The 56,762-nt window shown below is 46.5% G+C and carries 56 protein-coding genes; 36 read left to right on the plus strand and 20 right to left on the minus strand.

Features of this window, described 5'->3' with window-relative positions; genetic code table 11:
* The first annotated feature begins 471 nt into the window (after positions 1-471).
* The 8 genes from VP504_RS21350 to rocF all read left to right on the plus strand — a co-directional run bounded on the left by VP504_RS21350 (position 472) and on the right by rocF (position 7,678).
* Complete coding sequence (locus VP504_RS21350) at positions 472-1,626, plus strand: amino acid ABC transporter permease (protein WP_325895362.1); 1,155 nt, start codon at positions 472-474, stop codon at positions 1,624-1,626.
* Positions 1,623-2,708, plus strand: coding sequence for an amino acid ABC transporter permease (locus VP504_RS21355; protein WP_325895363.1), 1,086 nt, complete (start codon positions 1,623-1,625; stop codon positions 2,706-2,708). Before VP504_RS21350 ends, VP504_RS21355 begins: the two co-directional genes overlap by 4 nt.
* A 32-nt stretch (positions 2,709-2,740) precedes the next feature.
* The gene (locus VP504_RS21360) at positions 2,741-3,541 is read left to right on the plus strand and encodes a transporter substrate-binding domain-containing protein (RefSeq protein WP_325895364.1); all 801 of its coding nucleotides are present in this window, start codon (positions 2,741-2,743) and stop codon (positions 3,539-3,541) included.
* A gap of 249 nt (positions 3,542-3,790) precedes the next feature.
* Positions 3,791-4,363, plus strand: coding sequence for a protein-tyrosine phosphatase family protein (locus VP504_RS21365; RefSeq protein ID WP_325895365.1), 573 nt, complete (start codon positions 3,791-3,793; stop codon positions 4,361-4,363).
* The gene (locus VP504_RS21370) at positions 4,356-5,087 is read left to right on the plus strand and encodes an amino acid ABC transporter ATP-binding protein (protein WP_325895366.1); all 732 of its coding nucleotides are present in this window, start codon (positions 4,356-4,358) and stop codon (positions 5,085-5,087) included. Before VP504_RS21365 ends, VP504_RS21370 begins: the two co-directional genes overlap by 8 nt.
* A 2-nt stretch (positions 5,088-5,089) precedes the next feature.
* Positions 5,090-5,578, plus strand: coding sequence for an arsenate reductase/protein-tyrosine-phosphatase family protein (locus tag VP504_RS21375; protein ID WP_325895367.1), 489 nt, complete (start codon positions 5,090-5,092; stop codon positions 5,576-5,578).
* A 19-nt stretch (positions 5,579-5,597) separates the two neighbouring features.
* Complete coding sequence (locus VP504_RS21380) at positions 5,598-6,647, plus strand: ornithine cyclodeaminase (protein ID WP_325895368.1); 1,050 nt, start codon at positions 5,598-5,600, stop codon at positions 6,645-6,647.
* Positions 6,648-6,754: 107 nt separating this feature from the next.
* A complete protein-coding gene (rocF, locus tag VP504_RS21385; protein ID WP_325895369.1) occupies positions 6,755-7,678 on the plus strand; it encodes an arginase in 924 nt (307 codons plus the stop codon).
* 108 nt (positions 7,679-7,786) lie between these two features.
* Here rocF and VP504_RS21390 read toward each other — a convergent pair whose 3' ends face one another.
* Positions 7,787-8,710, minus strand: a complete 924-nt coding sequence (locus VP504_RS21390; RefSeq protein WP_325895370.1) for a LysR family transcriptional regulator — start codon at positions 8,708-8,710, stop codon at positions 7,787-7,789.
* 118 nt (positions 8,711-8,828) lie between these two features.
* Between VP504_RS21390 and VP504_RS21395 the strand changes: the two genes are divergently transcribed.
* The gene (locus tag VP504_RS21395) at positions 8,829-9,692 is read left to right on the plus strand and encodes an MBL fold metallo-hydrolase (protein WP_325895371.1); all 864 of its coding nucleotides are present in this window, start codon (positions 8,829-8,831) and stop codon (positions 9,690-9,692) included.
* Between the two features lie 343 nt (positions 9,693-10,035).
* On the opposite strand, the gene VP504_RS21400 is transcribed toward VP504_RS21395, so the two are convergent.
* The 3 genes from VP504_RS21400 to VP504_RS21410 form a co-directional block, all read right to left on the minus strand.
* Positions 10,036-10,209 carry a hypothetical protein gene (locus VP504_RS21400; RefSeq protein ID WP_157515765.1) on the minus strand — a complete coding sequence of 58 codons (174 nt, stop codon included), beginning with the start codon at positions 10,207-10,209 and terminating at the stop codon, positions 10,036-10,038.
* Positions 10,196-10,576, minus strand: a complete 381-nt coding sequence (locus VP504_RS21405; RefSeq protein ID WP_325895372.1) for a hypothetical protein — start codon at positions 10,574-10,576, stop codon at positions 10,196-10,198. Before VP504_RS21405 ends, VP504_RS21400 begins: the two co-directional genes overlap by 14 nt.
* 328 nt (positions 10,577-10,904) lie before the next feature.
* Positions 10,905-11,759, minus strand: coding sequence for a LysR family transcriptional regulator (locus VP504_RS21410; protein WP_325895373.1), 855 nt, complete (start codon positions 11,757-11,759; stop codon positions 10,905-10,907).
* Between the two features lie 90 nt (positions 11,760-11,849).
* Here VP504_RS21410 and VP504_RS21415 point away from each other — a divergent pair, with 90 nt between their 5' ends.
* Complete coding sequence (locus VP504_RS21415) at positions 11,850-12,278, plus strand: nuclear transport factor 2 family protein (protein WP_325895374.1); 429 nt, start codon at positions 11,850-11,852, stop codon at positions 12,276-12,278.
* Positions 12,279-12,333: 55 nt separating this feature from the next.
* Here the strand turns inward: VP504_RS21415 and VP504_RS21420 are convergent, their stop codons facing one another.
* Complete coding sequence (locus VP504_RS21420; protein ID WP_325895375.1) at positions 12,334-12,906, minus strand: hypothetical protein; 573 nt, start codon at positions 12,904-12,906, stop codon at positions 12,334-12,336.
* Positions 12,907-13,220: 314 nt separating this feature from the next.
* Here VP504_RS21420 and VP504_RS21425 point away from each other — a divergent pair, with 314 nt between their 5' ends.
* The 3 genes from VP504_RS21425 (at position 13,221) to VP504_RS21435 (ending at position 17,988) form a co-directional block, all read left to right on the plus strand.
* Positions 13,221-15,659, plus strand: a complete 2,439-nt coding sequence (locus VP504_RS21425; protein ID WP_325895376.1) for a M9 family metallopeptidase — start codon at positions 13,221-13,223, stop codon at positions 15,657-15,659.
* 323 nt (positions 15,660-15,982) lie between these two features.
* Positions 15,983-16,954, plus strand: a complete 972-nt coding sequence (locus tag VP504_RS21430; RefSeq protein WP_325895377.1) for a CobW family GTP-binding protein — start codon at positions 15,983-15,985, stop codon at positions 16,952-16,954.
* Positions 16,939-17,988 (plus strand): WD40 repeat domain-containing protein, encoded by a 1,050-nt coding sequence (locus VP504_RS21435; RefSeq protein WP_325895378.1) that lies wholly within the window; start codon positions 16,939-16,941, stop codon positions 17,986-17,988. The genes VP504_RS21430 and VP504_RS21435 overlap by 16 nt, the downstream gene beginning before the upstream one ends.
* A 222-nt stretch (positions 17,989-18,210) precedes the next feature.
* On the opposite strand, the gene VP504_RS21440 is transcribed toward VP504_RS21435, so the two are convergent.
* Together VP504_RS21440 and VP504_RS21445 are read right to left on the minus strand one after the other, a co-directional pair.
* The gene (locus VP504_RS21440; protein ID WP_325895379.1) at positions 18,211-21,318 is read right to left on the minus strand and encodes an efflux RND transporter permease subunit; all 3,108 of its coding nucleotides are present in this window, start codon (positions 21,316-21,318) and stop codon (positions 18,211-18,213) included.
* Positions 21,319-21,328: 10 nt separating this feature from the next.
* Positions 21,329-22,432 (minus strand): efflux RND transporter periplasmic adaptor subunit, encoded by a 1,104-nt coding sequence (locus VP504_RS21445; protein ID WP_325895380.1) that lies wholly within the window; start codon positions 22,430-22,432, stop codon positions 21,329-21,331.
* Between the two features lie 647 nt (positions 22,433-23,079).
* On the opposite strand from VP504_RS21445, the gene VP504_RS21450 reads away from it, so the two are divergent.
* The 5 genes from VP504_RS21450 (at position 23,080) to VP504_RS21470 (ending at position 28,327) form a co-directional block, all read left to right on the plus strand.
* Positions 23,080-24,192, plus strand: coding sequence for an ABC transporter ATP-binding protein (locus tag VP504_RS21450; RefSeq protein ID WP_325895381.1), 1,113 nt, complete (start codon positions 23,080-23,082; stop codon positions 24,190-24,192).
* A 155-nt stretch (positions 24,193-24,347) separates the two neighbouring features.
* On the plus strand, positions 24,348-25,430 hold the full coding sequence (locus VP504_RS21455) for an ABC transporter substrate-binding protein (protein WP_062714810.1): 1,083 nt from the start codon (positions 24,348-24,350) through the stop codon (positions 25,428-25,430).
* A 67-nt stretch (positions 25,431-25,497) separates the two neighbouring features.
* The gene (locus VP504_RS21460) at positions 25,498-26,754 is read left to right on the plus strand and encodes an ABC transporter permease (protein WP_325895382.1); all 1,257 of its coding nucleotides are present in this window, start codon (positions 25,498-25,500) and stop codon (positions 26,752-26,754) included.
* A 10-nt stretch (positions 26,755-26,764) separates the two neighbouring features.
* Positions 26,765-27,613, plus strand: coding sequence for an ABC transporter permease (locus VP504_RS21465; protein ID WP_325895383.1), 849 nt, complete (start codon positions 26,765-26,767; stop codon positions 27,611-27,613).
* A gap of 159 nt (positions 27,614-27,772) precedes the next feature.
* Complete coding sequence (locus tag VP504_RS21470; RefSeq protein ID WP_325895384.1) at positions 27,773-28,327, plus strand: SRPBCC family protein; 555 nt, start codon at positions 27,773-27,775, stop codon at positions 28,325-28,327.
* A 61-nt stretch (positions 28,328-28,388) separates the two neighbouring features.
* Here the strand turns inward: VP504_RS21470 and VP504_RS21475 are convergent, their stop codons facing one another.
* On the minus strand, positions 28,389-28,736 hold the full coding sequence (locus tag VP504_RS21475) for a DUF6404 family protein (RefSeq protein ID WP_325895385.1): 348 nt from the start codon (positions 28,734-28,736) through the stop codon (positions 28,389-28,391).
* Positions 28,737-28,842: 106 nt separating this feature from the next.
* Entirely contained in the window at positions 28,843-29,433 is a 591-nt protein-coding gene (locus VP504_RS21480; RefSeq protein WP_325895386.1) for a class I SAM-dependent methyltransferase, read from the minus strand.
* 157 nt (positions 29,434-29,590) lie between these two features.
* Here VP504_RS21480 and VP504_RS21485 point away from each other — a divergent pair, with 157 nt between their 5' ends.
* Positions 29,591-30,490: an AraC family transcriptional regulator gene (locus VP504_RS21485; protein WP_325895387.1), complete on the plus strand. Its 900-nt coding sequence runs from the start codon at positions 29,591-29,593 to the stop codon at positions 30,488-30,490.
* Positions 30,491-30,542: 52 nt separating this feature from the next.
* On the opposite strand, the gene VP504_RS21490 is transcribed toward VP504_RS21485, so the two are convergent.
* A complete protein-coding gene (locus VP504_RS21490) occupies positions 30,543-31,697 on the minus strand; it encodes a multidrug effflux MFS transporter (RefSeq protein ID WP_325895388.1) in 1,155 nt (384 codons plus the stop codon).
* Between the two features lie 98 nt (positions 31,698-31,795).
* Here VP504_RS21490 and VP504_RS21495 point away from each other — a divergent pair, with 98 nt between their 5' ends.
* From VP504_RS21495 to VP504_RS21505, 3 genes are all read left to right on the plus strand, one after another.
* Entirely contained in the window at positions 31,796-32,575 is a 780-nt protein-coding gene (locus VP504_RS21495; protein ID WP_325895389.1) for an AraC family transcriptional regulator, read from the plus strand.
* Positions 32,576-33,000: 425 nt separating this feature from the next.
* Positions 33,001-33,270, plus strand: a complete 270-nt coding sequence (locus VP504_RS21500) for a hypothetical protein (RefSeq protein WP_325895390.1) — start codon at positions 33,001-33,003, stop codon at positions 33,268-33,270.
* A 271-nt stretch (positions 33,271-33,541) separates the two neighbouring features.
* On the plus strand, positions 33,542-34,003 hold the full coding sequence (locus tag VP504_RS21505) for an Hsp20 family protein (RefSeq protein ID WP_325895460.1): 462 nt from the start codon (positions 33,542-33,544) through the stop codon (positions 34,001-34,003).
* 40 nt (positions 34,004-34,043) lie between these two features.
* Here VP504_RS21505 and VP504_RS21510 read toward each other — a convergent pair whose 3' ends face one another.
* The 4 genes from VP504_RS21510 to VP504_RS21525 all read right to left on the minus strand — a co-directional run bounded on the left by VP504_RS21510 (position 34,044) and on the right by VP504_RS21525 (position 38,508).
* Complete coding sequence (locus VP504_RS21510) at positions 34,044-34,511, minus strand: GNAT family N-acetyltransferase (protein ID WP_325895391.1); 468 nt, start codon at positions 34,509-34,511, stop codon at positions 34,044-34,046.
* A 614-nt stretch (positions 34,512-35,125) separates the two neighbouring features.
* A complete protein-coding gene (locus tag VP504_RS21515) occupies positions 35,126-36,151 on the minus strand; it encodes a GlxA family transcriptional regulator (RefSeq protein WP_062715113.1) in 1,026 nt (341 codons plus the stop codon).
* Between the two features lie 287 nt (positions 36,152-36,438).
* Positions 36,439-37,353, minus strand: coding sequence for a pseudouridine-5'-phosphate glycosidase (locus tag VP504_RS21520; RefSeq protein WP_325895392.1), 915 nt, complete (start codon positions 37,351-37,353; stop codon positions 36,439-36,441).
* Between the two features lie 60 nt (positions 37,354-37,413).
* Complete coding sequence (locus VP504_RS21525; RefSeq protein ID WP_325895393.1) at positions 37,414-38,508, minus strand: PfkB family carbohydrate kinase; 1,095 nt, start codon at positions 38,506-38,508, stop codon at positions 37,414-37,416.
* A 274-nt stretch (positions 38,509-38,782) separates the two neighbouring features.
* Between VP504_RS21525 and VP504_RS21530 the strand changes: the two genes are divergently transcribed.
* Genes VP504_RS21530 through VP504_RS21545 form a run of 4 tightly spaced genes read left to right on the plus strand, consistent with a single transcriptional unit; the run spans position 38,783 to position 44,035 of the window.
* Positions 38,783-39,298, plus strand: coding sequence for a formate dehydrogenase subunit gamma (locus VP504_RS21530; protein ID WP_062715123.1), 516 nt, complete (start codon positions 38,783-38,785; stop codon positions 39,296-39,298).
* Positions 39,295-40,893, plus strand: coding sequence for a formate dehydrogenase beta subunit (locus tag VP504_RS21535; protein ID WP_325895394.1), 1,599 nt, complete (start codon positions 39,295-39,297; stop codon positions 40,891-40,893). The genes VP504_RS21530 and VP504_RS21535 overlap by 4 nt, the downstream gene beginning before the upstream one ends.
* A 17-nt stretch (positions 40,894-40,910) precedes the next feature.
* Positions 40,911-43,784: a formate dehydrogenase subunit alpha gene (fdhF, locus tag VP504_RS21540; RefSeq protein ID WP_325895395.1), complete on the plus strand. Its 2,874-nt coding sequence runs from the start codon at positions 40,911-40,913 to the stop codon at positions 43,782-43,784.
* A gap of 8 nt (positions 43,785-43,792) precedes the next feature.
* Complete coding sequence (locus VP504_RS21545) at positions 43,793-44,035, plus strand: formate dehydrogenase subunit delta (RefSeq protein WP_325895396.1); 243 nt, start codon at positions 43,793-43,795, stop codon at positions 44,033-44,035.
* Between the two features lie 181 nt (positions 44,036-44,216).
* Here the strand turns inward: VP504_RS21545 and VP504_RS21550 are convergent, their stop codons facing one another.
* The 4 genes from VP504_RS21550 to VP504_RS21565 all read right to left on the minus strand — a co-directional run bounded on the left by VP504_RS21550 (position 44,217) and on the right by VP504_RS21565 (position 47,927).
* On the minus strand, positions 44,217-45,038 hold the full coding sequence (locus tag VP504_RS21550; RefSeq protein ID WP_325895397.1) for an N-acetyl-ornithine deacetylase: 822 nt from the start codon (positions 45,036-45,038) through the stop codon (positions 44,217-44,219).
* A gap of 119 nt (positions 45,039-45,157) precedes the next feature.
* A complete protein-coding gene (locus VP504_RS21555; RefSeq protein ID WP_325895398.1) occupies positions 45,158-45,931 on the minus strand; it encodes a siderophore-interacting protein in 774 nt (257 codons plus the stop codon).
* 113 nt (positions 45,932-46,044) lie between these two features.
* Entirely contained in the window at positions 46,045-47,169 is a 1,125-nt protein-coding gene (locus tag VP504_RS21560) for a Gfo/Idh/MocA family protein (protein ID WP_325895399.1), read from the minus strand.
* Positions 47,170-47,219: 50 nt separating this feature from the next.
* Positions 47,220-47,927: a GntR family transcriptional regulator gene (locus VP504_RS21565; RefSeq protein WP_325895400.1), complete on the minus strand. Its 708-nt coding sequence runs from the start codon at positions 47,925-47,927 to the stop codon at positions 47,220-47,222.
* Positions 47,928-48,155: 228 nt separating this feature from the next.
* On the opposite strand from VP504_RS21565, the gene VP504_RS21570 reads away from it, so the two are divergent.
* The 6 genes from VP504_RS21570 to VP504_RS21595 all read left to right on the plus strand — a co-directional run bounded on the left by VP504_RS21570 (position 48,156) and on the right by VP504_RS21595 (position 53,720).
* Positions 48,156-49,313 (plus strand): LLM class flavin-dependent oxidoreductase, encoded by a 1,158-nt coding sequence (locus tag VP504_RS21570; RefSeq protein ID WP_325895401.1) that lies wholly within the window; start codon positions 48,156-48,158, stop codon positions 49,311-49,313.
* The gene (locus VP504_RS21575) at positions 49,313-50,215 is read left to right on the plus strand and encodes an aldo/keto reductase (RefSeq protein WP_325895402.1); all 903 of its coding nucleotides are present in this window, start codon (positions 49,313-49,315) and stop codon (positions 50,213-50,215) included. Before VP504_RS21570 ends, VP504_RS21575 begins: the two co-directional genes overlap by 1 nt.
* Positions 50,212-50,685, plus strand: coding sequence for a flavin reductase family protein (locus tag VP504_RS21580; protein ID WP_325895403.1), 474 nt, complete (start codon positions 50,212-50,214; stop codon positions 50,683-50,685). The genes VP504_RS21575 and VP504_RS21580 overlap by 4 nt, the downstream gene beginning before the upstream one ends.
* Positions 50,685-51,215 carry a TRAP transporter small permease gene (locus VP504_RS21585; RefSeq protein ID WP_325895404.1) on the plus strand — a complete coding sequence of 177 codons (531 nt, stop codon included), beginning with the start codon at positions 50,685-50,687 and terminating at the stop codon, positions 51,213-51,215. The genes VP504_RS21580 and VP504_RS21585 overlap by 1 nt, the downstream gene beginning before the upstream one ends.
* 38 nt (positions 51,216-51,253) lie before the next feature.
* A complete protein-coding gene (locus VP504_RS21590) occupies positions 51,254-52,540 on the plus strand; it encodes a TRAP transporter large permease (protein ID WP_325895405.1) in 1,287 nt (428 codons plus the stop codon).
* An 88-nt stretch (positions 52,541-52,628) separates the two neighbouring features.
* A complete protein-coding gene (locus VP504_RS21595) occupies positions 52,629-53,720 on the plus strand; it encodes a TRAP transporter substrate-binding protein (protein ID WP_062714000.1) in 1,092 nt (363 codons plus the stop codon).
* 63 nt (positions 53,721-53,783) lie between these two features.
* On the opposite strand, the gene VP504_RS21600 is transcribed toward VP504_RS21595, so the two are convergent.
* Both VP504_RS21600 and VP504_RS21605 read right to left on the minus strand, forming a co-directional pair.
* The gene (locus tag VP504_RS21600; protein WP_325895406.1) at positions 53,784-54,359 is read right to left on the minus strand and encodes a DsbA family protein; all 576 of its coding nucleotides are present in this window, start codon (positions 54,357-54,359) and stop codon (positions 53,784-53,786) included.
* A gap of 110 nt (positions 54,360-54,469) precedes the next feature.
* The gene (locus VP504_RS21605; RefSeq protein ID WP_325895407.1) at positions 54,470-55,138 is read right to left on the minus strand and encodes an ArsR/SmtB family transcription factor; all 669 of its coding nucleotides are present in this window, start codon (positions 55,136-55,138) and stop codon (positions 54,470-54,472) included.
* Positions 55,139-55,274: 136 nt separating this feature from the next.
* Between VP504_RS21605 and VP504_RS21610 the strand changes: the two genes are divergently transcribed.
* From VP504_RS21610 to VP504_RS21625, 4 genes are all read left to right on the plus strand, one after another.
* Positions 55,275-55,610, plus strand: a complete 336-nt coding sequence (locus VP504_RS21610) for an NIPSNAP family protein (RefSeq protein WP_062714006.1) — start codon at positions 55,275-55,277, stop codon at positions 55,608-55,610.
* Positions 55,607-55,930, plus strand: coding sequence for an antibiotic biosynthesis monooxygenase family protein (locus VP504_RS21615; RefSeq protein ID WP_325895408.1), 324 nt, complete (start codon positions 55,607-55,609; stop codon positions 55,928-55,930). Before VP504_RS21610 ends, VP504_RS21615 begins: the two co-directional genes overlap by 4 nt.
* Positions 55,927-56,217: a YciI family protein gene (locus VP504_RS21620; protein ID WP_325895409.1), complete on the plus strand. Its 291-nt coding sequence runs from the start codon at positions 55,927-55,929 to the stop codon at positions 56,215-56,217. Before VP504_RS21615 ends, VP504_RS21620 begins: the two co-directional genes overlap by 4 nt.
* Before the next feature lie 119 nt (positions 56,218-56,336).
* Complete coding sequence (locus VP504_RS21625; protein WP_325895410.1) at positions 56,337-56,759, plus strand: hypothetical protein; 423 nt, start codon at positions 56,337-56,339, stop codon at positions 56,757-56,759.
* The last annotated feature ends 3 nt before the right edge of the window (positions 56,760-56,762 follow it).

The raw sequence follows: 56,762 nt of genomic DNA on the forward strand, positions 1-56,762 counted from the left end.
CATAACCCATAAACCTTATAAAAGTACATACATGTATACAGGTGTCAGTGTTCGTTGGCAATATGCAATTCAGAGTTATCAGTACAAAACGAAAGATGAAGCTAAACTCATTAGATTAGTAGATGCTTAATCACTATCTAGAGTCGGCAAAAATCGCTTTTCTAGGAAAATCACTTACAAAAGATGTGTTTGAGGCTTTCATCCTACAAAATTCAAATCATGCAGCTGTTCAAAACGACCTACCTGTTAATAGCAAACCCTTTAGATAATATGCCGCTATCTCCTTCTGTAGTCGCTAGATTTTGTATTTTTACAGTAAAAAGACTAACCGCCGCGTATGGTTAATATATTTTATATTATTTAATATCATACACTTAAAGCTCTTTTGCTCCTCTGTTGTTAAATTTTTGTTGCGAATACCTGTATACAGGTATATTATCGGTTAAGAAGTGGCCTACTAGGAAGTGTGTAATGGATTACAAAGGCATGAAACATAGAACAATTATTTGGCAGTCTTTATTCTTCATATTGATGGTTTTTGCAGGTCATCAGATATATCTAAATGTACAAGAAAATTTAAATGAAATAGGTATAGCACTAAGTTATCAATTCCTCTGGACTGAGTCTGGTTTCGACATTAGTGATAGTATTTATAAAGTCTCTTCAAGTGACACATATTTGAAGGTTTTGTTAGCAGGGGTAGTAAATACAATTGCTCTTGCTTCGGTATGTATTATTGGTGCCTCGTTAATTGGCATGACAATGGGAATTTTAAGGACGAGCAAACATGGTCTGTCAAAAAAATCATCATACGTATATATCGAGCTAATGAGGAATACACCTAAACTCCTTATATTACTTTTTGTATACACTGCAGTTATTAATGCGTTACCCAATGTAAGAGAAAGTTGGAGTTTGTTAGATCTCGTTTTCATATCTAATAGAGCAATATATTTTCCAGTGCCAGGAGATTCTGGTGGGTTTATATGTATATTATACATTTTGTCTTTCTGGTTAATATCTAATTTAGTGCTGATAAGTGCAAAAAATGTTTTTCTAATTAAACATAGTATTTATAAAAAAGCAAAGATATCCATTTTTTTAATTTCAATAGCTTTGACTTTTTATATTATATTTTCAGAGGGTTATAATTTTGTGATTAGTTTTCCTGAAATTAGCGGTTTTGACTATGAAGGAGGGGGGCGAATTTCGATGCAATTCATAATCCTCTCCTTTGTATTGTCAATTTACCATGGAGGGCAAGTTGCAGAGATCTTTCGAGGTGCAATAGAGTCAATTCCAAAAGGACAGTTTGAAGCAGCGTTATCCTCTGGTTTAACAAAATGGAAAATGTATCGGCTAGTTATACTGCCCCAGGCTATTAGAGTGGCCACACTTCCAATGGGCAATCAGTATTTAAACATCACTAAAAATACTTCTATCGCTCTAGCAGTTGGCTACTCAGATCTGGTGTCAATTACTACAACATCTATAAATCAAACCTTTAGACCAATAGAGCTTATGACACTATCAATGTGTGTTTATCTTGGTATCTCTATTATTGTGTCTAGTGTAATTAATTCGTACAACAAAAAAGTCACCTCTACTATGGGGCTGAAGCTATGAAAATCGATGAAACAAAATATTCCCAGGTTAGAAGAGTTATTTTCTTTGACGGAAATTTAAATAATAAGAGAATTTGGAATGGCTTAAGAAGTGTGTCCTTGACAGTATTCATCACAGCAGTGATTTTATACCTTACGTTTGTATCTGGTAACTGGCTGGTATATGAATCAGTAGCTCCTTGGAAAGAAGGTATTGAATGTGTAAATTCGGATGGAGCCTGCTGGCCATTTGTACGAGAAAAAATAAGACTAATTGCATTTGGAACATATCCCTATCAAGAGCAATGGAGACCACTCTTAGCAAGTCTTATCATAATGGCAATGATCTTGACATGTATGGTTCCTAAATTACAAACATCAAAGCTCATACCATTTGTTATTATTTGTTCAGTTGTATTTATCATATTAATGCAAGGAGGAGTATTTGGGCTCGAATACGTTCAGCAGGAGAAGTGGAATGGCATACCTGTCCTCTTACTCTTAGCAGTTTTTAGCCTTGCGTTAGCATTTCCTATTGGAGTGATTCTAGGAATAGCAAGGTATCAAGATAAGCTTGAGGTGATAAGGGTATTTTCGATTATTTATATCGAGATAATTCGTGGCGTTCCTATGGTTATGGTTCTGTTTATTGGCTTGTTCATTATCCCATTAATTTTACCAAAAGGTTTAGAATTTTCTCCATTATATACAACTATGACAGCCTTAATATTTTTTCATTCCGCTTACTTCGCGGAGGTTATACGTGGAGGACTTCAGTCAATACCTCGATGGCAATTTGAAGCCGCATATAGCCAAGGGTTAACATATCATCAAACAATGAGGTTAATAATTCTTCCGCAAGCACTAAAGAACTCAATGCCTGGAATAATGAATACGATATTGGGAGCTTATAAAGATACATCATTAGTAGTAATTATTGGGATTCATGATATTACGGCTACAGCAAGAATGGCATTTAGCGACCCATTTTGGCAGAAATATGGAGTGGAAGCATATTTATGCGTCGCTCTATGGTACATAGGAACTTGTTGGTGTCTTTCTAGTTATAGTCGGTGGCTGGAAAAGCGACTAATTAATTCATAATGCGTTCATATATACGTTTGGAGTGTTTTTAAATGAAAGTTATAAGTGCTATTTCTTTATGTTTTAGTTTGGTCATCACATTCAATACAAATGCAGGAAATGTGATGGATGATATTAAATCGCAAGATAAAGTTATTTGTCTTGTGAATAGCAATTCTCCTGGATTTTCGGTTCCGGACAGTAGAGGGGTTTATCAAGGATTCAATACAGATTTTTGTAGGATGGCATCAGCAGCAATTCTAGGAGATGCAAATAAAGCTGATATTCGGGGGATTGGTTTTTCAGACAGTATGAAGACTATTGTTGCAAGGAAAGCACATATGGCTTCTAGAAGTATCACGAGGACTGGTACTCGTGACTCAAATCCTGGGATGAAATTTGTTATCACTACATTCTTTGATGGACAAGGCTTCATGGTGCCAAAATCACTTAATATATCTTCAGCTAGCCAGCTGGAGGGGGCCACTATATGTGCTGAGGAGGGATCAACTACCTTACTAAACATTTCTGATTGGTTCCGCGACAGAGGTATGAAGTATCGGGTAGAAAACATTGCAGACAAAACAGCCAGACTAAATGCTTTCTTTAACGGAAAATGTGATGTGGTTGCAAGTGATATTACGGCACTAAACTCGGACAGATTACTTTCAAGTGAGCCTGATAAATATACCATTTTACCAGAAATCATATCAAATGAACCACTTTCTATTGTTATTCAACCTGACTATGAATTTGAAAAAGATTTTATATTGGTCATTCCAAGTGATGTTGAACGCCGAACTTTTGGGGGTTACGTCTTTAAACGTCGACAAAATAATGTCAAATCTAAGTGATTATCCAATTTCAGTCCGGCGCTTACTAAGCAAGGACTCAGCCGCTGGAGATATGGCAGTAATGCTAGGTCTCCCTAAAGATTGGACTTATAACATAATAAAACAGGTAGGTAACTATGGAGAAGTGTTCAATAGAAATTTAGGAAAGGGCACCTTATTTGGGTTGGATCGTAATGGCTCATACAATGCATTATCGAATGAAGGTGGTCTACACTATCCTCAACCAATACGATGAATATTTGTTAAAAAATGGAAAAAAATAATAAAAGAGAACTCCCTAATGAGTTAGCTACCTATCGCTATGTAAACACTGGTCTCGAAGGAGGCGGGAGTATTTACTTTATGGGATTTCCAGGTCTTACGATTGCAGTCGATGGGAGTTCTTTTATTCACCCTCTAGATATGGAATCTACAATAGTGGGGCTGGTAGAGCAAGGTATTAACTATCTGGTTCTACTTAATGAAGATCATGAGTTACCCGTAAATGCCAAAGTAGATCTTAAAACATGCTTAACGAAGTATAAAATTAAGTTATTTGAGCTACCAGTAATAGATTATGGTATTCCAGATTCGACGGGAGAATATTTGTGGAATATATATCTGGAAGAACTACTTCTTAGTTTGAAATCATGCAAGTCAGTTGGATTCTGTTGTTTATCAGGAACTGGTCGCTCGGCAATGTTTGCCGCAAGATTATTAGTCGAGATTGGGAGTTGCCCTAGAAAAGCCATGGAAATGGTTCGAAGAAAACTTGATGGAGCGATTGAAACTATTGAACAGGAATCCTGGATTGAAAAAGTGAAAGGAAAAAGAGATGACTGATGTAGTTAAGATAGAAAGGCTAAATAAATGGTATGAATCATTTCAAGTACTTAAAAACATTAATCTTACAATTTCTAAAGGTGAGATTATCGTAGTATGTGGTCCTTCAGGCTCAGGAAAGTCCACACTTGTTAGGTGCTTAAACCAACTTGAGAACTATGAAGAAGGTAGAATTTCAATAAATGGTAATATACTAAATGACGACCCTTCCTCCGTAATCGAAAATAGAAAATGTACAGGGATGGTATTTCAGCAATTTAACCTTTACCCACACTTAACTGTATTGGAAAATTGCACTCTTGCACCTCGCTATGTAAAAAATGAAGTGAAAGAAGAAGCTGAAGAGCGAGCAATGAAAATACTAGATAGGGTAAAAATAGCAAATCAGGCAAATAAACTTCCTTCGCAATTGTCAGGGGGGCAACAACAGAGAGTTGCAATTGCGCGAACCTTGTGTATGAATCCCAGTGTTTTACTCTTTGATGAACCTACTTCTGCTCTTGACCCTGAAGTTGTCAAAGAAGTGCTTGATGTGATGATCGAGTTGGCGAGTGATTCTATAACTATGATTTGTGTTACGCATGAAATGGGATTTGCTAAAAGTGTTGCAGATCGAGTGATTTTCATGGATTCCGGAGAAATCATAGAAGAAGGTTCACCTGATCTCTTTTTTGATAGTCCTAAAACGGATAGAGCAAAAGAATTCTTAAGTCAGGTTATTTGAACATGTCGTCACCATCAATATTATTTATATGTACTGGAAATACCTGTCGGTCCCCTATGGCAGCTGCCATTGCTAAAGATTATTGCAAGAGGAAAAACTATAAAATAAAAATATTATCTGCAGGAACTCGAACTTACCCAGGGAGGGAAATAACTAAAGAAGCAGAACTAGCATTGAGGTTTTTAGAGATTCCTTTTTTTGGACATAAAAGTGACATATTGAAAGTGGCTCATTTAGAGCAGGCATCTAAGGTTTACTACATGGACAATTCGCATAGGGAAGTTGTTGATTCTATTTTGCCTCAGCTCAAAGGAAATATGCTAATTGGGAAAGCGGACTTTGAACTTCTTAATGACCCTTTCGAGATAATAGATCCGTATGAAATGGGATATTCTGAATATGTGAGGATCGCTATTTTATTGAATTCTTTAGTAGTAAAAAAGATAGAAGAATATATTTCTGAAATGCATGTGAAAATAGAAAGTAAGTGATATTTTTAAGGAGCGAAACATGACTAGATTTATCGATGTCGATTCTTTATCAAGTCTGATTAAAGTAATTGGTATTAAAAATTTTTTTCTTGGACTTGGGGATAAAATTAGAGAGGATTTTCTTCGATGGAATGAATTTGAAAAAAGTGCTCGTACCGCCAATCACTGTAATATTGGTGTTATAGAACTAATGCCAATATCTGATGTAAATGAGTTTGGTTTTAAGTATGTTAATGGCCATCCAGGAAACCCAAAAGTCGGGCTATCTACGGTAATGGCCTTTGGTACTTTTTCTAGTATGAAAACGGGATATCCTCTTCTTGTTTCAGAATTGACAATTACCACTGCTTTTAGAACTGCTGTTATGTCGGCTATTGCCGCTAGTTACTTAGTCAGGGATGATTCAGAAAGAATGGCGATAATTGGTTGTGGGGCACAAGCTGAGTTTCAAATACTTGCTTTCTATTTCTTCCTTGGCATCAAGAAAGTTGATATCTATGATGTCGATGAACTTGCAATGGAAAAGCTTTTATTGAATTTAAAAGATTACACGGAAATAGAGATAACTAAATATAGCAGCATTAAGGAAACAGTGAAAGGGTGCGATATTGTTACAACGGTTACTGCCGATAAAAAATGGGCTACGATATTAGATATGGATATGATCGAATCTGGGATGCACATCAATGCAGTAGGGGGAGACTGTCCGGGGAAAACGGAATTAGATATTGAGATCTTGAAGAGAAGTTCAGTATTTGTTGAGTATGAACCTCAAACAAGAATTGAAGGTGAAATACAACAACTCTCAGATGATTTTGAAGTTACTGAACTGTGGGAGGTTATTTCAAATAAGAGAGAAGGTAGAAGCAATAAAGAGCAAATTACAATTTTTGATTCTGTTGGTTTTGCTTTAGAAGATTACTCAAGTCTTCGCTACCTTTTTGAATTGTCTAATAAGTTTAATATCGGAGATACTATTAATCTGATACCGGACTTAGCAGATCCCAAAAACCTGTTTGTAGGTATAAAAGAAAGTTATCTCAGTGAGACTATAACTCAGGCCAGTTAGTTGATTTTACTTTAAAGTATCTAAGTTTATCTAAAAATAATTTCAATCTAGCCGAGTTTAAACTGGGTCGGCTAGCTATCTAACGTTTGAAATTTAAGGAGGGTTATATGAGAGATATCATGAATAGGAAGAAAATCCGAATAATAAGCGTACCTATAGATCTAGGTGCTTCTTTGCAGGGAGCTTCTGGGGGCCCTAGTGCTCTTAGAATTGCCAATCTAACAGAAAGCCTCCAGCGTATTGGCTACTCGGTATCTGCTGAGGTGATAGTGAATGTGCCAATAAGGAAAAAATACTACGATCACTTGTCTACTAAGATGAACTATCGAAGAGAAATTCTAAGTGTGTGTCAGAGGCTAGCCTTGTTGACAAAAAAGTCTTTAGAAGACGATGAAATACCACTTATAGTAGGAGGGGATCACTCTATCGCAATGGGCTCTGTATCTGGGGTTTCTGAGTACTATAGAAATAGCAATATAGGTTTGGTTTGGTTTGATGCTCATGGTGATATGAATACCCCAAGTACTTCACCTTCAGGAAATGTTCATGGCATGCCATTGTCACATCTTTTAGGACAAGGAGATAGAGAGTTTTGTTCTATTTTTAGCGAACGACAAAAAGTTCAAGCAGAGAATGTAGCAATCGTTGGTGTTAGAGATATGGATTGCAAGGAAAAAATATTGGTAAGAGATTCGGGAGTTAGTGTTTTTACCATGAGTGACATTGATAGAATGGGTATGGAAGAGGTAAGTAATGAGGTAATTCGAATTGTTACTAAAAATACGATTGGCTTTCATGTTAGCTTTGATGTTGATGGCTGTGATCCTGTAGCGATGCCAGGGACTGGGACAAAAGTACCCGGAGGAGTAACATATAGAGAATCTCATCATTTATTAGAGAAATTAGCTAGAACCCAAAAAATAACATCAATGGATATGGTTGAGATTAACCCTTTTCTTGATGAAGGTAATGTAACAGCGGAGAGGGCAGTTTCTCTTATTCAAAGTGCTTTTGGTTTAACACTACTTTAAAGGGTTTTACTTCTTACCTATCCATCATGCTAGATAGTTTTCCAACATTCTGATAGCAGCGATTACAAGTGGAAAAAATTCTCATCGATAAATTATTTGGCTTTTAGATTAAGATGCGTAGTTATGCCCTCCCTTAATGGTAGGGCTTTTGAATTTTCCATCAAAATACTCGACCAGAAAATCAATCAAAGCGCGCACGGGCCTGGAGAGGTGTTTGCGGGATGCGTAAAGCAGGTAGATAGTCAGAGTATTCAATTCCCATTCCGGCAATACTGCTTCCAGCTCACCTTTTTCCAGCATGTCCTCGACCAGATAATTGGGTTGCATTGATATCCCCATACCTGCGAGTGAACCGTGAAGTAACACCGTCGCTTCGTTTCCCGTAACAGGGCAGTTCACCTCGACACTCTGCTTCTCTTGGCCTCGAGTAAAATACCATTCGTGTCGGCCAAAGTTTTTGTAGCCCAAGCATTCATGCTCCCTCAGATCTTCCGGCACGGTAATAGGAGGACGGGATTCTAAATAGGAAGCGGACGCAACCAGTGTTGACTCACAGGGTGCGAGTGGGCGGCCAATCAGGGAAGGATCAGGGTTACTGGCAGTGCGGATGGCAAGGTCAACGCGTTCGGCGACCAGATCAACCGCTTTGTCCTGCGCGTCGATATCAATGGTGACGCCGGGGTGACGTTTCCGGAATTCGTACAGGGCGGACATGAGTTGGGAAAAACCAAATGACATGCTGGTACTGATGCGGATGAACCCCGTCAACGATTCTCCCGGCATCAGGCTTTCCTCCAGATGCAACGCCTGTTCGACCCATCGCTGCATATCTGGCAATACCTGCTTACCCATATTGGTGAGTGATACCTTCCGGGTAGTTCGGTTCAAAAGCCTTGCTCCAAGCCAGTTTTCCATCGCTTCCACATAGCGTGTCACCATAGGTCGGGACATCTCTAACCTGTCAGCTGTGGCGGTGAAACTTTCTGTTTGTGCGACATCGAGAAGCACTCTCGCGGCAGTCAGCTTATCCATAGGTTCTGTCTTAATTAGAACGATTTAAGAAATAATGATGCAAATGATAGGCGCTATTTCCGAGCATATCCAATCGTTATGCTTCTTTCCCAAGCCCATACAACGAGGAAGTAAGACAATGAAAACATCTATCGCATTAGCACTCTCTTTTGCTCTGACGGCGCCAGTCATGGCGGAAACGACACCACTAACATTCGACGTTTACTACGGCGACGACAACAGCTTCAATGTGACTTCTACCGTCGTTGCTGGCGAAAATGAAGTAATGGTTATCGACACGGGGTTTACCCGTGCCGATGCGTTGCAAATCGCCGCTAAAGTATTGGATTCTGGCAAAGCGCTGAAAACCATTTACATCAGCCAGGCGGATCCGGACTACTACTTCGGCGCTTCACAGCTGCTTGAAATCTTTCCACATGCGAATGTGCTGACCACGCAAGCCGTTCGTGATGCTATCGTGAAAAAGCTGAAAACCAAAATCAGCTTCTGGAGCCCGAAAATGGGAACCAATGCACCTAAACATCCGCGTGTGCCGGATGTGTTCAAAGGCACTGTTTTGAAAGTCGATGACACTGTTATTGAGATCAAAGGTACTGAGGGCGTGTTGGCGCATCGACCTTACCTCTGGATCCCATCTGAAAAAACGATTCTGGGTAACGTTGGCATTGTCGAAGGCATGCATGTTTGGATGGCAGACACCCAAACGGAAGAAGAAGTGGCTGCGTGGCTGGATCAGCTCAAAGAAATGCAATCGCTGACCCCTGAGTTGGTCATTCCGGGGCACATGAAAAACGCGGGCAAGTTGGACCCATCAAGTATCGAGTACACAGCAACATGGATTGAGCGCTTCGCCGATGCTAAAGCCAAAAGCGAAGACAGCAAAAGCGTGATTGATACTATGGTGGGTTACTACCCGAAATTGGGTGCGACTTTCACGCTGGAACTGGGTGCTCGGGTTCATGAAGGTGAAACTCAGTGGTAATTCGGCAATCAGGTAACTTGCCCGGTTAGGGTAAGTTGCCTCCTAATTCTTTCCAACCCAGGCTGTATCCGTTTGCCCAAAACTGCGCTTGAATAAAAGTCGCATCAAGTCGCAGGTGGATACTCCCTCATTCTTTTTGGATGAAACCATAAAGCAGATATTTCATACCCTCACTGAATTGAGAAATGGCAACAGCCATGGTAGAGCTCAGGAGTGAACTTCCATTTCTACGCGAGTGCCGTTGATGCGTGTTTCAAATAGATTGGGCTCTTTCTCTGACGAATACACCGGACAGAATCAGTGTTCTGATTTTTATAGTGTCTCCTTAAGCTGTGTTTAGTGTTCATTTTCCCTTGGTTATTTTGTTGGATTGAAGCAACACCACCAGTGTGTCGATGCGCTTCTGTAGCTTGTCGTTTTCGTCCATGCCCGAGAAGCGAAGCTCTGCGCTTAGCGTTTTCAGTAGAGCTGCCAGAGCTTCTTGTTGGGCGGCTTCCTGCTCTTTATTCACCGTCATGAAGAGTGACCTCGAGCAAGTATTCTGCAAAGGGGTGGGCTGATACGGACACTTCCAGCCATGTGTGCATTGCGATGACGTGATATCGTTCTATACCTTCTCCGTGCACTGAAAACCCAGCGATACCATTCAGTGAGGTTAGGGAAACAGATAGAACATCATTTTCTAAACCAAGGATGAAATAGCGATTATTGTGTTCTCCCCCCACAATGTTTCTTTGCTGAAAAGAGGGGTCATTGCTGTTCAGTGAAATGTAGTAATGGTCACGACTCAGTAGTTGGTTGTGTCGCAACTGAGCGGCGTTTAAGGAAAAGGCGCTGAGTGCAGTGAAGACGATAATCATGGCGAAACGGGTAAATATAGGCATGGTTAGCTTCCAAACATCACAAAAGTCGAGTCGGTTTCGTAAAAGAACATGGGGTTTTCATTCCCCTTTACAAACCTGATGGCTTTTTGGATTTGAAAATCCAAGTTAGGCTGGAAGCTACTGCTGACGTAAAGCTTCTTCCCTTGCTCAAAAATACCAAGTTCTGAGTCATCGTCGTGACCAATCATGATCAATCATGGCCAATACAGCAGGCTCCCGCCAATGTTGCCAACCCACGACGGTATGCAACACCGTGTAATCAGAGCTTTATTGATCTGAGGCAAATGGTCAGCAAGCCCATACGCCAAATTCTTTCCTCGATTAAGGGTTAAAACCCATCGTGTGTGTTCGCTAGCGCCCTTTGATTGTCAAACTGCTGGTGGATAGCTTTGATAAAAACGGTGATGCGATTAGGTGTAAAGGAAGAGTAGGGGTGAACCGCATGGACGTCCCGAGATTGAATGCTATCTGGGACAGAGATAGGCAACTTCTCCAGTTCACCTTGAAGACATAACGGTAGTGCAAAAATATCAGGCAGTAGTACTCGACCTAGCCCCTGCTTTGCCATTTCTGTAGCGGTATGGATGTTATTGACCTTAAGGTCGGCGGGACCCTTATCGTGATGCCAAGGAAGGGTAATAATCTGATCATCTCGCTCTTTCATCTCGACGGCCTGATACCAATACTGATGAAAAGTGCCCAAATAGCGGGCTTTGAGGCTACTGTCTGGCATTGGGCCCACTCGGATAGCGACATCGATGTTTTCCCGCAGCAAATCCTCAACGCTGTCATTCACGGAAAGTTCAATATGGAGCTCCGGGTGACGTTTTCTTAACGTTTGGATCACAGGCAGGACCAACACCTGCGCTAGGGCGGATGGCGAGGAAATCTTCAATGTGCCCTGCAAGGAATCCTGAGCAAAAGTCATATCCTCCTGCACTTTTTCCAAAAGGCTTTCCATCACAACAGCATGCTCGTACAAACGTTCGCCAGATTCAGTCATGCGAAGGGTGCGGGTGGTGCGGTGCAGCAAAAGGGTGTTGAGTGATTTCTCCAATCCACTGATTTGCTGGCTGAGCCAAGAACGGGTAATCCCGAGTTGTTCTGCGGCTTGAGTAAAGCTTCCTGCCCGAACCAACGCAGCGTAAAGCTGCATCTGATAGGTAATATGTTTAGTTTCCATAAACAGTGTTTTCTATTGTGCGATATATATCTAACAATACTGCGTTGGTAGTCTTTACTCAACCCATACAAGATGAAGTGGAGTAAAAGGATGAAAAAGCAATTGATGGCAGTGGCGATTGCCGCTCAAATGGTGTTTGCAGGTGCCGCTTATGCAGGCCCCGTAGAAGAAGTTCAGCAAGCATCAAAACAGTGGATTGAAGCGTTTAACAAAGGCGAATACCAGCATTTGGGTGAAGCATACACGATGGAATCAACAATGATTTCACATCCATTTGGCGTTTTTCACGGTCGTCCCGCTGCTGCGGCTTTCTGGAAGCAACTGGTCTTAGACGGCGCAAGTGATCTAGTCTACATCGAGCCTAAATTTACCGAACTGGATGATAAAACTGTGGTGGTGGAATCCCGCTGGAAGATGAATATCGGCGAAGGCCATATTACGCTGGAAAAGTGGGTGAAAGAAGCCGATGGCGTGTGGCGCTTGGAACTTGATGATTTTACCGTCGAAAAACGTTACTAAAGAGCGCAACGACAAGAAAAAGGACGCAAATGCGTCCTTTTTAACAATTGACCACTCAACTGGATAAGCCGCAGAAGTTACAACCTAAATAGGTGATCACAAGGCGATTCTGATAGCGATTTTGATAGTTCCAAGGGGAGACGTCATAAGGGGCACGCTGGTAACGACCCTGAATGAAAATAGTCTCGCCTTTTTCAAGTTTCATAATGCTATTCACTGCCGCAACGCCGGGGACGGCACAGCCCGTGTCATTATTGGCAAATGTAACAGGTCCGATAGAATGATTGCCGCCAGGAGGAACAGCATTTGGCAGTGAGATGCCAATACGAAGTAGGTATTTAAATCCGCAAGTGCGCTGAGCATAGCGGGCATCAATATTATAGAGACCGGCTACCGGTGCAGTGAACATATGAGAATTGGTATCAAACGCATAGTTAAAATTGGTGAGAGTCTCATTGTATTCGACGACTTTGATGGCACCGTTGTTGGCTTCAGTTAACTCATCACCACCAATATAAGCATCGACAACCACAGTGTTTGATGGAAGGTATGGTTCATTGGCATAGACGCTTGCTGATAACATTAGCGCTACTGAGGAAAGAATAGTTACTGGTAGCGAGTATTTCATCCGTATTCTCCATATGATTGATTATTGTATTCAAATCAAATCATTTTTGTATTCATAACGCAGTAAATTGTACAACTTTCATTGTCAACAATAAGTGTCGTATGTGAGACATTGTTTATTTTTGCTATTTAATTATTGGGTCGGTGTAGGATTTACATACCCTAACTTTTTAGCTTGTCCATACTGGATAAAAGAATAGGTAAAAGCGCTATTTTTTGAACTAACCTCATGAGTTATATTAATTTATATTCACATTGAGGGGTGTGGGAAATACAACAGCAGCACTAATCATAAAATAATAAATGAGTACTCTTATGTCTCATACCCGTCTATTCCCACGTCATCTCTTGGCGCTAGCTTGTATGCTCGCCAGTGTTTCCAGTTTCTCATTTGCTGAAGAGCAGTGTGAAGTCCCTGCGCTTCAGCAAGCTCCGGATCTTGCATCTGCGGTCTCTGCTGCCACTTATCATTGTTATGAATCTTGGTTTTCTGCCCCTGCTGATTCTTTAAATGATATCTACAGTGAAGCGAGCTTAATTCGCATTCAGACCGCTCTGAATCGAGCCATTGCAAGTTATCAAGGTGAGGCAGAACAAGCACGCCAATTGGAAAACCTAGGTGAGTTCGTACGCGCGGCTTATTACGTTCGCTACAACGCGCAACAGCCAGATTATTCACAAGGGCTGAGCCAAGGTTTTGCCCAATCGACGAATGCGTTCCTTGCGAACCGTCATGCTTTAGACCAAGGGCGTGAGCAAGTAGGTGCAATGAAGAGCCTGACTTTGATGGTCGACAACGTGAAGCAACTGCCGCTCACGATGGAATCTCAACTTGCAGCACTTCGCCACTTTAACCCACAAACTGCGCAAGATACGCAGTGGGTCGATGGGTTGAATAACCTCTTTCGTGCTATGTCTGGCCATGCGGTGCGAGACGATTTTTATCGTTACGTGGCAGACCATAATCAGCATATAGAAGTACTTATAAAGTTCGCTCAGCAAAACGAGTGGGCACTGGATACCGACGCGAGTTTTCTGGTGTATAACGCGGTGCGTGAAGTGGGTCGCCTGCTTGCCAGCCCTTATTCTTCAACTCGTACCGTGGCATTGAGAGAGATGCAACGAGTGATGGAGCAATATCCGCTGGGTAGCAAGCATGACAGGCTATGGCTAGCCGCGGTTGAGATGATGGGGTACTACGCTCCAGAAGGTTTAAACGGCCTGGACTTAGACCAAGCCAAGCGCGATCTGGCTGCACGTGTTCTGCCGAATCGGTATGAGTGTGATGGCCCGGCAATCATTCGTTCGCAAGATTTGACTCAAGCTCAGGCCGTGGAAGCGTGTGAGGTTTTAGCAGCGAAAGAGGCGGACTTCCATAAAGTGGCGAATACAGGTCATCAACCGGTAGCAGACGACAATAATGAACGAGTAGAAGTAGCGGTGTTTGCTAGCAAGGCGAGTTACGCGGACTACTCATCGTTCTTGTTTGGTAATACCACCGACAACGGCGGTCAGTATCTAGAAGGTAACCCGGCAGAAACAGGCAACGTGGCGCGCTTTGTGGCTTACCGTTACAACAATGGTGACGAGCTTTCTATTCTTAACTTAGAGCATGAGTACACCCACTACCTCGATGCGCGATTCAACCAATATGGCTCGTTCGGCGATAACTTGGAGCACGGTTATATTGTATGGTGGCTAGAGGGTTTTGCAGAATACATGCATTACAAGCAAGGCTACGATGCGGCGATTGGCTTGATTGCAGCGGGCAATATGAGCCTGTCTAAGGTGTTTGCGACCACTTACTCTCACGATACTAATCGCGTTTATCGCTGGGGCTATCTCGCGGTGCGCTTTATGTTGGAAGAACATCCGCAAGAGGTAGAGAGCTTACTTGCGCTTTCTCGTTCTGGCCAGTTTTCGGAATGGGCAAAACAAGTCCAATTACTGGGTGAGCACTACAATGGTGAGTTTGAACGCTGGTTAGATTCTGTCTCTAATGAGTCAGAGCCACCTGAGCCGAACCCTGATCCAAATCCGGGCGAGCCAACGGAACCTTCTGACCAAGTTATTAAGCTTACCGCGAACCAGAGTGTGGTGCTGAGCGGTGCGGCTTACAGTGAGCAGTTATTCTACGTTGATGTGCCTGAATACGCGACTCATTTTGAAGTCGAGATCCAAGGCGAAGCTCAAGGTGACGCAGATTTGTACATGAGCTTTGAGCAAGAAGCACATTACTACGATTTTGAGTTCAGCCAATACGGTGCAGGCAGCAATGAAATCGTCACGTTTGAGCGAGAGCAAACAGGTTACATTAAGCCGGGTCGTTACTACATAAGCATCACAGGTCGTTCTGACTTCAATGCGGTGACGCTAAACGTCTTATTAGAAACCGAGGTGCCAACTCAACCAACGCCGGAACAAGATGATTTAACGCCAGTGGTATTGGAATTGGGCCAAGCACATACGCTGACGGTACTCGAACGACGCTATGCCGCGGTTTATGTCCCACATGGCGTTCAAGATGTGCGTGTGTGGCTAACGGATATAAACGGCAATGCTGACAGAGGAAATGTGGATCTTTACGCGAGCCGTGCTTACTGGCCAACCGCAGAGCAGCACGAATACGCATCTAACTATTGGGGCAGTAATGAATACCTGCAGATTCCAGTGACTGACGCAGGCTATTTGCACTTCTCGTTGGATGCACCTAAACAAGGCGATGAGGTCGAGATGCGGGTTTATTTTTACTGATTAACGCCTCGTAAAAAATTGATAGTCGAACCACTGTGTTCGGCTTTTTATTGTGTCTTATTATGCATTGTTACTCATCATTGGCTTTGGGCTGCGATTGATCATTTTAGTATCAACTTTCCCCGGACAGAAAAGACCCCTTTGAACGTTCTGTGCAGCAAAATACAGGGTGTATCAGATCGTAGATACCTAGAAATTTCCTAGTGGTGTAATGTTATAACGTTTCATTTACTTCAAATTACTATGAGGAAAGTAGCGAGTTAAAAATCGCTGAGATATCTCATCCTCGTCATTGGTTGTTTAAATTTCTAGGGCGAAAAACGATGGACCGAACAGAACAAGTTCCTGTCACCGTGTTAACTGGATTTCTTGGTGCGGGGAAAACAACGCTATTGAATCGAATCCTTACCGAAAAGCATGGATATCGCTATGCCGTCATCGTTAACGAATTCGGTGAAGAAGGCATTGATAACGATTTGGTTGTTGATGCTGATGAAGAAGTCTTTGAGATGAATAACGGCTGTATATGTTGTACGGTCCGTGGCGACCTCATCCGTATCCTAAGTGGGTTGATAAAGCGCGCTGGTCAGTTTGATGCGATCATTGTTGAGACGACAGGTCTAGCAGACCCCGCTCCCGTGATTCAAACATTCTTTGTTGACCAAGACGTCGCTGAACGAACGAGGTTAGATGCCATTGTAACGGTGGCAGATGCTGTTCACCTTAATTCGCAATTAGCTGAACATCATGAAGCTGACGAGCAAATTGCCTTCGCTGACGTTATCTTGCTTAACAAGACTGATCTTGCTGAAGCAGGTGACGTTGAGAAAGTTGAAGCGCGTATTCGCAAAAGCAATCCCTCTGCAAGAATCATTCGAACAGCCCGATGCGACGCCCCTCTAAACGAAATTATTGGATTGGAAGCTTTCAGCCTTGAACGAGTGATGGAGTTCGAACCGGATTTTTTAGAGTCGGGGCATGCTCATGAGCACGATAATGATGTGACTAGCCTTTCTTTCACAACTGATACTCCCCTTGATCTTGAAAAATTCGAAAGATGGTTTGGTCGGCTTTTACAATTGCATGGACAGGACATCTTGCGTTCAAAAGGCATTCTCGACTTTGCAGGGCAAGAACAACGGTATGTATTCCAAGGAGTACACATGCTGATGGATGGTTCCATGATGGGGGCTTGGCCTGAAGGCAAGCCCCGCAGTTCCAGAATGGTGTTTATTGGGCGAAACCTAAACAGCATGGAACTGAAGGAAGGATTTGAAGCATGCAAGATAAAATAGCCCTAAGTGCGTTGGGTGGGTCGTCTCTTGGGCATGAAGCTGAGGAAACTTACCTTGAGAGCCGAGGCATTAGCCTAAAGATGGGGGCATCGGTGACTGGAGCCGTTTCGTTTGGTCAAGGAGTCGCTGCTGGGTTTGGTAGCGGAGAAATTGCTTTCTTTGGATTCGACGATGAGCCGGTTCTAGTTCAAGCTCACGAGAGTGTCGTCCTCTGTCTTACTACTGATGGGGAAAGCGTACTGAGCGGTGGTGACGACGGACGCTTTTTGCGGGTAACACCCGATGGCAACATAGTTGAAATCGCGACGTTTGGTACCAAATGGGTGGATTGTGTTGGGGCGGCGCAGGGTTTATTCGCTTGCTCATCAGGTCGAACGGTTTATCTTTGGTTTGATGAAAAGTCCTCACCTATATTGCTGGAGCACCCAAGCACTGTCGGTGGGATTGCCTTCGATGAACGTAGTAAACAAATGGCAGTGACTCACTATGGCGGCGTTACTCTATGGGAGCAAAAAAACGGTCAGTGGACGTCTTTGCTCTTACCCTGGAAGGGTGTTCATGGTGCCGTTGACTTCAGCCCGGATGGACGTTTCCTCATCACACTGATGCAAGAAAATGCTGTTCACATATGGCGCTTGACGGACGGAGCCGACCTTGAAATGTCGGGATATCCCAAGAAAGTGAAGAGCTTTAGCTGGATGGGTGAGACACCATACCTTGCTACTTCTGGTGCGGATGAAGTGATTTGTTGGCCGTTTGATGGGAAGGATGGCCCACTGAGGCGCGCTCCTGTATGTATCGGTCGTCGTGGTGAGCAGGTGGTAACGTGTGTACGCGCTTTTTCTAGCGATAATGCTGTGTTAGCGGGTTATCGAGACGGTGCTGTTTTTCTATGTGAACTAGATGAGAGCGATGAAGCTGTCATACTCCGGCGCCCAACTGGCGCTGAGGTAACGGTGATTGCTCTTACTTGTTCTTGTTCCCACATGCTGATAGGAGACGCTGCAGGTTGTGTTGTTTGGGCTTCGTTGTGAATCAATAGCGATTGGCTGGAGATTAATGTTCATTGCGTAATTGAACTAGAGGCTGATTGAGCGTAAGCAATGTTGGTTGGCTTGCCTGAGCGATAGATTTTGCAAATAACCATTGCTGCTTTCCCACGTCTCTTAAAGGCAGATCCGAAGACATGTTTAAGGGTGTTCACCCAAAGAGAAAAAGCAGGGAATCCCCTGCTTTTTCTCTATCTAACCCAAGCTCTACTGGCTAGGATAAGCCTGCTCCTCGTTCACCTCATCCACATCTTCATCAAGCTCTCCTTCATGGTATCTGTGGCCGCCTGAAATGTAGGTATAAACCACAGGGAGCACGAACAGTGTAAACAGGGTGCCGACTGCCAGCCCTGCCACTATCACTAAGCCGATGTTGTAGCGGGACGCCGCACCTGCGCCTGTTGCAAACAGCAGGGGAATCAAGCCGGCTATCATGGCGGAGGTGGTCATTAGAATCGGGCGGAGGCGGACGGTAGCAGCTTCGACGATCGCTTCTTGTTTGGAAACACCTTTCATCACTTGCTCTTCTTTCGCCACTTCACACATCAAAATCCCATGCTTGGTGATCAGCCCTACTAGTGTGATCAAGCCTACCTGAGAGTAGATATTCATTGAGGTTTCGCCAGAGATATGTGTCCACCCAAGCGCGATAAGTGCACCGCTGATGGCAAGCGGCACGGTAAACATAATCACAAGTGGATCGCGCACACTTTCAAACTGACTGGCGAGTACAAGGAAGATGATTGCTAACGCTAGGGCGAAGGTCAGGTAGAGCGAGCTACCTTCTTCCACAAACTGGCGGGCTTCTCCCATAAACGAGTAGGTGTAGCCTTGCGGTAAGTCGGTGGTGGCTAACTGTTCAAAGAAGGCAATGGCGTCTCCCATGGCAACATTCGGCGCAGGCACAGCATCAATAGAAATCGAGTTCATCTGGTTGTAGTGAGGCAGCGATTTCGCCTGACCGTTCACCGAAAAACTGACGAGGCTCGACAGCGGTATTGCTGCCCCATTCTGTGCATTAACATAGAACTGCGAAATCAGATGAGGGTTAGCCCGGTAGACCCGCTCCACTTCTGGAATCACTTCATAAGAGCGGCCATCAATATTCACGCGGTTGATGTAGCCACCACTCATCATGGTGCCGAGTGTGGCACCAATCGCCTGCATGGTCACGCCATATGCGCCGGCTGCTTCTCGGTCAATTTTGAGCTGCACCAAACCGGAATCGTATTTCAGGTTTACGTCGGTATACACAAACAGTGGGCTGGCTTTGGCTTTGTCCAGTATCTTGTTACCGACCGCATAGAGGGTTTCGAAATCTGCAGGGCTGGTGATGACGAACTGGATAGGTAAGCCGCCAGATGCGCCGGGCAGCGAGGGCATTTGGTAAGCCGTGGCATTGATACCGGGAAGTTTCTTGGCCTCCGCGTTGATATTGGCAGAGACTTCTTTCTGGCTGAGCGTCCGCTCTGTCCAGGGAATTAAAGGGCCAATCGCGATGCCTTGGCTACTCGTTGGCACGCCAATCATTGCCAGTGAAGCTTCGGCCTGAGGTTGCTTGGCGATGATGTTGGAAATCAGCTCCATATTGGCCTGAATGTAGTCATTGTTGGAGGTGGAGGGCGTGCTGCCAATCACCACAACGACGCCCTGATCTTCATCCGGCGCGAGTTGAGAGGGAATAAATTTGAAGATCACCGGTAACGAAGCGAAGACCACGACAGCGAAGACCACCACCACACGTTTGTGGTTGAGCACAGCCAACAAGGCATGATGATAGCGCTTGGTCAGCCCACCCAAAACGTGCTCAACGGTGGCTTCAAACTTACTGGGATTCGTGTGCGGTTTAAGCATTTTCGAGCACATCATGGGCGAAAGCGTCAGTGCCACAAATCCGGAGATAAACACTGACCCTGCCAGTGTTAATGCGAACTCTTTAAATAGCGAGCCTGTCACGCCACCCATCAAGGCTATGGGCGCGTAAACCGCTGCCAGAGTAATCGTCATCGAGATAACCGGAACCGCAATTTCCCGCGTGGCTTCTATTGCGGCTTTGAAAGGTTTGGTGCCCATCTTGATATGGCGGTCAACATTCTCTACCACCACGATGGCGTCATCGACTACCAATCCAATCGCTAATACCATGGCAAGCAGTGTCATCAGGTTTAAGGTGAAGCCAAAAGCCTGCATGACGACCATGACGCCAATCAGTGACAGCGGAATGGTAACGATAGGGATAACCACAGCACGAAAAGAACCAAGAAACAGGAGTATCACCACGATAACGATGACGGCTGCCTCAGCGATGGTTTTGACCACTTCATTGATGGAGTCGGTAATCGCCAAGGTGGAATCGTAAAGCACGCTGGCTTCAATGGTGGAAGGTAGGTTTTTCTGAATAGATTCGAACAGCACGCGAATACCTGCCGCGACATCAAGCGGGTTAGCGGTTGGGGTGGCGTTGATGCCAATAATCACCGCTTCCCGTCCATTGGCGAGGGCGCGTGAACTATCGCTGCTTTTGCTGAGGTTCACCTCCGCCACATCGCGAAGCTGGACGACTTGGCCTTTGTAACTCTTGATCACCAGATTCTTGAGGCCTTCCACCGTGTCAACCTGACTGTCGATAGTGCTGTTGAGCACAGTGAAGTAGCTTTTAAACTGGCCAACGGCTGACTGGTAGTTGTTTTGCTGCAAAATACCGACAAGCTCAGAGGTAGAGAGGTCATACTGCCCCAGCTTCTCCGGGTCAGGCCAGATGCGCAGTGCAAACGGCGAGCCGCCCATCATTGTGATATTGGAAACGCCGTTGACAGTCGAAAGCTGCGGATTCACCACTCGTTCGAGATAGTCGGCAATCTGGCTGGAATTGAGGTCTCCACTGAAAAACGAGATATACATGATGGAGGTCGTGGAACCCGTCGAAGAGGTAACAGAAGGGTTATAAGCCTCTTTGGGTAACTGGTTGGTGACCGAGTTTATCTGAGATAGCACGTTTGCCAACGCCGCTTCCGGACTGGTGTTGAGCATCATGTTCAGGGTAATACTCGAAGAACCGAGTTGACTGGCAGAAGTCATAAAATCCAGGTTATCCACTTGCGACAGCGCTTGTTCCAGTGGTTGGGTGATAAAGCCTTCCACCAGTTCAGCGTCTGCGCCGGGATAGGGTGTCGTGACGGTGATGACCGTATTGGTCATGTCCGGGTATTGTCGAACCTGTAAATCTTTCATGGCGTTGAGGCCAAGTAAAAGCAGGAGAATGCTTAACGATGCCGCCATCACGGGGCGGTGAATGAATATGTCTGTGAAGCTCATGATCCGTTCCTCACAGTTGCGGCATGGTGTCTGGCGCAGAAATCGGGTTATCGACGATATTCACTTTAGTATTGTTGCCAAGGTTAAGAATACCTGTCGTCACCACTTGCTCATCAAACTTCAAATCCCCTTTAACCAGCGCGAAGTTGCCATCACGTTGTAATACCTCGACTGTGACCTGTCGGACACGGGTTTCATCGTCTTTTTGTTCCGTCACAAACACGGAGTTGCCATATAGGGCAAACACAATTGCTGTTTGCGGTACAACCACTTGATTGTCTAAATCAGAGAGCGCAACATTCACCGCGGCAAACATGCCGCCACGCAGTGTTTTATCATCATTAGGGAGCTCTGCCTGTACCATCACGAGGCCAGTTTGGTTGCTTACCACAGGCTGAATAGCGTTGATTTTCCCTTTATATTCGCGGCCAGGAAACGCCTCAACGGTTAGTGAGATCTCTTGCCCTACAGAAAGCTTACCAATCTCTGCCTGTGGCACACTGAAGCGCGCCCGCATCAAGGAGAGATCGTCGAGCCGAACAATGTCTGTCCCAGCAGAAACAAATTGACCCAGGTTGATATTGCGAATACCGAGAACGCCGCTGAATGGCGCTTTGATCTCACGCTGGTTGATGGTGGCTTGCAGGCTTTCAATATTCGCCTGCATGGCTTCGTATTTTGACTGAGCCGCTTCGACGCTTTGCTCGGACACCGAACGCTCCTGATAGAGCTTACGAAGTCGGTTGTAATCATCGCGGACGGAAGGCAACTGCACTTGCTGCGCTTTGAGCTGTGCCTGTTGTACAGATGAATCCAAGTTCACTAGCACAGTGCCGCTTTCCACATTGGTGCCGTTTTCGAAGTTGATAGCAGTGACAATGCCCGCTACTTCGTTGGAGACCGACACGCCTTGGTTGGGTTCGATAAAGCCAATGGCTTTTATACTTTGTGGCCAGACTGTCGGTGTCAGCTTTTCGACCGTAACCGGATAAACCGGCTCGGGCAGATTGGCCAGTGTGTTTTCTATCTTCTTATTGACGAAGAGATTGAAACCGATGACGGTGCCGAAGGCCAGCACGGCGATGACTAGCATCCCCAGTACCCATCTATTCATGTGAGGATCTCCCATTGCGTAGAAGTCTTAGTGAGGTTGATGCTTGAGTGAGAGAAAACGACGCCGACAATGCCCATAAACAGGCAAGGAATACTAACAGCGATGGCGTGGAGGGAAGTCCGAGTATCTTCGGGTGTAGAACGTACCGCTTCATGCAGTCTCACTTTAAACAGCGATGAATGCGGAAAGTATTATGCAACTTCAGAGTATGCCGTGTTTATAAGTTGGGACAGAGTGAAGTTCTTGGAAAATAGATTGGAATAATGAAAAAGGGAGGCAGGTTGTGCCATCGTTGCTCTAATTTTCTCCGTCGGTTTGGGTAATAAAGCTACTGTAGAATCCGAATGGTAGTGTTGTGGAACCATTCAACCGCATTGTCTTTTTCTCATCTGGGCTGGCTACGCTCTGAAGTCTCTGCCTTGTAAAAAACAGCAACAAGCTGCTGTGAAAATAATCACTAAAGGTTAATGGAACCTGATAGAAATCGCGATCTTTTTGCATTTGAATCAACCTCAAGTCAGTGCAATGTTTCACACTTTATGTGAGTGCTCATGATCCGTCTCTCACTCGCGTGGTCGTCTTTTTGATCAATGTTAAATTCGTGTTATACGCTTTAGATGTTTAGTGACGCAAGGAATGCTTTATTTATGCAGCAGAGCGGCAATAACCGAGGTTCTATCATGCCTTTTGTGCGTTTTGACAATGTACAAAAAAGCTACGATGGAAGGACCTTGGTCGTCAAAGGTTTTGAGATGGATATCGAGCAAGGTGAGTTCATCACGCTGCTAGGACCTTCAGGCTCAGGTAAATCCACGGTTTTAATGATGATGGCGGGATTCGAACAGCCCACGCATGGTGATATTTACCTAAACGGGAACCCGATAAAAAAGCTACCACCACACAAGCGAGGCATTGGTTTGGTGTTCCAAAACTATGCGCTTTTCCCCCACATGACTGTGGAAGAGAACCTCGCGTTTCCGCTGCAGGTCAGAAACCTTTCCAAATCAGAAATCGAAAAGAAAGTGAAGCGAGCGCTGGATATGGTGCGCTTGTCAGATTTCGGTCATCGCCGTCCAGCGCATCTTTCTGGTGGTCAACAGCAACGTGTGGCGGTTGCCCGTGCTTTGGTGTTTGAGCCTGAACTGGTGTTGATGGACGAGCCGCTTGGGGCGCTGGATAAAAACCTCCGTGAGGAAATGCAGTACGAGATTAAGCATATCCAGGAAGATCTTGGCGTGACCATGATATACGTGACCCACGACCAGTCGGAAGCGCTGACGATGTCAGACCGCATTGCCGTGTTTAACGACGGAGTGGTGCAGCAGTTGGCGACACCGGAAGAGCTCTATGAGCGTCCAGTAAACGCGTTTGTTGCGCAGTTTATTGGTGAAAATAACCGCCTGCGTGGTGATGTGATCTCGATGAGTGAGCAGGCCTGTCAGGTCAAAATTCCAAACGGCGACATTATTACCGCCAAGCCTGTAGCCGTCGGCAATACCGGCGAACAATCCACGCTTTCCCTCCGTCCTGAGCGAATAGTGATCAACCCTCAGCAGGGCGTGCTTTCCAATATTTTTGATGCCAAGGTAGAAGAAGTCATTTACCTCGGCGATCACCTGCGTACCCGCGTCTCAGTTTGTGAGAGCGACGAATTCATTATTAAGACTCCTAATGCGGAAGGTCACCCAAACCTTCAACGTGGCGACACTATTCGCATCGGATGGTCTGAAGAAGATTGCAGGGCGTTGGACGCCTCGTAATGAAAGATCTGGGCAAACTGACCTAAACGCTTAGTGCAGGACTCGAACTGATTTGGGTTAGTAAGGAACGCAGTTTTTCTGTAGTGGCGACACGCAGATTTTGATTCCTGCTCATGCTCAGACGTTAACAAGCGAAAGACTTGAGGAGAAGGAAAATGAAAAAACTCGCGTTAAACGCTGCCATTCTGGCGGGCTTTACAGGTATAGCGGCACACGCCGTTGCGGACGAAACACTGAATGTTGTTTCGTGGGGTGGTGCATATACCGCAAGCCAAACAAAGGCTTACCATGAACCTTGGACTGAGAAAACAGGAACTAAGGTGATTAATATCGATAAATCTCAGAATGGCCTGTCAGGTCTGCGGGCGCAGGTTGAATCTGGGAACGTCACCTGGGATTTGGTGGACATGCTGCCTTCAGACGCTATCGTAGCCTGTGATGAAGGTCTTGCAGAGCCATTGGATCACGACACCCTTTTGGCGGCGGCTCCAGACGGTACTCCAGCCACAAAAGACTTCCTGGCGGGTTCGCTCGGTGAGTGTTTTGTTCCTTCTATTGTTTACTCAAACATTGTTGCTTACAACAAAGAGATGTTTGATAAAGCACCAACCAAAATCGAGGACGTCTTCGATTTGAAAAACTTCCCCGGAAAACGCTCGCTACAGAAAAAACCGATCAATAACCTCGAGTGGGCATTGATTGCTGATGGTGTAGCGGCTAAAGATGTTTATGACGTACTTGCTACCGAAGAGGGCGTGCAGCGGGCATTTAAAAAGCTCGATACCATTAAAGATAACGTGATTTGGTGGGAAGAAGGTGCTCAGCCACCGCAACTTCTGGCTGACCAAGAGGTGGCATTTGCATCTGCATACAACGGTCGTATTTTTAACGCCGCGGTGAACGAGAAGCAGCCATTTGAAATTATCTGGGATGGTCAGGTATTCGAATTGGACGGCTGGGTTGTACCAAAAGGGAAAATGGACAAGGTTAAGGATTACCTGCGTTTTGCCACGGACTCACAACGTCTCGCCGATCAAGCGAAATATATCTCTTACGGGCCAGCGCGTAATTCTTCGGCGGGCATGGTGAGTACGCATGCTGATACAGGCATCGAAATGAAGCCTCACATGCCAACTTATGGACCAAACTTCCAAACTGCGATCCCGAAAGATGATGAGTTCTGGGCGGATAATGGTGATGAATTGGCTCAACGTTTCAATGCATGGTTAGCGAAGTAATCTGAAGTAATTGGCGGGTTTTTGAAAGGAAGCCCGCCGTTTTTATTTTTGAAGTTGGGAGAGTCTGGTGCAAGGAAGTCCAGTCAATGACATCACTACTGCTGATGGAGTGTCGCTGCGTATAAGCCAGCAGCGTTCTATTCGTCGTAACAAAATCAGAGCCTTTTTATTGGTATCACCGCTTCTGATCTTTTTGCTGGTGGCCTTTGTATTTCCCATCGCCGACATGCTCAAACGTAGCGTCGAAAACCCAGAGGTTTCTACTTATCTTCCGAATACCAAAGCGGCCCTTCAAAACTGGAATGGTGAAGCGTTGCCGAATGAGGAAACCTTTGCAGCTTTGGTTCAGGATCTGAAAATCGGCGCTGAAGCCCGGAATATTGGTAAAGTAGCGTCGCGGCTGAATTATGCCAGATCTGGTATGCGCTCGCTGATCATGAAATCAGCACGAAAATCCAAACGCCTGAAAGAAGGTCCCTACAAAGAGGCATTGGCGAAAATTGACAAGCGCTGGATGGACATTACTGTCTGGCAGTTAATTGAACGTGAGTCTTCGCCTTATACCTTTTCTTACTACCTGAATGCGGTAGACCACAAATATGGCGATGACGGCAGTATCATCGCCCAACCAGAACACCTCCAAATATATAACGCGCTGTTCTGGCGGACGCTCTACATGAGTATGTCCATTACTTTCCTCTGTTTGTTATTAGGCTATCCGGTGGCGTACCTTTTAGCTAACTTGCCAATGAAACAGGCAAACCTACTGATGATTCTGGTTCTACTGCCATTTTGGACCTCACTATTGGTGCGTACTGCAACCTGGATTGCGATTTTGCAGCAACAGGGCGTGCTTAATGATCTCATGGTAGGTGCTGGTATTCTCGATGATGAAAACCGGATACAAATGATTTACAACCAGACGGGGACGCTGGTTGCGATGACGCACATTTTGTTGCCCTTTATGATCCTGCCGCTTTACTCTGTGATGAAAACTATCTCACCAAGTTATGTTCGTGCGGCCCGCTCGATGGGCGCAACGCAAACCATGGCATTCCGCCGTGTCTATTTTCCGCAAACCCTGCCTGGTATCGGTGCGGGTTCGATTTTAGTGTTTATCCTTTCCATTGGTTACTACATCACGCCAGCCTTGGTGGGTGGCCAAACGGGGACCTTTATTACTAACTTCATTGCTTATCACATGCAGACCTCACTTAACTGGGGCTTGGCGGCAGCCATCGCTTCTATCCTGCTGATTGTGGTGATCTTGTTGTACTGGGTATACAACCGCCTTATCGGCGTCGACAACGTGAAGTTAGGGTAAGGGGGAAGTCATGGCATTACCTGAATGTGCAACCACAGGGGAAAAGGTTTGGTATGTGGTGTTCCGTGTCATCTGCGCGGCCATCTTCCTTTTCCTGATTGGTCCTTTGTTGATCATTATTCCTCTGAGCTTTAATGCAGAACCTTACTTTACCTTCACGCCTGAAATGCTTAGCTTCGACCCGGCGGGCTATTCGCTTCGCTGGTACGAGGATTTCTTCACTTCTGACTCTTGGCAAGCCGCCGTGAAAAACAGTGTGATTGTCGCGATTGCCTCAACCTTGCTGGCAACGGTTCTAGGCACCATCGCGGCGCTCGGGCTTTCAAGTCGTTATATGCCTTACAAAGACGTGATCATGGCGATTCTTATTTCGCCAATGATTGTGCCCTTAATCATCTCGGCTGCGGCCATGTTCTTCTTTTTCTCACGTTTCCAGCTTACCCAGACCTATGTAGGTGTGATTCTGGCACATACTGCGTTGGGTATCCCTTTTGTGGTCATTACTGTGACAGCAACGCTGAGTGGCTTTGATCATTCCCTGACCCGTGCGTCAGCGAGTTTGGGCGCTAACCCGGTTCAGACCTTTTTTAAAGTGGTCTTACCGCTGGTGACTCCTGGTGTTATCTCTGGTGCATTGTTTGCTTTCATTACGTCATTTGATGAAGTGGTTGTGGTGCTCTTTATTGCAGGGCCAGAGCAGACAACCTTACCGATACAAATGTGGTCGGGAATACGTGAAGAAATCAGCCCGACGATATTGGCCGCAGCGACTTTGCTGGTGGTGCTCTCGATTGCGTTGCTGACGACGTTGGAGTTCCTACGTCGACGAAGTGCAAGGATGCGGGGTATCGAAGAGTAAGCTTACTCCATGGCTACACCAACACCCGCATCCAGCGGGTGTTTTCTTTTGGATAGGCAATAGTTTGGTTGTCCCATCTTTATCTCAGCTGTATCCGTGCCATATCAACTAATTTCATTTCCATCTGGCACCGATGCAAGGTGATGTTGCTTACACAGTGTGTCGCTAACAGAGGATGCAAGGAATGATAAAGACGTTAAAAACCTTTATGGGAGCAGCAATGATGATCTCGATGCCAGCAATGGTTTGGAAAAGCTTTCGGTGACGGAAACTGTCACTATCGATGCGCCAGCGAAAGATGTGTGGGACGAAGCCGTCAGCTTTGATGGTTTGGATTCGTGGATTCCGGGTATCACTAAAAATGAACTGGTGTCGGGCGTACCGAACGAAGCTGATGCGGTAAGGAAACTTTATGTTGATGATGCTTCGTTAACAGAAGAGTTGATGGATCTAGATGATAAAACCATGACGTTGAAATATCGCATCATCAAAGACAATGTCGATTTGCTGCCAGTAACCCATTACAACTCGACGATATCGGCCGCGTCTGAGGGAGACAATGCAAGTGAGATCACATGGAGTGGAGAGTTTTACAGGGGATTCCCGGAAAGTAATCCGCCTGACTACCTATCAGATGAAGCGGCAGTTAAAGGTGTCACAGGCTTGTATCAGGCAGGTCTAGGAAACTTGAAGAAGGAACTGGAAGGTAAATAACAATAGCTGGCTTGCTGACCACCCATCCCCCTAATCAGGGTGGTCGGCAAACCAGACTGATCTATATCTCGCCCCAGCTTGGAAGCTGTTTACGTTTGGCTGAAAGCTTGTACCACGCAGACATCATCACACCAAAGAACAGGCCTGTGACCATGGATGCATTAAACGCATAGCTGAGGGATACACCGAGAGATTCCCATTGCATGAACCACATGATCAATCCCCACAAGCTGCCAAACCAAAGCGTGCCAAGCAGTGTGTTAATGCTGAACGAACAGAACTGTGGTGGTGGAACTTTCAACCCTAGTTTACGTACAACACGGTAAATCAGTGGATTGGCGGAAGACGGCAAAAAGCCTTTCTCAGTCAGAACCTGATGTGCACGGTCCAGTTGTTGCTCGAAACTCATTACTAATCACTAAATACAACTCAGTGCTGTCACTATAACCCAATGAGAACGGGGCTAAAGAGGGATTGGTAGGTTTGGTGACCCCTGTCTCGCAACACGGAGATTTTCAGCGCTTTATCGCGATCAACGTATAGGTATGCCAGTGTTTTTCGATACCAATGGCGGTTTTTCCTAACTCGTTGCGCTCCTTCAGGAAGACGATTTCAAATCCTTTAAACATGCTGTCTAACATGGCTTTATCGACAGGTGCCAGCGCTCGGCTGGGGTCTTGGTTCCAGATGTCATTGCGGCCAATGAAGTCACCACAAAATACGCCGCCACGGATAAGTGATGAACGTATCCGGCTCCAAACAGAATCGAGCTCTTTAGCCTCGCAGAAGAACAAACTGTTATTGGCTGTAATCAGGCTTGATATGGGAAATTCAAACTCTGAAAATGAATCAAGCGTCAGGTTCAGCTTGGGGTTATTCTTGCAGCGCTGGTGGGTTAGGGTCACAGCATCTTCATTGAAATCGAAGGCATGGACTTCATATTGCTGAGCCAAAAGATAATCTGTTTCAGCACCGCCTCCACAGCCACAATCAACAGCAACGCGATGCCCAGTTTTATCCAGTTTTACTGCTCTTTCTACGAGTTTTCGATGTGGCATTGGGGACACTTTCTGATAGTACTGACTCCATTTGGCTTGTTGATTCATTTGACCTCCGATTCCGTTGTCATGATGAAAATGGGAGTAGAGGAACACAAGGAATCTTCCTATTTGATGGGAAGAATCTCAAGTTTATTCTGGAAGCGTTGAAGTAAAGAAAGGATCGTTTAGGCTCTGGCTTTAGATAAGCCTGAAGAGAAAAGTTATGCGTGTTGATTATCAAAAGCGGTTGGTTCCTGTCATTCGTCATATGGAAAAGCACTTTAACGAGCCACTCAACCTGCCTGAAGTCGCGGCTTTAGCAAACCTATCTCCTTATCACTTTCATCGCACCTTTAAAGCTGTCCAGGGGGAAACCTTGGCTGACTTTATTCGCCGATTGCGCCTTGAAGCCGCAGCCGATGAGCTGTTTAAGAATAAACAGCCTGTCCTCAACATAGCGCTGGATTTTGGTTTTTCATCTTCACAAAGTCTGGCAAAGGCCTTCCAGCAACACTTTGGCGTTACGCCAACAGCCTTTCGCGACTGTGAAGACTACAAGGCATTTTCCGAGCTTGCACGAAACAGCAAGATTGGACACACGCTGCGCAAGATTGGAAACGAAGCGGAAGTGACTGATTCATATACTGGCTCTGACACATCAACATGGAGCAAGACAATGGAAAAGCAACACTTTGAGCGCAGTAAACTGGCCTATGTTCGTGTAACTGGTCCTTATGGTCAGGGATATGAAGAAGCGAGTGGTCGCCTTTATCAATGGGCGGGCATGAATGGCTTGGCAGGGAACACTTGTATTTTCATTTATCACGATAACCCTGAAATTACCCCGAATGAGAAGTGCAGGACAGATATCTGCCTAATGGTGCCGGATGAGACCGATGTCCCTGCAGGTATTGAGTTTCAGGAGTTTCCCGGTGGCGAATATGCGGTCATGCGCCAGAACATCACGGACTTTAGTCAATACCCCAAAGCTTGGGATGACCTTATGGGTAAAGTCATTGAGATGGGCATTGAATCGGACGATCGTCCATGCTTCGAGCTTTACCACAGCTTTGATATCCAAACCCATCATGCTGATGTCAGTTTCTGCACTGCAATACGATAACGTTGATAGAACACTAAAACGGAGGAAGCCCACGGTAACCGTGGGCTTCTGTTTATGAGTTGGTCGCTGATGCCAGGCGTTTTTTCGTGGTTGGCAATACAAATACCAGTGTAATTAAGGAAGCGGTGAATAAGGTTCCCCCAAGATTCTGGAATACGCCTGCTATACCCAGGGAAATTCCAAGCATGAGGTAATACATCAATCCAAACAACGCACCTGCAGAACCTGCGTAGTGGCGAAACTTAACCAGTGCCTGACCAAGAATATTGGGTATTGCGATGCCATAAGCGACGACGATACCCACCATTGGCAGTACAAGAAGGCAGTTTCCTTGTAGTGCTCCTACACCTGCGCTACATAGCACCGCGAGCACACTAGACCCTGAAACCAAAGCATCCGCTTCGAAGCCACGTTTAAGTAGGAACTTATTCACCATGCTGCCGACAAATGAGCCCAGCGCCAATGCAACCCCGGTGTAGCCGAACTCGATGGAACTGAAACCCAGTTGTTTGAAGGTAAAAGGCGCTATTGAGTAATAGCCAAACAGCATCAGATTAAATGCGGCCACTAAAATCGCATTCTTCCATACTGAGCCGTTGCGCAGCATTTCACGGCAAACTGTAGCAAGCAAAACACGTTGGGTATGCACGGGTTTGGTTTCTCTCAGAGTAAATGTAGAACTGACCAGTAATGCCACTGCTAGAATCATCAACGTTGTGAATACGCCAAAGTAACCAGAGTAAGTGGTAACCATGCTGCCCAGGAGCAGGCCGACCACCGGGCTGATAGCCGTCGCCATTCCCATAATGGAGAAGATCCTTCCTAACTCTGTGCCTTCGTAGCTGTCTCTCAACATGGTTTGGCCAACAACCGAGCCCGTTGCGGCGCCAAACGCTGAAATCATGCGAGCTATGAGCACGACATTAAAATCATTCGCGGCCATGGCTAACAGACTTCCCAATGCATAAGTTGCTAAACCTAGGAGCATCGCTGCGCGTCGTCCTAATGTATCGGCAAGTCTTCCCCAGACTACAACACCAATAGCAAAAGCAGAAAAGTAAACCGATAGGGTTAGCGAAGCCGTATCAAAGGAAACGCCAAATGCTTCAGCAAGATCAGGAAGCGCTGGACTATAGATAGTTTCAGCTATTTGCGGAAACATCAACAGTGCCCCTAGCAACCACAATGGTGGGGTTTGTGTTTTCATAACCATTCCAAATATTGTTTTTGATGGCGAGAAGTTTACAGGCGGATATACTTGACCCAATAACGTAAATAGAACCTTAAATATCAATATAAGGACAGATGGCAGTCATAACAGAAGAAACCCGATTTAACGCCGATGTGCTGCGAGCGCCAATTATTGGTGTTGCGGCGCAGATAGGCCGTCATGACTCGGGAATGCACAAACACAAGAAGCACCAACTTCTTTTCGCCTCTTCGGGATGCATGAGCATTAACCTGAACGGTGTGTGGTGCGTGTTGCCGCCGAGTCGCGCCGCTTGGATCCCTGCGGGAACTATCCACTGTGCGGTGATGCGCAATGTCGTTGCTTATCGCTCTTTATATTTCGATGCACAGATATCCCATCACCTTCCGAGGGACATTAAAATTATCGCCGTAAATGGCTTACTGAGAGAGCTGATTGAACGAATGGCTTATTGGGAGTGGGAGATGCCTGAAGAAGATCAGCGTGTCATCTTCTCTTTGTTCTGTCAGGAATTCGAATGCGCTCAGGAGGAGCATTTTGTCCTTAAGCTCCCTTCTGATCGACGTTTAAAGGTCTGGTTAGAAGAGGTGATGACGGGGAAAAGTATCCCCGATCCGTTAGTCGAGATGGCAAAAGGAATCGGTGCCAGTGCCAAAACGATAAGCCGGATTTTTACCCGTGAAACCGACATGCCTTATCAGTCCTGGCGTCAGCAATGGCGTTTACAGGCTTCAATAGAGCGCTTATCGGAAGGGCAGAGTGTGTCAGAAGTGGCATCGGCCCTAAAATTTTCAAGTGACAGCGCATTTATTAGCTTCTTCAGGAAGATGACGGGGAACACACCTGGCAGATATCTCAGAGAACCCACTGAATAAGAAATTACAGTGCAAACTGTTAGGGTCTGTTGATTTTTGGTGATGAATTTTGAAGCAGTTTGCGGGGATTTTACGTAAGGCATAGGTTTTGATGTGTAGTAGTAGTCTACATGAGAAGCTGATAACGCAGCAGAAATCCTCCACAAATGATGCCCGAAGGGTTCGACTGCGCGTCCCGTACCCTTGACGGTTTATGCTTTGTTGAGGTGTAGTTGCCTAGAATGACTATGTGTCATACAACTTGCCGCGCCTAAAACGCTCATGGCTAGAACAAAATTTAATCACCAAAGGTCAACAGACCCTGTGCCGAACTCTCCTTTTGTCCCCCCAGTAAAACTTATCCATAATCTACCTCGGGTTGTAATGATAACCATTATCATCTAGAGTCAAGGTATGGTGATACGAATTTAAGACGGTTTAAGGCAATGGATAGCAATCACGTGAAAGGCAAGGGAGCTATAGCGGCACAAAAAGCTGAAAAAGTGCAACTTGAGTTCAGTTTAGAAACACTTGAGCGTCTATTCATGAATGGTCAGTTGTGCGCTGCAGAGTTTAGTTGTTTAAACGCCGATTCAAAGAAAGTGGTTCAGGCACTGTGCCTAAACACGTGCATACACCGTGTATGCAACGAAAAAGCACGTGCAGCACCCCTGAAAGCGAGCCTGATTATCGACAATAAAAATATCAGCTACTAATTTTCATGTCTAACATCTTGAATCTTCTTTATGGTGACCCAATATATATCCACTAGTAATTAAAATCCTTGTTAACAAATAAATTACATACCTGATTTTTGCTGTTAATAAATCAATAGTTTATAAAGTTTTGGATTTTTTTGGTTGTTTCCCTTGAAAAGGTTTTTATCCATCTCCACATATAGTGGTGCAGAGGTTGTGGCGATATTCGTGCGGCCTCTCCGGAAAATTAATTAACTGTATTTAATATCGCTTCTTTGGAGGATATATGATGAAAACTATCGATTTGACCCCACTATACCGTAATAGCATTGGCTTTGACCGATTTGCCAATTTACTGGATAACGCGTTTCGCGCAGAAAGCACTGCTGCAGGTTACCCTCCATATAACATTGAATCACTCGAAGACAACAAGTATGCAATAACCCTTGCGGTGGCTGGTTTCAAGCAAGAAGAGCTTAACATTAATGTAGAGCGTGGTGTGCTGACCATTCGTGGTGAAAAAGAGAAAGTAGAAGGCAAAAACTACCTTCACCAAGGCATTGCTAATCGCACTTTCGAACGTAAATTTAACCTAGCTGACTACATTGAAGTGACAGGTGCAGATCTCGAAAATGGTCTACTAAAAATTAATCTGTTGAAGGTTATTCCAGAAACTATGAAGCCTAAGTCCATCTCAATTAATAGTAGCTCAGCTTCTACGATTGAGCGCAAAGAAGAAATTGTTGCTTAATTAAATAATTATGATGTTGCGTTAAATAAGAGGGGCTGAGTTATTCGGCCCTTTTTAGTGTTAATTCCATTTTAATGTGTTCAATGCCTGTTTTTTCTGAAAGATATACTTCACCTACTATATTAAATCCCAATTTTTCATAAAGTGGCATAGCATGAAGTCGTGCGCTGAGAATAATACTTTTGGTTTCGTGCTCTTTCGCATGAATGACCAATCGGCTGAGAATCGCTTCTCCTAATCCTTTACGCTGATGTTTGGGCGAAACCACCATTTGCGATATTTGCATTGCTGAATTGCTCCGCTTGGTCAACCGTCCGTAAGCCAACAATTCTCCATCGCAGATAGCGGCAAGATGCAGGCTATTGCCTTCGTCAGTATCGAACAACACTTCCCAGGGTAGGCCTGGCTCCTCGAAAAACAACGCATAGCGAAGCTTCAAAGCCGTTTGATAAAACTTTGAGTCTGTCTCCAACCAACGATATTCAATTTGCTTACCAAGCGTGTTCATGACCTTCCCAAATGAAAAATTTGCCACTGTCGCTCATTGTCGGTGACTGGGAGAGTTTTACAATGCTTTTCGCGTTTTCCTTTTTAGTAAGTAGCAATCTCTTTATCCCTTCCTCTCAGGTGTATTGCTATCTAGGCAGACTATATATCGTTGAGATGAAAAAGGAATGTCTGGGTGTAATTTTTGTCCTATATCGCAGAATTTTTCTAGCAAGAATTTAATGACGTGAACTCAATATATTACGTGACGCGAAGAAAGTTACCCACAGAAACGGTGGATAACCCTTTGGGTAACGTTGAATTAATACAAGTGTCATACTGGGATCTGATCAGTTGCTCACAAAGTACGCGGGCTGGGAGGTGATGATTAAACGTTGAGCGCTTTATTTTTTCCCTAAATTAGTCATGGGCCATACAGGTTTCGTTATGTGCTTGGATTCTTATTTAAACACTTAGGTCGTCTAGATTATCGGCAGGCTTGAGTGGGTACGAAGTTTAGAATTGATAGTAGGATAAAATTTGAACAATCTATTCCAAAAGGATGAGGCAGCTGAGCGTTGGTGGAAAAAAAAGCCCCGGATAAACTCCGGGGCATGTGTTTTGGTTTAGCCTTTGTTAGCTGGCAATCTGAGCACTCTCCAGACTTATGCTCCCCAATGTTGGCTCCTGCTCCTGACGCATGCCGACTCGCTCTTCTCTCGGAGGAATACCGTAGTAGTCGCGGTAACACTTCGAAAAATGAGGCGTAGAGACAAATCCACAAGCGATCGATATTTCTATGATGGAGAGATTAGTCTGGATTAGGAGCTGTTTCGCGCGACTGAGTCGGAGGTGGAGATAGTAGCGCGAAGGTGAGCACTGAATGTGTCGCTGGAACAGCCTTTCGAGTTGGCGGCGTGAGAGCTGAACCAGGCTGGCGAGCTCATCAATGCAGAAAGGTTCTTCGAGATTAGCTTCCATTAATGAAACGGTTTCGAGCAGTTTAGGCTGCGCCGTACCAATCAGATTCCTCAATGGTATCTTCTGCACGTCTTCGCTGTTCCTGACACGTTCGCACATAAACATCTCGGATATTGCCGCGCTAAGTTTATTTCCGTGTTCCTTAGTGACCATGTTGAGCATCATATCCATAGGGGCTGTGCCGCCCGCACTGGTCATGCGTTTCTCGTCAAAAGAAAAGAGTTTGTTGCTAACTCGTACTGCAGGGAAAGCTTCCTGAAAACCTGCAAGGTACTCCCAGTGAATAGAGCAGGCTTTGTTTTGCATGATGCCTGCCTTCGCCAGGATATAGCTTCCAGTACAAATCGCACCAACGGTGATGTTCTTACGATCTAATGAAGCTAACCAGCTCAGCAAACGGGGTTTCGCTGATTTTTCGATGTCCAGGCCGCCACAGATGATCACAATGTCCAAAGGCTGTTGGGAAGGTATTTCTTCATCAACACCGATCTGGAGCGAATCACTTGCTGATACTGATTGGCCGTCTTCACTCAGCGTGTGCCATTGGTACAACGTTTCTCCCGACAATTGGTTTGCCATGCGCAATACTTCAATCGCAGAAGCCATTGCCAGCATAGTAAAACGATCGCAAAGGTAGAAACCAATATTAACGGGTTGGCGTAATGAGGATACTGTGCCCATAGATACCTCTCCATTCTCGGTTTGTTTTAAACCGTCCTTGTTTAAATTAGTTACAGCTCTTAGAGAGTGGCGCAGTCCAGAACGCAGCTTCTCCCCTATGGGTAGGACAATGTTAATGAAAAGTAAAATTAATTTATTTGAAACGCAGGCGTCATGAGCCAAATACTCCGATTTAAGACATTTGAAGAGATTTTATCGTATGAAAACGGACACCTTGATGCCGATTTTTAGGTACTCAAGGTGTTTAGAGGTGTAATGAATTTTTAGGGTAATTGGCAAAAAACGACTCAACCACTGTATGAAACTGCGATTCTCGCGGCAAGGGCGGCGTTGTTAAGCACCAACGCTATGTTGGATTTGAGGCTGTTTCCAGCTGTCTTTTCCGCAACTTTGGCGAGTAAAAATGGTGTAGAATCCTTGCCTTTTATTCCTTTGTCATCCATTTCAGTAATCGCGGCTTCGATGACGCCGTCAATTTCTTCACTTTTGAGTGCGTGCTCGATGGGAACTGGGTTGGCAATGACCGCACCGCCTTTAAGTTGCATATCCCACTTGGCTTTCAACGCTGCTGCTATCTGTTCAGGACTGTCAATTCGGTAATCGACACCAAACTGACTTTCCCGCGTATAAAACGCTGGCAGCATTTCTGTGCCATAACCAATGACAGGTACACCTTTGGTTTCCAGATACTCCAGAGTGAGTCCCAAATCGAGAATAGACTTAATCCCCGCGCATACCACCGCCACATTTGTTTCTGCCAATTCTTCTAAATCGGCAGAGATATCAAAGCTGGTATCGGCGCCCCGATGAACACCGCCGATACCGCCCGTTGCAAATACGCGGATTCCGGCCATATCAGCAAGGATCATCGTTGAAGCCACTGTGGTTGCACCGTCTGCCTTGCTCGCGACGATGAAAGGAATATCGCGGCGGCTGGTTTTGACTGCCAACTGACCCTGTTGACCCAGATAAGTAATCTCGTCTTTGCTTAAACCCACTTTCAAGCGGCCTTTGAGAATCGCAATGGTGGCAGGAATCGCTCCGTTGTCACGCACTGCCTGTTCAACACGAAATGCTGTTTCAACATTTTCTGGATAAGGCATGCCATGGGAGATGATGGTCGATTCCAATGCGACCACAGGTTTGCCTTCTGCTAAGGCTTGTTGCACTTCAGGGTGAATATCGAGATAAGTGTTTAACATGAGGCTTCCTATAGGGTCTGTTGACCTTTTTGGGTTAAATTTTGTTTGCTGCAAAAATCATCACCAAAGGTCAGCAGACCCTAGGCGCTGTTGCACCATCAATTCGGTAATGGTTGGGTTAATTGTCTGGGCATGTTCCATCGTGAGCATGGCGCAGCCGAGCGCAAAGCAGCAGGACTCTGCGTCCGTTAAGTTATTCATTTGTCCGTACACTAGCCCTGCAAGAAATGCGTCCCCAGCCCCGTTGGCGTTGACTACTTGCACTTTGGGTGCCCGGATCAATTCGGTATCTTCTGCTGAGCGGTAGAGAATGCCATCGGCTCCAAGGCTAAGGAATAAACGGGTGATCCCTTGGTTAATGAACCAATCTGCAATGTCGTCGATATCTTCGTCAGAATTGAGCGGTAAGCCCGAGATTGTCTGGGCCTCGAGTAAGTTTGGTTTTAGCGTGTGGATATGTTTGAGATACGGTTTGGATTTAACCGCTTTAGCGGTCGAAACCGTATCTAGGTAAATGACTTGTTCTTGGAAATTGCTGAACAGATAAGCGAGCACATCTTCATTAATATTGGTGTCGATGATGATGGCAGAAGCATGCTGAATAAGGTCACTATGCTGAGCGAGTAAACCGATGTTCAGGTGTTCCAGAATCGACATATCTGATACAGCTGCCAGCATATCGCCATGGGCATCGAGCAACGAGAGATAGGTAGAGGTCGTTTGTCCAGTCAGTTGACTGACAGCTTTAACATCGACGCCGGCTTTTCTCGTCGCTTCAAGCACGACATTGCCATAAGGGTCATCACCGACAACTGATATTAACTTGGTATCGACCCCAAGCCTTGCAAGGTTTTCTGCAATATTCCGCCCTACGCCGCCCGCTGAACCCGTGATTTTCCCTGGGTTGGAATCGCGCTCAACCAGCGCTACTTCTGGCTGACCGAGAATGTCCATGTTGGTACCGCCAATCACCACCACATACTGCGGGCGGTCGACAATATAACCTTTTCCACGGATCACCCCTTTTCGCGTCATATTCATAATATGGACAGCCACGGCAGACCGGCTGATTTTCAGCTTATCCGCAATGCTCTGTTGCTGGATGAAGGGATCCTCTTTGATCAATTTCAGTATTTCATCTTCGCGGGAGGTCATAGAGCTAACACCTGTTAGGTTGTTAAACAAATGTTAGTCTCATCTTCAGTGAGTAAACTGTCAATTACTGTGGGGTAACAATTAATTATTGTGTGACGCCATAGAAAAAATTTGTATAAAAACCAGTCAGTTTTGGCCATGCTTTTCTATTAGGAGCGTCGCATTGCGACCTGATTGGGTCTCAATTCGGGAACAGGGGGTTGAATGATTGGCTCTACAATTGAAAAGAACACTGGTAACACAGTGTTACCAAGATGAACAGCAAGGATAGCCAATGGAAAACCAAGCTCAGCGTAGCGCTTTGACGGAGCAGGAGCGCGCGGTGGTGGCAGAGGCGATCAATTCGTTTAAAGCCAAACCGGGCGCGCTGTTACCTGTGCTACACCATATTCAACATCATTTGGGTTATGTGCCTCCGGCGTCTGTGCCGATGATTGCGCATGGACTGAATTTGTCTAATGCTGACGTGCACGGCGTGATCAGCTTTTACCATGAGTTTCGTAGTCACCCTCCTGGGGGACATGTTATTCAAATCTGTCGCGCTGAATCTTGCCAGTCCATGGGTTCGCTCGCGCTGGAGAAACACGCAACATCCCGACTTGGTATTGGCTTCCATGAAACCACCAAAGATAACAACTTTACTTTGGAGCCAGTCTATTGCTTGGGTAACTGCATGTACTCGCCCTGCGTTCGTGTAGGAGACGATATCTACGGTGAAATGAATGGTGAGGAGTTCGACAATCTGGTCAACTCGCTGCTCACCCAAGTTATCGAGGTGAAAGCGCCATGAGTTATCGCATTTATGTTCCCCTCGACTCTTCTTCTGTTTCCCGTGGGGCAGAGAAAGTGGCCGAGCGTTTGACGCACAGTGCTGCAGCCATGGGTGAATCTCTCACTATTGTCCGCAACGGATCCCATGGCTTGTTTTGGCTGGAGCCAATGATTGAAGTAGAGTCCGCGCAAGGCCGTGTTGCCTTCGGCCCTGTTTTCGAAGATGACGTCGATTCGTTGCTGGCTCTTCGTTTCTTTGCGCCAGATGAAGAGGGTAGCGTCGCACTTGAACATCCGCTTTGTTTGGGGCTTACGACAGAACTTCCCTGGCTAAAACGTCAACAAAGGCTGACCTTTGAGCGTGTTGGCTTTGTCGACCCGCTGGATATAGAAGACTACCGAAGCAAAGGCGGTTTTGTCGGGCTGGGAAAAGCGCTGGGTATGACTACTCAGGACATTCTCGACGAAGTAAAAACCTCTGGCCTCCGTGGTAGAGGTGGGGCGGCGTTCCCCACGGGTATCAAGTGGCAAACCGTCTCAGATCAACCTCCAGGCCAAAAGTATGTGATCTGCAATGCGGACGAGGGTGACTCGGGGACCTTTGCCGACCGAATGCTGATGGAAGGCGATCCGTTCACGCTGATTGAAGGGATGATCATATGTGCCATCGCTGTCGGTGCATCTCAGGGTTATGTCTATACCCGTTCTGAGTACCCTAATGCTTGCAAGATCTTTACTCAGGCCATCGAAAATGCTTATGCGGCGGGTTATCTAGGTGCAGATATCTGCGGTAGTGGTAAACACTTCGATTTGGAGCTCCGCATGGGGGCAGGAGCATATATTTGTGGTGAAGAAACATCGCTTATGGAGAGTCTGGAAGGTAAGCGCGGATTGGTAAGAAACAAGCCACCACTTCCTGCCATTGAGGGTCTTTTTGGCAAGCCAACCGTCATTAACAACGTCATCTCACTAGCATCTGTGCCCATCATCCTGTCAAAAGGGGCTGATTACTACAAAGACTTCGGTCAGGGACGCTCCCTCGGCACCATGCCGATTCAGTTGGCAGGGAACATCAAACAACCAGGGCTGTTCGAGCTGGCTTTTGGCGTCTCCATTCGAGAGCTGCTGTTTGACTTCGGTGGAGGAAGCCGGAGTGGAAAGCCGCTTAAAGCGGTACAAATTGGTGGTCCTCTTGGCGCTTATATTGCCGAGCACGACTGGGACACGGATTTGGACTATGAACATCTTGCCGCACGCGGTGCCATGCTGGGACATGGGGGTGTTGTCGCGTTCGATAACCAGACTGATATGAGCCAAATGGCACGTTTCGCTATGGAGTTCTGCGAGCTGGAATCTTGCGGGAAATGCACGCCTTGCCGGATTGGTGCGGTACGTGGCGCGGAAGTGATAGACCAGCTTCTTGAAGCAGAAGGCGAAGAGAAGCTAGCGAGTAAGGAACTACTGGATGATTTGTGCGAGACCATGGAGCAGGGTTCGCTCTGTGCCATGGGCGGGATGACGCCGTTTCCGGTAAAAAGTGCCTTGAAGCACTTTCCTGAAGATTTCGGGCTCGTGAAAAACGCGGGTGCCCAAGTGAACAGTGGCGGCAAGTAGCCGCTGAGGAGTAGACAATGGTTGAGTTCTATATTCCCATTGAGCAAGGCAGCAAAGATTTCGGAACACCTCCTGTTAAAGGCGAGGATGTTAAGCAAATATCGTTGACCATTGATGGTTGGCCTGTGACTGTGCCGGAAGGAACATCAGTCATGCATGCGTCTTCCATCCTAAACATTCAAATTCCCAAATTGTGTGCGACAGATTCGCTCGAAGCGTTTGGTTCCTGCCGCATGTGCGTGGTGGAAATTGAAGGGATGCGCGGAAAGCCGGCTGCCTGTACCACCCCCGTTGCTGAAGGCATGGTGGTGACCACACAAAATGAGGCACTCCGTAAGTTACGACGTAACGTTATGGAGTTGTACATCTCAGACCATCCCCTGGATTGTTTGACCTGTGCGGTGAATGGCGACTGTGAATTACAGGACATGGCCGGTGCAGTGGGTCTTCGCGACGTGAGGTATGGGTTTGAAGGTAGCAACCACCTTAATATGGAAAAAGACACGTCTAATCCCTATTTTACTTTCGACACCAGCAAGTGCATTGTCTGTTCACGGTGTGTCCGTGCCTGTGAAGAAATTCAGGGGCAACATGCTCTGACTGTAGAAAGCCGTGGATTTAAATCCCGCATTACTGCAGGCGCGGAGAGCTTTATGGATTCCGAGTGTGTTTCCTGCGGCGCTTGCGTACAAGCCTGTCCTACGGCTGCACTGACAGAAACAAGCGTAATTGAGCTGGGCACACCGAGCCATTATCGTGTGACGACCTGTGCGTATTGCGGTGTTGGTTGTTCTTTCCGCGCCGAAATGCGAGGCGATGAGTTGATACGAATGGTGCCGCATAAAGATGGCAAAGCGAATCAAGGTCATTCTTGTGTGAAAGGTCGCTTTGCTTTTGGCTACGCAACCCACAAAGATCGTGTGACTGACCCGATGATCCGCGATTCTATCCATGAGCCCTGGCGCAAAGTCAGTTGGGAAGAAGCGATTGGCTTTGCTGCAGACAAGATCAAAGCGATCCGCGACAAACACGGCGCGAATGCGTTGGGAGGAATTACCTCTTCCCGCTGCACCAATGAAGAAACCTATCTGGTGCAGAAATTGGTGCGTGCTGGGTTTGGTACCAACAACGTGGATACCTGTGCCCGGGTTTGTCATTCACCAACGGGTTATGGTTTGAAAACTACCTTGGGCGAATCAGCGGGAACCCAAACCTTTGACTCAGTGCAGAAAGCAGATGCTGTGATTATTATTGGCGCGAACCCAACAGATGGTCACCCAGTATTTGCTTCACAGTTAAAGCGCCGCCTGCGTGATGGCGCAAAGCTTATTGTGATTGATCCAAGAGAAATTGACTTGGTTAACGCACCGCATGTCCGAGCACAATATCATCTTCAATTACGTCCTGGTACGAATGTCGCTGTGTTGAACGCGTTGGCGCATGTCATCGTTAACGAAGGGTTGGAAGATACAGCGTATATAGAAGAACGTTGTGATATGGCCGCTTACAAAAAATGGCGGGATTTTATTGGAGAGCCTCACCACTCGCCAGAAGCGATGGAAAGTGCCACGGGTGTACCGGCTATGTTGATCCGTGAAGCAGCAAGAATGTTTGCTAAAGAGAGAAACGGCGCAATTTATTATGGGCTTGGTGTTACCGAACACAGCCAAGGCAGCTCTGCTGTGATGGCAATTGCTAACCTTGCGATGGCGACAGGTAACATTGGTCGTGAAGGTGTGGGCGTGAACCCGCTGCGCGGCCAGAACAACGTACAAGGTAGCTGTGATATGGGCTCATTCCCGCATGAGTTACCGGGTTATCGACATGTATCAGACCCAGATGTACGTGCGTTGTTCGAAGGTGAGTGGGGTGTGCCGATTGATGATGAACCGGGACTTCGCATACCTAATATGTTTGACGCCGCCATCGCAGGTCGATTTAAAGGCATGTATGTGCAAGGCGAAGATATCGCCCAATCAGACCCTAATATCCAGCACGTTGAAGCAGCGCTCACGTCACTTGAATGTCTGATCGTTCAGGACATTTTCCTCAACGAAACCGCGAAGTTTGCGCACGTATTCCTCCCAGGTGCCAGCTTCCTCGAAAAAGACGGTACTTTTACTAACGCTGAGCGTCGTATTTCGCCAGTCCGTAAAGTGATGGCACCGCTTTCCGGTAAAGCCGATTGGGAAGCAACCATGGATCTCGCTAATGCTCTGGGCTACGAAATGCATTACAACCATCCTTCCGAAATCATGGATGAAATCGCTAAGCTGACGCCGACCTTCCATGGCGTGAGCTACGAAAAACTGGATGAGTTGGGCTCTATACAGTGGCCTTGTAATGACGAGGCGCCTTTGGGCACCCCAACCATGCATATTGGCGAGTTTGTAAAAGGTAAAGGCAGCTTTGTGGTCACGGAGTACGTAGCAACAGAAGAGAAGGTTAACAAACGCTTCCCACTGTTGCTGACGACAGGGCGTATCCTTTCTCAATACAACGTTGGCGCGCAGACTCGTCGTACCGACAACAGCCAGTGGCATCAGGAAGACGTACTGGAAATACACCCTCTTGATGCAGAGGACCGTGGTATCACAGACGGTTCTCCAGTTCGCATTGCCAGCCGTGCAGGTGAAATTACACTACCAGCAAAAATCAGTGACCGTATGCAGCCGGGCGTGGTTTACACCACCTTCCACCATCCGGTGTCTGGTACCAACGTCATCACCACGGAAAACTCAGATTGGGCAACTAACTGTCCTGAGTACAAGGTGACCGCCGTCCAGGTGAAAGTTGCGGTTGAACAGGCGGATTGGCAGCAGCGTTTCCGTGAATTCGATGAACAGCAACAAGCTCATTTATCTGCGGCGACGCAAGACAGTAACAGTTAGGAGTGAACATGGACGGTGAACTTCATCGTAACGAACGCCTTTATGCGATGGCGAACCAGATTGCTGATAACTTAAAGCATGGAAGGACCGAGCATGAAACGGTAGACGAAGTGGCTTGTCATATTCGCCGCTTTTGGTCCCGAGACATGAAGAAGAGTCTGTTTGCTGCGATAGGGAGTGAACTTTTAAATCCCATCGCTGAAAAAGCGGCAGAATCACTGGAGCAAGAATATCGCCTGAAGACTGGGTGATATTTAGCTTTAGTCAAATGAAGGCCACGCATTGCGTGGCCTTTGCATTTCTGTCTGCCATGTTTCTTTATACCCTAACGACCTGAATCCTGCATCTTCAGGTCGTTAGGGTATAGGTCTTTTAAAAAAGCCAACTGCCCACAAATCTTCGGGTAGTTGGTTCATTGTTTAAACTACAAACTTAAACAGGTGTCTTGGTCATTGCTAAAAATGCATTCATTACCGAGGCGTTCGCTAAGATGCGCTGGTCGAGGCTTTGTTGGGCAGGTGTTTCGCTACAACAGCCAACACGGGCACCTTGTTGTACCAAAAAAGATTCGAAAGAGGTGTCGAAGTGATTGAAGATAACGCCATCTTGGACAGGACAGTCGTCAATACTGCCGTCTTTGGCGATGGGGAAAAATTCCCCCAAAGCATCTCTTAAAGTGTGGCTAAATGCCCCTGGCGTTTCGGCAGGCTCAAAGGTATACACATAGGTATCCGTCTGCAGCACATCTTCATGGCAGGTCAGTATCCCATCGCAACTTGCAGCCAGAAGAAGTTCAGTGTGCTCAAGTAAAATTTTGCCTTCCAATGAGGTGTCTTCTCCCGGTTTAGGAACACCACTTTCCAGATAAAAGCCACGGTTAGGGTTTTCACCGAGCTCATTGAATCTATGACCATTGGCAAAGCCAGTCGGGTTAACCAAAGGCAGCAGGCTTAGGTTTACCTGCTCAAATAGACACGCATCCATTTGCTGTAAAAGGTGCAAAAGCCCCCATGGCCCTGCGGCCTCTTCACCGTGAAACCCAGCGCTAATGAGCACATTATGATTTCCGGCGTTTTGTTCCGGTGATTGCATGAACCACAAAGGGTACCCGCCCGCTTCCCCAAGTTTCATTGTGTTGAGGCCGAGTCTGACTTTCTCCTGTTCAAGTAGTGAGTAAAAATGGCTGACGTCAGTACTTTTGCACTGAAAAATCTCGCTGTGCCAGCTATGGCATTCGAAGGGATTACGACTCATTGATACTTCCTTGTACTTGCAAAGTCTGAAAAGATTGCCATTGTCAACATACCAGCAAACACAGAAAAATCATGCTGCAATGATCGCGGCTGGATTTGTTTATTATGTTGGTCTCGAGCTTATGCGATGGCTTCCGCATCCTTTCGCTTGATCACTTTGTGGCCTTCCTCGGTAACGCCGTCTTTCCAATAACTGCTGATGTAGATATTTTCTCTATCGACTTCTCTGTCATTGCGGAAATATTGACGAAGCGCGCGCATGGAATCAAATTCACACGCGCACCATACGGCAGCTTCTCCATCAAACCACTTTTTATCGCGAACTTGTCCTGCCAGTGTTTTTTCACCTTTGACCAACCAGTCGATTTGCATACCTTCTGGTGCATGGAGAGGTTGAATGTCATCTTCAGACTCCACTTCAATGACAGCATGACCTAGAGCGTGGTGAGGAAGAGTGGCGATTTTTACAGAAAGCGCAGGAAGCGCCGTCATGTCAGCAACCATGAAGAACCAATCGGCCTCTTTGTTGATTTCCTGAATTGTGCCTGGACCTGCAATATTGATGGTATCTCCAACTTTTGCGTTCATTGCCCAACGCGCAGCATGACCACAGCCACAGTCATCAATGGTATGACGGACAAAATCAACGGTAATGGTATGAATACTAAAATCTAAATCGCGAATGGTATACGTACGCATAACAGGCCTTTGGTCTGCAGTAAGCGAACTAAGGTCCGTACTGCCGTCCGGCGCAAACAAGAGTTTGATATAGCCGCCTTCACAGTTTGTGGGAAAACGGCAAAGACCTTCTCCATGCATCACAATGCGTTGCATGTTAGGGGTGACTGCAGTGGTCGCTTCTACAGTCAACAAAATAGGGCTTGGTTTATTCATTGTTCTTCTCTGACTACTTTACTTCCCCCTAAAATACGTCGCCTTTATAAATATATCAATGATAACGATTATCATTTGCGTAAATTTACATTCATGGGGGAATGTCATATCTGCTATTCAAAGCCCAAGCCTTTGCTGGTAAAAGTCACCAACTGATTCCGTTTAATCGCCTCCTGCGCCGCGAGCCCAATTACTGCGGCTTTCAAGCCATCTTCCAATGACACTTCAACGTCTTGCTCACCTAAGACGGCGCGTTGGAATTTCTGGTGTTGATAGAAAGTGGAACCATTATGGTCACCAGCTTCGAGAAGGGTCGGGTCGACAGGCACTTCCATTTGTTTTGGTCCCTTGGGATCGCGGGGACTGGAAATGACTTGGGCGACAGGGGGATCGCCAAGGGTGTCTGTCGGCCAGAAACGGCCGGGGCCGGGAACCAGACATTCCACCTTGCCTTTGTCACCGACAACGCTGATCTCTTCTTGGTAGCGGGAGCCTTCGGCGAACATGCAAAGCTCCAAGCTGGCACGGGTGCCGTTGTCGAATTCTACGGTGACATAAGCATTATCGAGGATGTCTGGTGCTTCGCCGTTATAGGATTCGTCTTTATGGTTGACGGCCTGACTTCCGGATGCAAAGACTCGAACAGGGTTAGCGTTGGCCATCAGTCGCATTAAATCAAAGAAGTGGCAGCATTTCTCGACTAGCGTTCCGCCGGTTTTGTGGTTGAAACGGTTCCAGTCATCCACTTTATGCAGGAAAGGAAAGCGGTGCTCGCGAATTGAAAACAGATGGCGCTGGCCAATCTCGCCTTGCGCGAGTAAATCAAGCATCAGTGTGATAGGTGGCATATAGCGATATTCCATCGCAACCCAAATCGGTGCAGGGTGGGATTTGGCGGCTTCTACCAAACGCGCAACATCATCAATCTGCGTACAGATGGGTTTCTCAATCAAGATTGGCAATGTGCAGCGGCTCATGATGCCTAACAATTGCTCTGCATGCTGAAAGTTTGGGGTCGCGATAACGAGGGCATCGACATCGTTTGCTTCAAGTAATTCATCCAAACCTTCAACTGAGCGGGCGGTTGGCACCAACGCGTGTGCTTTTTGGCGCATTTCTGCGTTAGGTTCGGCAAGCACGGTGATCTTTACATTCTCTAAAAGTTGAATGTTCCGAATGTGCTCTTGTCCCATCATGCCGCATCCAAGAATGCCATAGCGAATTACTTTATCTGTCATTCAGTCCGTCCGTTGCGTTTGTTTTATAGCCTTAGTGGCTATCGTTGTCGTTATGTCCATCGCGCTGCATAGCGCACGTTTACCGGGTCGTACCAAGTGAAAGAAACCTCCTCAATACGATCCCGGTTTGACCAACTCAAGCGCTCGATATAGCCACAGGCTGAGCCAATCTCGGGTTTAAAGTCTTGATGTTTCCAGTCGGGCACATGATCGACTGTAATGCTGTCCTGCACCTTTGAAATCCAAAAGCCGAGCTTCTCGCGGTAATACACATATAGCGATTCCACGAGACCGTCTGGGGCAATATCTTCTTTGTGCTCACCGCTTATCCAAATCTCTTCCATAGCAGCAGGCTGTTGGTCGAGTTTTCTCAATCGGCGGAAACGCCATAGTTGCGCGTTTGATTCCAGCCCCAACAAAGACGCCACATAGGTGTTGGTGTGCTGTTCAACGCTCAGAAAATCGGCGTTTGGTAACCCACCCCCGGATTTCAATTCAAGGCGGAAAAAGTGGTACACCGCCGAATTATCAGGCGTATTTTTCACGTAAGTGCCTGAGCCCTGGATTCTTTCCAGTAATCCATTCTGTTCTAGCTCGTTCAGCGCTTTTCGCAGCGTGCCGACAGCAACGCCCAGCTTTTTTGCCAGTTCCGCCTCAGTAGGCAGCCTTTCTCCCGGTAACCAATAACCTGCCGAGATTTCTCTCCGCAACAACTCACTTATCTGGATGAACAAGGGTAATCGTGTTGATTCACTCATTTTCTAAAAATCTCAAAATTAATAACTGCCGACATATTAGAAGGTTACTGAGCATTTCTCTATTTTTAAGCTCATAGAGTGAATGAATTCATTCATCATTGATTTACTTTATTTGTAAATCTTATAGCATTTATTAACAATTCATTCACCAATCATTTTCAATTCGTTGGTAGTGAAAAGCAACAAGAAGAATGTTGGTTGGCTTTTTATAGAAACAGGAGAGTTCGGATGAGTGTCGTGCCTATCACGAGTGAGGGGTTAGATGCCACAGAGGTATCATGGTTTGCGCCGCTTTGTAGCGATGATTATCGCTATTTAGGGGTGCCTGATGGCGCGTTACGAAGCAGTTGGGAAAATACCCGAGACATCGTTTTGACTGCTGAGAAGCAAGGCTTTCGTAACATCCTATGTCCGTCTTCGTATCAGGTAGGGCAAGACACTCTGACTTTTGCTTCCGCGATGGGGCCGCTTACCGAGCGCATTAATCTGTTGGCAGCCATTCGCTGCGGTGAAGTGCATCCAGCCATGCTAGCCCGTTCCGTCGCGACGCTTGATCACATCATGAAAGGGCGTTTGACGCTGAATATTATCTCCTCTGATTTCCCAGGTGAGAAAGCGGATAGTGCTTACCGCTACCGCCGTTCAAAAGAAGTGGTCGATATTCTTCGTCAGGCTTGGACGCGGGATGAAATCCGCTACGACGGTGAAATCTACAAACTGGACACGCTTTCTGCCGATCCTGTGCGCCCCTATCAGCAAAACGGCGGACCGCTGCTTTACTTCGGTGGCTATTCCCCGGACGCCCTCGAACTGTGTGGTTCAGACTGCGACGTCTACCTGATGTGGCCTGAAACCGAAGATATGCTGGAATCGCGCATGAAAGCGGTCAATGAAGTGTCGCAACGTCATGGTCGTACTCTGGATTATGGCCTTCGTGTTCACATGATTGTCCGTGATACCGAAACCGAAGCACGTGAATATGCCGAATCGTTGGTTTCGAAACTGGACGATAATTTTGGTCAGTCGATCCGCGAGAGAGCGTTGGACTCGAAAAGTCTTGGCGTGGCTTTTCAGTCTAAACAGCGTGAGCAGGCAGATCAGTTTGGTTTTACTGAACCGAATCTTTGGACCGGCGTTGGCCGCGCCCGTTCTGGCTGTGGTGCTGCACTGGTGGGCAGTGTCGATCAGGTGCTGACCAAGATTGAACGCTACAAGAAAATGGGTATCCGCGCCTTTATCTTCTCTGGCTACCCGCACAAATCTGAATGTGAAATTGTCGGCCAGAAAATTCTACCCGAGCTGAAAACTTGCTCAATGCCTGAAGAATACGGCCGTGTTCCAGTAAGTACACCACTGACTCCACTTGGCGCAGGAGAGCGCAAATAATGAAATACACAGAACTGCATCCTTCACTGTCTGCATTCAGCCGTCTGGTTTATGGCGCTTGGCGTTTATCGGATGATAAAGATACTTCAGAAGCACATGTGCGCGCGAAAGTCGATGCGTGTCTGGAACAAGGTATTACCACCTTTGACCATGCTGACATCTATGGTGACTACTCTTGCGAAGCGGTTTTTGGTCAGGTGCTTGAAGCGACCCCTTCGTTGCGTGACCAGATTCAACTGGTGTCGAAATGCGACATTATGTTGCTCTCAGAAAAATACCCGAACCGCTGTGTCAAATACTATGACACCTCAGAAGCACACATCCGTCAGTCAGTCACCAACTCTCTGCAGAACTTGAAAACGGACTACCTGGATTTGCTGCTGGTACATCGCCCGGATCCGTTTATGGATCATTGTGAAACAGGGAGCGCCCTTGATTCACTGATTGATGAAGGCTTGGTGAAAGCGGTCGGCGTATCCAATTTCAAATCCTGGGACTGGGAGTTGTTGCAATCTGGCATGCGCCATCCGCTGGTGACCAACCAAATCGAAATGAGTCTGATGAGCAGAGATTCCTTTACCAATGGCACGCTGGCTTTCCTACAAAAAGACGGCATTAAACCGATGGCATGGTCGCCACTGGCGGGCGGCGAACTGTTTGGTAACAGTGAGACTGCGCAGCGCGTGAAACCTTTGCTGCATCGCGAGGCCGAGAAGTTCGGTGTCGGTATTGACGCCGTCGCGATTGCTTGGCTACTCGCACACCCTGCAGGCATTTTACCTGTGTTGGGAACCAATAATCTTGAACGTATCCGAGGCATCAACGATGCACTGAAGGTGACAATAGACAGAGAAATCTGGTTCGAGCTTTGGACGGCTGCAGCAGGGGAGGAGGTCGCATGAGCCGTGAACTGAGAAACGCGCTTTCCTGCTTTGCTACGGGCGTAACAGTGATTACAGCGCGTCATGAAGGGCAGGATTATGGATTGACTTGTTCGTCATTCAATTCAGTCTCCTTGGAACCTGCAATTGTACTTTGGAGTATTAACCGCACTTCATCGACCAAGCAGCCCATTCTTGAATCGGGTGGCTACACCGTGAGTGTGTTGGCGGTGGAACATTCCGAGCTTGCGATGAAGTTCTGCCGTGACAGCCATGAAGAGCGCTTCCGCGGTGTCGAGCTCCAACGTGCACCAAGTGGTCGTGCCATTATTGAAGGGGCAGTGGCCTGGTTTGATTGCGACCTGAATGGCGTCGTCAGCGCGGGTGACCACGATATCCTGCTTGGTAAAGTGACTGGCTTTCACTCGCAGCAGGGAGATGGATTGGTGTTCGAACGCAGCCGCTTTGGCAAGGTAGGAGAAGTCGCTTAATGGCAGTAGTGAAGTCAGTCATTTCGGTGCTGGAAACCGTCAATAACACATTGGATCGCACAGGCGCATCCGTAGCATGGGTGCTGGTGGCCTTGATGGTATCCAGCATTCTGCTGCAGGTGGTGTGTCGCTATGTGTTCAATGCTGCATTGCCTTGGCCGGAAGAAGTCGCCCGGGCATTGATGATTTGGATGATGGCACTGGTGGCGGGGCAGGCGTATCGAAAGGGCATGTTTGTCTCTATCGATATGATTTTCAATTATCTGTCGCCAAAGGTGGCGCAGGTGATTCGCATTCTGCTGCTGGTGATTGCCTTTGCTGTGCTGGTCCAACTGTTCGTTATCGCACTGGAATTCTTTGACCGCGGTTTTCGAACCCGTGCAGCGTCATTTCCGTTGAAACGGGCTTGGATTTATCTCGCTATGCCTGTGTGTTTCGGCACCATGCTACTCGCTAACTTAGAAATGTTCCTGAAAGCGCTTACTCATAAAGAAGAGGATGCCATCGCTGCACAAGCTGGAGAAAGCTAAGTAGCCAGGCGTTGGTAATCATAAGGATGTGGCTGTAAATGTTGATCTTCTTTCTACCTCTGTTTTTGGTTTTCCTTCTCGTTGGCATGCCCGTGTTTTTCGCGCTGCTCGCCGCTCCGGGGTTCATGCTTTTTGCAGAAGGCATGGATAGGGATATTCCCTTACTATTCCGTAATATCTACAACGGAATCGACTCTTTCCCGCTGATGGCCATTCCATTCTTTATGCTCGCGGGGGAGGTCATGAACCGAAGTGGCATCACGCTAAGCTTGGTGAACTTCTCGCAATCCCTGATTGGACATGTACGCGGTGGTCTAGCCCACGTTAACGTGATGTCGAGCATGCTGTTCGCGGGGCTTTCCGGTTCTGCCGTGGCGGATACCTCTGCCATCGGTTCCATGATGATCCCAGCGATGGAGAAGAATGGATACTCACGTAAGTTTGCCGCCGCCATTACCGCGGCGTCTTCGGTAATTGGTCCAATCATTCCACCGTCCGGCATCATGATAATTTACGCCTACACCATGGAAATCTCTGTGGCAGCACTGTTTGCGGCGGGTGTGGTTCCCGGCGTGATGATCGGTAGCGGCTTGATGCTTTTGATCGCGCTGATGGCAAAACACCAGAACCTGCCGATTGCGAGCGAAAAAGCAACTTGGCGTGAACGCGGAACAGCCACCAGAAAGGCTTTCTGGCCGCTGTTGACTCCTGTGATCATTCTGGGCGGTATATTGGGAGGCATCTTTACACCGACTGAGGCTTCTGCCGTCGCCGTACTTTATACCCTGGTTGTGGGCATGTTCGTGCTTCGCACTTTGAGGCTGAAAGATATCCCGGACATTTTTACGGCGAGTGCTAAATCGTCAGCCGTAATCCTGTTGTTGGTGGGTGCAGCATTGGCGTTTAAAACTGTAGTGTCACTTTCCCATGCTGCAGAATCTATGGCGCATTGGACGCTGAGTATCAGTGAGAATCCGCTGATCTTACTGTTCCTTATCAACATCCTGCTTTTTATTGTTGGCATGTTCCTCGATGCAGGGCCGGCCATCATTATTCTGGGGCCAATTTTGGCGCCGGTTTTTGTCAGTCTGGGTATAGACCCAGTGCATTTCGCCATCATCATGAGTGTGAACCTCACGGTGGGCTTGGCGACGCCTCCAATGGGACTGGTGCTGTTTGTGGCATCAAGCGTATCTGGCGAGAAAGTCGAAACCCTGTCCCGCGCGATTCTGCCGTTCTTGGCAGTGGAAGTGGTAGTGATCTTCCTGATTACGTTTTTCCCGTCTCTTTCTATGACCATTCCACAATGGTTGGGTCTGGCATGATTCAGGAATTTATAAACTGAGAACGTAAGTTCTCACCTTATGTGGAACAGCCTTTGGGCTGGCAATCACGGAAGTGAAAAGGTGAAGTATGAAAATAACGGTAAACAAAATGTGTAAAGCATTGAAGGGAAGTGCTCTGGCGTTGCTGGCTGGATTAATGACCACCGCAGCATTGTCAGTGCCAGCCATGGCGGCGGACTTCAACCTTCGCGCAGTGGCTAACTCCAACGAAAATGACGAAGACTATGATGGCCTGATCGTCTTTAAAGACTTCGTTGAATCTCACTCGAACGGCAAAATCAAAGTTGATCTTTATATTGGTACCCAACTTTGTGGTAACGGTACCGAGTGTATTCAGGCGGTAGAAGACGGTTCAGTCGATATCTATATTTCCACCTCTGGCGGTGCGGCGAACATGTTCCCGTATATTCAGGTTCTCGATCTCCCTTATGTACTGCCAAATGACCGTACCGCAGAAGCCGTTTTGCAGGGTGACTTCGTGCGTGAACTGCGTAAAGCTATTCTTGCCGATACCGATGATAAACTGCGTCTGATGGCAATAGGTAACACTGGCGGCTGGCGTAACTTTGCTAACACCAAGCGCACGGTGAAACAGCCAAGTGATTTGGAAGGCCTGAAAATCCGCACCGTGGTTGCTGATTTGCCACAGGTATTGGTGAAAGCGCTGGGTGCAAGCCCAACACCAATCCCATGGCCTGAGCTTTACACCTCATTCCAAACGGGTGTGGTTGAAGGTTCGAAAAACGGCATTACCGACATCATGGGCATGAAGTTCCCAGAAGCAGGTTTGAAATACGTTACTTTGGACGGTCATGCCTACATGTCAGCGCTTTGGTACATGAACAACGAAGCCTTCCTGGATATGCCACCAGAGCTACGCAAAGTGATTGTCGATGGCTTCCGTGCACTGCAACAGGCAACGTTCGCTTCTCCAAAGCGTAAATCGATCGCCGCTTACGATGCCTTCAAGAAAGCTGGCGGTAAGCTTTACGTGCCAACTCCAGAAGAAAAAGCCAAGTTTCAGGAATCCGCAGCGCCAGTTTATATCTGGTTCCAGGAGAACGTGAAAGACGGTAAGAAGTGGTTTGACTTACTCAAATCAGAATCCGAAAAGGCGCAACAACAGATTGCAGCAGCGGATAAAGCAGACCTCTCTTAGCGGTTTGTAAGGGAACAAAAAAATCAGCCTCTCGGGGCTGATTTTTCTTTTTACATAGTTTGGCTATTTCAACAAGGGATCAATTGCTGCCTGCCAGTCTTCCAAGCTAGAGTTGTGGTCGACCGGAACCAAACCTGCATTGTTGATAAAGACGGTGGGTGTCGCCCAGACTGATCGTGTCGCCGCATAGCGAATCGGTGTTCTGCCTTGCACGTAAACATCGCTGCTGTCCATTCGCTCGATGAAAGCTTCACGGTCAACTTTGCCATGTTCCATGGCATAATCAGCAACCAAGTTTCTCAGATCTTCATGGGTCTTATGGAGAAACTGGCCGTTGTAGAACGTATCCTGCCGCTCATACAAGAAGGTGGCGAAGCAATAAAACTTCTCAGAATCACCTTCAGCCAAAGCAAATAACCCCAAACTCATGTCCCACGCCTGACGGTGGTTACTCAAGGTAATAAGGTGAGTTTTGAGGCTAACTGACTGCCCTTTGTAGTGATTCATTACCGCCATCAGATTCGGCCAAATAGCACGTGAATGCGGGCATTGAATGTCGACGAAAGCATCAATGGTGACGGATGCGGCTGGGTCACCAAGTAGAAAGCCGCTCGGGCGGTGGGGAATGGGTATGCTCATAACGTCCTTGTCCTTAGCTCGTTGTTATTGTGTTGAGCTAAGTGTAGCTAATGGATTCGGGTCGTCTCTAGACCTTAATTGAGTCACTCATGCGACATTGAATCAGTACGTTATGCAATAAAAGTTTGTCTGAAACGGATGATACCTTTAGGCGTAAATTCAATAACTCTTGAGTCCGGTAATTGCTGCGCCCAACCCTGGCTAAGTAAGTATTCCAATATCCACTTCCCAAGGCTCCCCGCTATGTGTGTTCGCCTTTCACTCCAATCCAGACAGGCTTTACAAACAGGACGCTTTTGTCTTTCAAACGCCTCGATGTCAGCACCCAAGCTAATAAAAAAGGCTTTCCCTTTTTCCGTCAGCTTGGCCTCAATTAACGCATCTTCAATCAAACCTTGCGCCACCAGAGAGTCATAGAGTTGAACGGCAACTTCACCGGCCAGATGGTCATAACATACACGCGAATGACAAAGTGATATATCGCTAGGGCCAGTGTGAATAGGGTTGATAGAAGCGGTTACGTTCATCAGTTGTTCGAGTAATTCTGCGATTTCATAACCGGCAAGTTGGAAGTATCGATGGCGACCTTGTTTTCGCACTACCAGCAAACCACCTTCGACCAACTTTGCTAAGTGGCTACTGGCGGTTTGCGCGGAAATATCGGCTTCCAACGCCAGTTCAGTTGCGGTCAACGCTTTACCGCCGAGCAGTGCAATGAGCATTTTTGATCGGGCGCTATCGGCAACAAGCGCGGCGGTTTGAGTGATGTCCGGTTCCATAACGCATACGGGTTGTGTGTTTTGCTGTAAGGGTAGCAGTCCGGACGGAGTATTACTTCGATGGCGGTCGAAGCATAGGGTGATTTCAACGCTTAAGCTGTTATCCAACGCTCAACAAGGATAAGGACGTGGAGCTATGATCACCTGTTTCATTGAATACCGTATCGACCCGTTCAAACAAAGTCAGTTTGAAAAATATGCCAAGAACTGGGGAAAGATTATTCCTGAGTGTGGAGGCGATTTACTGGGCTATTTCATGCCCCATGAAGGCACTAACGATGTGGCCTATGGCCTGATTTCGTTTCCAGACTTAGCATCGTATGAAACCTACCGCGAACGGCTTAGATCGGATGAGGCGGGGAAGCGGAATTTTCTGTTCGCCAACAAAGAGCAGTTTATTGCAGCTGAAAAACGTTCATTCCTAAGAGTGGTGGATGCGACCTACAAGCAAGGAGCGAGGGTAGCAAAATGATCGCCGTTATCTTTGAAGTGGAACCCCATACTGAGCACAAAAGCACGTATCTTGACATAGCTGCCGTACTTCGTGAGGAACTGATGGAGGTTGAAGGGTTTATCTCAGTAGAGCGCTTTCAGAGTCTGACTAATGAGGAACATATGTTGTCGCTGTCTTTCTGGGAAAGTGAAGAGGCGATCGCTCATTGGCGGAATAACCTTCGTCATCAACTGGCGCAGCAAAAAGGAAAAGAAAGCTTGTTTAAAAACTATCGTATTCGCGTTGCAAACGTGGTGAGAGATTACGGTAAGGACACTCATAAAGGAGAAAGGAAATGAGAATTGTCGCTATTTTTACTGATACTCCAGAGATGCTTGAACACCGTAAACACCATGGTCAAGCACACCTCGATTTTTTGCGTGCTAACCAATCAGAGATTCTAGTTGGCGGCGGGCTAAGAGATGAAAACGGGGGTGCGTATGTGGGTGGTCTTTGGATCATGGAGGTAACAAGTCTGGCTCGTGCAAAGGCGATCATCGAACAAGACCCTTATTACGTGCCTGAGTTTCGTAGCTACCAATTAAAAGTTTGGGGTAAAGCGTTTGATGAAGACGTAATCATCTGAAATGTAGAAATTATTCTATTTAAAGGTCAAAAGTTTTATTTGAGATAACTGTCTAAATACACAGTATTTCGATGTGGTAAGGTTCGTACAGATTTTCGTTTCAAAGCCCAAGGAAGACCATGAGAGACGTTGTTTTAAAGAACCTGTGCGAACGTTTTCAATCATTGAATGAGATTGTTGATACCTTAAACCCAGAGCTGTTTACCACCCATTTGAATGTACCGAAGAATAAGTCTGTTGGTGAACATATGTGGTGTATTGTCGGTGCGCGGGAGAGCTATACGAAATCGTTGCTGAAAGGCGAGTGGGCAGGCTTTGAATGTTCACTGGCATCGACCGAATGTCGTGGCGATGTGATCGAGAAACTGAAATCTTCCGAAGTCGCGTTCGATGAAGTGGTAAATACCATTAGCCACTGGACGCCAGAGCGCGACGAGTTATTGGTTTATTTGCTTGAACACGAAGCAACCCATGAAGCGCAATTGATTCGCCACATCTTCGCTCTTGAGCAAACGTTGCCTGAATCGGTGAAGTGGGCTTAAACA

Origin of the sequence: Grimontia sp. NTOU-MAR1, from assembly GCF_035758505.1 — a bacterium.
Taxonomy (GTDB): Bacteria; Pseudomonadota; Gammaproteobacteria; order Enterobacterales; family Vibrionaceae; genus Enterovibrio; species Enterovibrio marinus.

Excerpts from the sequence above, each read along its gene's own strand:
- VP504_RS21350 (WP_325895362.1), top strand. The coding sequence starts at position 472 with ATGGATTACAAAGGCATGAAACATAGAACAATTATTTGGCAGTCTTTA.
- VP504_RS21355 (WP_325895363.1), top strand. The coding sequence starts at position 1,623 with ATGAAAATCGATGAAACAAAATATTCCCAGGTTAGAAGAGTTATTTTC.
- VP504_RS21360 (WP_325895364.1), top strand. The coding sequence starts at position 2,741 with ATGAAAGTTATAAGTGCTATTTCTTTATGTTTTAGTTTGGTCATCACA.
- VP504_RS21365 (WP_325895365.1), top strand. The coding sequence starts at position 3,791 with ATGGAAAAAAATAATAAAAGAGAACTCCCTAATGAGTTAGCTACCTAT.
- VP504_RS21370 (WP_325895366.1), top strand. The coding sequence starts at position 4,356 with ATGACTGATGTAGTTAAGATAGAAAGGCTAAATAAATGGTATGAATCA.
- VP504_RS21375 (WP_325895367.1), top strand. The coding sequence starts at position 5,090 with ATGTCGTCACCATCAATATTATTTATATGTACTGGAAATACCTGTCGG.
- VP504_RS21380 (WP_325895368.1), top strand. The coding sequence starts at position 5,598 with ATGACTAGATTTATCGATGTCGATTCTTTATCAAGTCTGATTAAAGTA.
- rocF (WP_325895369.1), top strand. The coding sequence starts at position 6,755 with ATGAGAGATATCATGAATAGGAAGAAAATCCGAATAATAAGCGTACCT.
- VP504_RS21390 (WP_325895370.1), bottom strand. The coding sequence starts at position 8,710 with ATGGATAAGCTGACTGCCGCGAGAGTGCTTCTCGATGTCGCACAAACA.
- VP504_RS21395 (WP_325895371.1), top strand. The coding sequence starts at position 8,829 with ATGAAAACATCTATCGCATTAGCACTCTCTTTTGCTCTGACGGCGCCA.
- VP504_RS21400 (WP_157515765.1), bottom strand. The coding sequence starts at position 10,209 with ATGACGGTGAATAAAGAGCAGGAAGCCGCCCAACAAGAAGCTCTGGCA.
- VP504_RS21405 (WP_325895372.1), bottom strand. The coding sequence starts at position 10,576 with ATGCCTATATTTACCCGTTTCGCCATGATTATCGTCTTCACTGCACTC.
- VP504_RS21410 (WP_325895373.1), bottom strand. The coding sequence starts at position 11,759 with ATGGAAACTAAACATATTACCTATCAGATGCAGCTTTACGCTGCGTTG.
- VP504_RS21415 (WP_325895374.1), top strand. The coding sequence starts at position 11,850 with ATGAAAAAGCAATTGATGGCAGTGGCGATTGCCGCTCAAATGGTGTTT.
- VP504_RS21420 (WP_325895375.1), bottom strand. The coding sequence starts at position 12,906 with ATGAAATACTCGCTACCAGTAACTATTCTTTCCTCAGTAGCGCTAATG.
- VP504_RS21425 (WP_325895376.1), top strand. The coding sequence starts at position 13,221 with ATGTCTCATACCCGTCTATTCCCACGTCATCTCTTGGCGCTAGCTTGT.
- VP504_RS21430 (WP_325895377.1), top strand. The coding sequence starts at position 15,983 with ATGGACCGAACAGAACAAGTTCCTGTCACCGTGTTAACTGGATTTCTT.
- VP504_RS21435 (WP_325895378.1), top strand. The coding sequence starts at position 16,939 with ATGCAAGATAAAATAGCCCTAAGTGCGTTGGGTGGGTCGTCTCTTGGG.
- VP504_RS21440 (WP_325895379.1), bottom strand. The coding sequence starts at position 21,318 with ATGAGCTTCACAGACATATTCATTCACCGCCCCGTGATGGCGGCATCG.
- VP504_RS21445 (WP_325895380.1), bottom strand. The coding sequence starts at position 22,432 with ATGAATAGATGGGTACTGGGGATGCTAGTCATCGCCGTGCTGGCCTTC.
- VP504_RS21450 (WP_325895381.1), top strand. The coding sequence starts at position 23,080 with ATGCAGCAGAGCGGCAATAACCGAGGTTCTATCATGCCTTTTGTGCGT.
- VP504_RS21455 (WP_062714810.1), top strand. The coding sequence starts at position 24,348 with ATGAAAAAACTCGCGTTAAACGCTGCCATTCTGGCGGGCTTTACAGGT.
- VP504_RS21465 (WP_325895383.1), top strand. The coding sequence starts at position 26,765 with ATGGCATTACCTGAATGTGCAACCACAGGGGAAAAGGTTTGGTATGTG.
- VP504_RS21475 (WP_325895385.1), bottom strand. The coding sequence starts at position 28,736 with ATGAGTTTCGAGCAACAACTGGACCGTGCACATCAGGTTCTGACTGAG.
- VP504_RS21480 (WP_325895386.1), bottom strand. The coding sequence starts at position 29,433 with ATGAATCAACAAGCCAAATGGAGTCAGTACTATCAGAAAGTGTCCCCA.
- VP504_RS21485 (WP_325895387.1), top strand. The coding sequence starts at position 29,591 with ATGCGTGTTGATTATCAAAAGCGGTTGGTTCCTGTCATTCGTCATATG.
- VP504_RS21490 (WP_325895388.1), bottom strand. The coding sequence starts at position 31,697 with ATGAAAACACAAACCCCACCATTGTGGTTGCTAGGGGCACTGTTGATG.
- VP504_RS21495 (WP_325895389.1), top strand. The coding sequence starts at position 31,796 with ATGGCAGTCATAACAGAAGAAACCCGATTTAACGCCGATGTGCTGCGA.
- VP504_RS21500 (WP_325895390.1), top strand. The coding sequence starts at position 33,001 with ATGGATAGCAATCACGTGAAAGGCAAGGGAGCTATAGCGGCACAAAAA.
- VP504_RS21505 (WP_325895460.1), top strand. The coding sequence starts at position 33,542 with ATGAAAACTATCGATTTGACCCCACTATACCGTAATAGCATTGGCTTT.
- VP504_RS21510 (WP_325895391.1), bottom strand. The coding sequence starts at position 34,511 with ATGAACACGCTTGGTAAGCAAATTGAATATCGTTGGTTGGAGACAGAC.
- VP504_RS21515 (WP_062715113.1), bottom strand. The coding sequence starts at position 36,151 with ATGGGCACAGTATCCTCATTACGCCAACCCGTTAATATTGGTTTCTAC.
- VP504_RS21520 (WP_325895392.1), bottom strand. The coding sequence starts at position 37,353 with ATGTTAAACACTTATCTCGATATTCACCCTGAAGTGCAACAAGCCTTA.
- VP504_RS21525 (WP_325895393.1), bottom strand. The coding sequence starts at position 38,508 with ATGACCTCCCGCGAAGATGAAATACTGAAATTGATCAAAGAGGATCCC.
- VP504_RS21530 (WP_062715123.1), top strand. The coding sequence starts at position 38,783 with ATGGAAAACCAAGCTCAGCGTAGCGCTTTGACGGAGCAGGAGCGCGCG.
- VP504_RS21535 (WP_325895394.1), top strand. The coding sequence starts at position 39,295 with ATGAGTTATCGCATTTATGTTCCCCTCGACTCTTCTTCTGTTTCCCGT.
- fdhF (WP_325895395.1), top strand. The coding sequence starts at position 40,911 with ATGGTTGAGTTCTATATTCCCATTGAGCAAGGCAGCAAAGATTTCGGA.
- VP504_RS21545 (WP_325895396.1), top strand. The coding sequence starts at position 43,793 with ATGGACGGTGAACTTCATCGTAACGAACGCCTTTATGCGATGGCGAAC.
- VP504_RS21550 (WP_325895397.1), bottom strand. The coding sequence starts at position 45,038 with ATGAGTCGTAATCCCTTCGAATGCCATAGCTGGCACAGCGAGATTTTT.
- VP504_RS21555 (WP_325895398.1), bottom strand. The coding sequence starts at position 45,931 with ATGAATAAACCAAGCCCTATTTTGTTGACTGTAGAAGCGACCACTGCA.
- VP504_RS21560 (WP_325895399.1), bottom strand. The coding sequence starts at position 47,169 with ATGACAGATAAAGTAATTCGCTATGGCATTCTTGGATGCGGCATGATG.
- VP504_RS21565 (WP_325895400.1), bottom strand. The coding sequence starts at position 47,927 with ATGAGTGAATCAACACGATTACCCTTGTTCATCCAGATAAGTGAGTTG.
- VP504_RS21570 (WP_325895401.1), top strand. The coding sequence starts at position 48,156 with ATGAGTGTCGTGCCTATCACGAGTGAGGGGTTAGATGCCACAGAGGTA.
- VP504_RS21575 (WP_325895402.1), top strand. The coding sequence starts at position 49,313 with ATGAAATACACAGAACTGCATCCTTCACTGTCTGCATTCAGCCGTCTG.
- VP504_RS21580 (WP_325895403.1), top strand. The coding sequence starts at position 50,212 with ATGAGCCGTGAACTGAGAAACGCGCTTTCCTGCTTTGCTACGGGCGTA.
- VP504_RS21585 (WP_325895404.1), top strand. The coding sequence starts at position 50,685 with ATGGCAGTAGTGAAGTCAGTCATTTCGGTGCTGGAAACCGTCAATAAC.
- VP504_RS21590 (WP_325895405.1), top strand. The coding sequence starts at position 51,254 with ATGTTGATCTTCTTTCTACCTCTGTTTTTGGTTTTCCTTCTCGTTGGC.
- VP504_RS21595 (WP_062714000.1), top strand. The coding sequence starts at position 52,629 with ATGAAAATAACGGTAAACAAAATGTGTAAAGCATTGAAGGGAAGTGCT.
- VP504_RS21600 (WP_325895406.1), bottom strand. The coding sequence starts at position 54,359 with ATGAGCATACCCATTCCCCACCGCCCGAGCGGCTTTCTACTTGGTGAC.
- VP504_RS21605 (WP_325895407.1), bottom strand. The coding sequence starts at position 55,138 with ATGGAACCGGACATCACTCAAACCGCCGCGCTTGTTGCCGATAGCGCC.
- VP504_RS21610 (WP_062714006.1), top strand. The coding sequence starts at position 55,275 with ATGATCACCTGTTTCATTGAATACCGTATCGACCCGTTCAAACAAAGT.
- VP504_RS21615 (WP_325895408.1), top strand. The coding sequence starts at position 55,607 with ATGATCGCCGTTATCTTTGAAGTGGAACCCCATACTGAGCACAAAAGC.
- VP504_RS21620 (WP_325895409.1), top strand. The coding sequence starts at position 55,927 with ATGAGAATTGTCGCTATTTTTACTGATACTCCAGAGATGCTTGAACAC.
- VP504_RS21625 (WP_325895410.1), top strand. The coding sequence starts at position 56,337 with ATGAGAGACGTTGTTTTAAAGAACCTGTGCGAACGTTTTCAATCATTG.